This is a genomic window from Flintibacter sp. P01028 (assembly GCF_041925235.1).
GTDB classification, from domain to species: Bacteria; Bacillota; Clostridia; order Oscillospirales; family Oscillospiraceae; genus Lawsonibacter; species Lawsonibacter aceti.
This window is the reverse complement of sequence record NZ_JBHEVC010000003.1, coordinates 1-55,546: the sequence shown is the minus strand read 5'-3', so window position 1 is coordinate 55,546 and position 55,546 is coordinate 1. Positions and strand designations below refer to the sequence as shown.

Below are 55,546 nucleotides of genomic sequence, written 5' to 3'. Positions count from 1 at the left end.
TAATGCAAATAATGATACAGCTGTACTTATAATCGACGAAATAACAAATATTACCAAGGAGTAATTTGAAGGAGTTTTTTTGTTTTTCATTTTAGTTCCCTATATAGATGTAAGCGCATATACGAATAGTTTATTTCCTTTTCATAGCAGTTTTTATATCGTTAATAAAGAATGCCAATAAATCACCCTTTTTAACTTTCTTCAAGCCTAAATCTTTCCTCATTTCATTCATAATGTCTTCCATTAAAAAAAGGTTAGCTTTACCAGCATCTGGCTTAGTTCCGTTTTCTCTAAATTTCACCCATTTTTTTACAACCTTTGAAGATCCCCAAAGAGTTATTTGCTTGGAGAATTTAGATAGATCCTCAATCATTTGTTCTTGAGTATAACTTCCCTCTTTTTTCCCGTTTTGCTGAACTTTATAAAGCATTTCTACAAATTCGCCATACGGTTGTTCACGCTTTTTTGCTAAGTAGTCTTGCCGATTTTTCTTATACTCAATAAATTTTGACACGATAGAACTTATAATAACGCTAACAAGGGATACCGTCCCAGTGATTAATGCAACAATAACAACTGCATCAAAAGAGGTTGATATACTTTTAAGAAGAGAGAATGCTTTTTCCGCTGTATTGAATAACCAAGATAAAATACTACGAATCAAGATGCAACTACCCGCAACCATCACTAAGAATAAAACTAAACTAAATAATAAATTTAATTTTGGATGTCTTTCTAAAAAGCGTTGTGAATCTTTCATTTTATGCTCCTTTTTGTAAGTTACTATTAGATTAATGATTTATATACCCAATGACCATTTTTACGGTATTTTATAAGTTTACTATTTACAACTAATCCAGCCAAAATTCGATTTGCTGTAGCCGCCGACACCCCGCACAATTCTCGAACATCGGCGTTCATGATATAGTCGTGAGTTTTGAGATACTCCTGAATTTTGTTCCAACGGAGTGTGACCTTATCCATCTTACCATCGCTCATTCCTCTGCTTGTGTTAATCACCTCTACAAGCGATGCTTTGATGGCTGAGAGCATAAACTCGATAAATACCGTAGACTCTCCTGCGTCATTGGAGGCATTGATGGCCGCATAATATTCCTGCTGGCGGTCGTGAATGATAGACTCCACTGGGAGCCAGGCAAAGGCTGGATTCCATTTCGAAAGCAGCAGTGTATGCCACAGCCGCCCCACACGCCCATTTCCATCGGCAAAGGGGTGGATCAGTTCAAGCTCATAGTGGAACACACAACTGCGAATGAGCATGTGCACCCCGCTGGTCTTTGCCCAGTCCAGCAATTCCATGACCAGATCGGGGACATACTGTGGAAGCGTGCCAAAATGCAGGACATGCCCTTCGTTGTCCACCACGCCCACAGGGCGGCTGCGAAACACGCCGGATTCTTCCACCAATCTCCGGGTCATTATGCCATGGGCAGTCAGCAGGTCATCCACCGAATAGGGATCAAGTTCATCCAGCCGCTCATAAATCTCATAGGCGTTTTTGACTTCGGCAATATCCTTGGGCGCTGCCAGGACATGCTTGCCATTCAGCACAGCAGTCACCTGCTCCAAGGAAAGGGTGTTCTGCTCGATGGCCAAGGAACCATGGATGGTGCGGATGCGGTTGGCGCGTCGCAGAGTAGGGTTTGTGGAAAGAAGAGGGGAAGAGGTCAAACGGCCCACCAACTCGGCGATCTCCGCCACATAGTCAATGATTTGGTTCGTGATTTCAAAGGGAGGTTTTTGGTTTCTCATGCAGCACCTCACTGGGTCAATCGTTGTTTTCATTATATCACGCATCACTCATTTCATCAATCAAAATCGACCCGTATTTGAGCGATGCTTTCCTTTGTAAAACGAAACAAATACTCTAAGTGTGGTCTGCATATCCCACGAAGGCGCAGACGTATAACTGACCATAAAAAAGAAAAAAGCGTTTTGCGAAAGAATGCGGGGTGCATCCACTAAACATTCGTGATATAATCAAAAAAACAGCGATCCAGTCAGAAGGAGGGGTGTTATGGACAGAACAGATGGAAGTTATATCAGCACCGTAGGGGTGCTCTATTCGATGAGCGGGAAGGAAATTGCCGACCATCTACAAGAATCCCAGGGAAACCCTTCCGAATCAGAATACAGATCCTGGGAGAACTCAATTCCGATTTTGGTCAAGGTTCTGCATCAGGCAGGACTGGATGCGTTGACATTGGTTTTGGAATATCAGACCCCAATTGGCAGCCGCATCGACGCCGTGCTCCTGGGGGAAGGGAAAACAACGGGAAAGCCGCTGGTGCTGATCATCGAACTCAAGCAGTGGAGCGCTATAGAAGAAAATGCGGCAGGGCGGGAGAGCAGTGTCTCTATCTGTCTGTCCCGAGCGGAAAACCGTTTTGAGGAAAGGCTCCATCCTGTCCAGCAGACGCTGACCTACGCCAAGCATCTGCGGATGAACCACAGTAATGTGGCAGATGGGAAGATGGATGTGCGATGCCGTCAATTCCTCCATAATTTTAAGGATAAGGAGCAGCTCTTCCAGGGCAGTTATCAGGCATATGAGCCACTGCGGCATGAAACCTACACCAAAGGGGAAGAGGCGTTGCTGGCTGCGGACTTGAGAAGCTTGTTCTCTTCCGAGCCGAAGCCAGAGGTGGTGGAACAGTTTCTTACCGGCACCTATGTGCTGGGGCAGATCGGCTTTCAGGATTTAAGGAAAGTATTGGAGAAAAAAGAAAACGCAGCCATGCTGGATGACCAGATCGAGGTCAACCGCAAGATCTGCGGTATGATCGATCAGCTCCGTAGTCCGCAGTTCGGCAAGCATCTGATGATCATCTCGGGCCCGCCTGGTACTGGGAAAACCGTGGTGGGATTGCACGCCATTTATGCCTACTGTCAGAAATTCGGCCCTTCCTGGCAGAACCGGGGCGGCTGCATCTTTGCGCTGCCCAGAAGCCGTACACTCTCTCTGGTCATTGCGGGCGCCTCAGGTGTGCCGCCCGCCTATCTGGATGCGGTCCCGCCGGGACGGGATCTGGTTGTTGTAGATGAGGCTCATCGGATTGAACATCTGGAATCCACGATGACCAGCCTGTTTCAAAAGGCCAATATGGTGGTGGTGCTGCAGGACGACCGGCAGCGGATCCGTCTGACAGAGGAGGGGACGGTGGAGCATTTCCGGCAGTTTGCCCAGGCGCACGGCATTTCCTGCGCCACCTACTCTTTGGCATCTCAAAAGCGGGCGGGGTACCTGGGCAGCTATGTCTCCGACCTGGATAAGCTCTTTTATGACCGCCAGAAGCAGCCGTTGAAGCGGCAGTCTGCGCTGGAGCTGCGTTGCTGGGAGGATCTGAACGATCTGGACAGATACCTCCATGACCTGTGGTCAGCGGGCCGCCATGTGAAATGGTATGCGCCCTTCTGCTGGAAGTGGAGCTTTGATACAAGAATAAAGGATATTCATATCAGACAAGCTGCAGGAGATTTCAAGAAACCATGGAATCCACAGCCAAAAGAAGAACAGTACCGATGGTATGTAGGGGAAAAAGAGGAATATCTGGACCAGGTAGGCTGTATCTACACGGCACAGGGCCTGGAATTTGACGATGTCGGTGTGATCTGGTGGGACGACCTCCGCTGGGATGAAGATATCCACGATTGGCGCATCGATCTGAGCAGAAACTGTGATACAGCATTTGTGACTGCGATCCGAAGCAGTCAGGCCAGTGAGCAGGAGATCGTGGAACTGGTGCTGAATACCTACCGGGTGCTGCTTACCCGAGCTAAGAGCAGCGTCCATATTTGGTTCCGGGACCAGAACACGAAAGAACATGTGAGAAAGGTAATGGGTTTTTAAATGGCGGGCAAGAAATATGGGGTTATCCACCTTTCTATGCGGGCGGGGGAGCTGGACACCGATCACTGCAGTGAAGAACAGAGGGAGATTTTGACATTCGGGTGTGTGATCTACATCTATTATGGGCGGCGGTCGTTTTATGTGGGACAAACAGACCAGTTTTTAACGCGGCACAGTAAGCACATGGCGGAAGCCAAGACAGACTACCGGCAGTTTGAAAAAGTGGTGATCCTCTTTGGCCAGTATGTGAATGGGAATTCCCAAAATGACCTGGAGGCGTTGCTGATTACTTATCTCACAGCGGATCAGGAAAGTTTGCCGCGAAAGGAAAAACGAGTCCGCCGGAATAGAACGAAGGGCAATCAATTTGTGGATTATCCAAATCGGGAGGAAGTGCTGGCACGGGTACTGACGCCGTTCTGGGAACAGGAACTGTACCAAGCCGGACTGGTGCGTCAAAGGTCACTGGATGGTCTGCGCAACAGCATTCTGTTCAAGTATTCTCCCTTTACGGAACTGTCCGAGGAACAGTCCGAGCTGATCCGTGAGATAGAAGAGGGGACCCGGAGCTTTCTCATCGAAGGGACGGCGGGGACGGGGAAGACCGTAGTGCTGACCAACCTGGCGGCCCGACTCTGTGAACATCATGATTGGAATGTAGGGGTGGTAGTAAAGTCAAACTGGGTCAAGACCGCCCGCAGCATTTTTCGGGCCTATGGGCTTGGGAAAAACATTACGGTCGGGACTGCTTATCAGTTGATCCGGCAGAAGAAGCGATTCCATATTCTTTTGGTGGATGAGGCTCACCGGCTGCGATGGAACAGCCCGAAACAAAATCATGTGACCACAGGGATCTTTGATCCCAACGATCCCCGGAAGAATGAGCTGTTCCTGCTGGGAGAACTGACGGACCGGCTGGTGCTGCTCTATGACGCCATTCAGGCGATTCGTCCATCGGATATTCCATACCGGGATTTCCAGGATTACATTCAGGAAAAGCATATGGAAAGGCGTATGCTCACCAAGCAGTTCCGTGTGCGGGTTCAGGACAAGGGTGCAACCTACACGGCGGATGACTACATCAATGGGATCTGTTCCTTCCTGCAGATCAAAGAGCGTACATTTGATCCGTGTGTATTTCAGAATCCATCCGAGAATGCCTATTTTGGCGTCGTGGATTCCATCCATGAATTGTTTGACTATGTGGATGAGCGGCGGCAGTATCATCCGAAAGCCCAGTGCAGGGTACTGGCCGGATATGCACGTCCCTGGGGAAGCCATTATCAACCGGGGCATAAGCATTATGCGGAATTTGACTGGGCGGAGGATGAGGAACATCGTTGGAAATGGAATCACACGCATGAAAACTGGATCGCGTTGCCAGGGAGCGAGGATGAGGTCGGATCGATCCATGCGATACAGGGCGTGGACCTGGACTATGTGGGTGTCGTGATCGCGAAGGACCTGACCTGTCAGGGAGGGAAGGTGACGGCAGTCAAGGAGAACTATTTTGACACCAATGGGACGCCACCGAAAGAGAGCTTTTCTCTGTCAGAACTCAGCGCATATGTGAGGCAGATCTATTATGTGCTCCTGACAAGGGGCATGAGCGGGATTAGGGTCTATTTTGAGGATCCCGCATTGAAAGAGCATTTTATGGAGGTTGTGGGACGGACATGAAACAGGAGACGATACAGGAAATCAATCGCTTTCGGGACGCACGTCACTGGCGGCAGTTTCACAACCCCAAAGACCTGGCAATCTCCATTTCCCTGGAGGCGTCGGAACTGCTGGAACTATTTCAATGGAAGGGCAATGAGGAGGTCGTGGGCGTCAAGACCGAACAGCTGCAGGAGGAACTGGCGGATGTTCTTATCTATGCCGCTATGCTGGCAGATGATCTGGGATTTGACCTGGACGAAATTGTGAGGAAAAAGCTCGAAAAAAACAGCCGGAAATACCCTGTCGAGAAGAGCATCGGCCGCAAAGACAAATATACTGAGCTGGAATAAAATCGAATCCCCCGTTTGTACGCCAAAATCTGGGTATAAACGGGGGATTTCCATCAGAATTATGGGCTTGTCATCTCATAGTTTCAGATCCCCTGCAGCGGGACCATCGATGCGCTTGCCGTCCTCTGCAAACCGGGAGCCGTGGCAGGGGCAGTCCCAAGTGTGTTCCTGGGGGTTCCACTTCAGTGCGCAGCCCAGATGGGGGCAGCGTCTTGTGGTGGGGGTGAGCAGGCTGACCATGGCCTCCCAGCCGTTGACGGCCAGCTGGGGGCGGGGTATGGAGCGGGAAGGGGAGAACACATCCGCATAAGGATTTGTTTTGCACTGGACTAGGTCGCTCAAAATCATAGCAGAGACTATGGCTGTGGTCATGCCCCACTTGTTGAAGCCTGTTGCCACATACAGACCTGATGTGGAAGCAGAGTAAGGCCCGATATAAGGAATGCTATCCAGACTTATACAATCCTGCGTAGCCCAATGGTATTTCTCCGTGGCCTTTGGGTAACGCTTTGCGGCAAAGTCCTGTAGCACATGCCATCCGCCGCTCACCAGCAGAAGGTCTCCGTGTTTGTGGAAGGAGAGGCCATTCTCTGACTCATCAATATACATGCCATCTACATTTGCGGCATGTTCCAAAGCCATGACATAGGAGTGGTGCTGATATAGCCTCAGAAAATAGCTGCCGTGCTTGTTAAGAAACAGGGAAAGTGGGGGGACACGATGATTTTCTCTGCGTGCATTCTGCCCCGGTCAGTGACCGCTGTGGTACCAATCAGCTCCCGCACCAGGGTGTGCTTATAGATGTGCAGACTCTTGGAGAGTGCAGAGAAAAATTGCAATGGATGGAACTGGGCCTGATTTGTAAGCATGACCGCACCTGTCGTGAGGAAGAGGAGAGGCAGATGGTCAGCAAATTCTGCGCCGGCCCCCAACTGCTCCAGGACGCTCAGTTCTGTCTCTAACGCTTCCCGGTTAGACATAAGCGGGTTTTTCTTCGAAGTCACAGTCCATGCCCTGGCACAGCATCCGGTAGTTCTGGAGGGCCGCCTCATTGGCAGAAAGGTATTGCTGTGCCCAGTCAAATCCAAAGGTTGGATAGGCTTATGGTAGATGAGTCTGTGAATGGTCAGCTTGGCGGTGGTATTTTTGTAATGCCGCTGCAAATCATTTTTTCTTCTGCCAACAGGGTATTCCGGCCTGGTGCAGAAAGTAGGCACACAGGACTCCCGCCACGCCCCCGCCAATAAGTACATTAGTGGTTACATCCCGTTCGAATGAGGGAAAGTCTGTATACTCCCAAGTTTGCTCCCATACTGATTTCATGTCCGCGTCCTCCCATAATACAGTCATGGAATTAGTGTTTTCCAAATGAAGGGAAGTATACATGTGAGGGTGTATGTGGATAGGGAAGCAACATGTGTGAATGCGAGCCAAGGGTTTTATAAGAAAGCTAGATAAAACAAAAGGGCGGAGCAGATGGAGTACATGTATCCTTTTCGCCCTCAGTTAGATTACCGATAAGGAGGAAAGAATAAAAGATTCATAAAGTACACCTCTCGCTTAGGAGTTTGGCGTGACCAATGCCGTACGGAACGGACATAATTTACGGTGATTCCTCATTCGTAATATATTTTGAGGTACAAGGTTTTTGTGGTGCAATTTGCACAAAATGCCGTGTGCTGCCGCGCTTTTTAAGGCGGCCAATTAGCAAACTCTTAGCAGGAATCACCTAGCCCACAACGTCTTTTCATCACACTCTATCACCTTGTCACTGAGCAAATCATGGAGATCACACAATGGGAAATCATGAAAAGCGTCCGTTGCCGGAGGCACGCACCTATACCGTGGAAGATATTGCAGCCATGCTCAACATTGGGCGCACATCGGCCTATACTCTGGTCAAGGAAGGCCACTTTAAGACCGTTCGGATCGGCACGGCGATCCGCATTTCCAAGAAGTCGTTCGATGAATGGCTGGAGGAAATGGAACTGTAAGATCGATCAGCAAATATCCAAAGGGTCGCCGTAGGTTTAAAACCACGGCGGTTCTTTAGCTTGTCAGATAAACTGCTATGGCTCCCTGCGAATGGCATCGCAGGGAGCCTAGGTATGATAAATGGGGATATTCTCGGTATTGGCCGCGCTTCGGCCTATAAACTCGCAACCTCCGGGTTGTTCAAGACGATCCGCATCGGCAGCATGATCCGCGTCTCCAGGAAGTTCTTTGAAGATTGGCTGAAGATGGAGGAGATGGAGGATAAAAACTGCCCGCCGTAAAATTGCGGCGGGCAGAACAGTGGGAATTATCAGCAGTCAATATTTGAGAAATTAATCATTTTTTGATTGCATCCAAAAATTTATGAGTATCCAAATCATCATATGCTTCACATATAGTATCATTAGAGAAATGAGGTTTGATACCCTTTACAGTTTTGCATATCTCGTCTTTTTCTTTGCCCCAACTATTTTGATAAAAAGATGATGTCACAAAAACGATAGTTGAATAAAGCTCAAGTTCCTTGGCACTTTTTTCGCTAAATGAAGCGATTACTTCATCGATTTGCCTGCTATATTCATGAATAATGTCAGTAGTATTTTCCAAAACTTTATTATCTGTTTGTTTTGCATTAATGGAATATCCACTTAAACCACTTGGATAGGTAATTGGTTTTACTTGAATACAGTCTGCAAATTCAGCGTATTCAATATCACTCATAACTGTTTGGCAATAAGGACCATAAGTATAAATTTCAAATTCGTAACCTAAAGGAACCTTGTAAATAGTTTGCAATAAGTATAAGAATTTCATCATCCCTGTTTTTCCAAGGTTATGTGTATCGCGTTTTGCAATTTCTGTAATGAAGGCTAGCCTTTCTTGTGTTTTCATCATAATCTCCTTCGCTGTTTTTCAACATAAAGACGTTTCATTCTGGGCGCATCAACCATGTGACGAACAATGGGAGAAATTCTACTCAGTTCTCTTACATAACCATGCTCTTCATCGCAAATCAAAATATCTTTATCTAATTTGTACCATTTTGTTTTTGCCTCATCAACAAAAAAGTGTGCGTGCTTATCTTCTAATTCCGCCTTTAATTCCTCAAATTTTGTTTCCTCTTCTGAAGTTGGCAAAAGGCTAGTCTCATAAATTTTTCTATAATGCTTCCGCTCAAGAATAATATTACCGTGTGGACCACCGTAGCCATCTTTCAGTTTTCCGTACATTGACCAATCATCGAGATCAACATAGGCGTCTAGATTTTCTGGGGTTGGATAACATCCGTCAAATTGGGGGTAAGCGCTATTCAATATCTCTTTTACGGCATAGGTAACATGATGATCATATGCCCGACGAGTTTTATGAAAATACACTTGAGAAAACATTTGGTATCTAGCTAGTACGAGACTCTCGGCAATATGCCAGCCACCATCTTGAATAGCAATGACTAACGCGTCAGAGTCCGGTATAATACCAATATCAATACAATTTATTAGACGGTTTCTATCGTACAAGCCATAATTAACGCCTGTATGGATAGAATCACGTAAAAGATAATCTGCACGATCTGCATCTAGTTGGCCGGAAATAACATCTTTGAATAAAAGCAAAATACCTACAAATGCACATTTTGTTGAATCTCCAAGAAGAGCTGTAACTTCCTCCACCTTTATCTGATAATTGGCGTTAATCGGATGCTCCTCAATAAGATCTTTAAAGTATTTTTTAATAATTGCAATGCTATATTCTTCATGAGTGTATCGTTTCTCGGTTTGCTGATCTTTAACGGGCATCAAATCTTCTCCAGTATGCGAAAAGGGAGTATGACCAATGTCGTGTAATAATGCTGCCAACCGAATTATTTTGCGATATCGATCAATACCACCATTATTTAAGTGATATTGACTTGACAAAAGGGCGCGTGCACGCTCTTTACTTATAATACTGTTATAAATATCGGTAGCCATTTGCAGTACACCGATAGAATGTTCAAAACGAGTATGTACTGCACCAGGATAGGCCATGTCTGTTAAGGAAAGTTGTTTAATTCTTCTGAGCCGCTGATAAACCGGATGATTGATTATTTCCCACTCTTGATTATCGAGTTGAACAAAACCATAAACAACATCTCTGATTTCGTAAATAGGCTCATTCATACCATCCAAAATACTCCTTTTTAACTTTCTGTTTTGCTTTCAGGATATCATACTTTCCCAGACATGTCAACAATAAAATAGAACATATGTTCTATTTTGCTGCACCATAGGTTCTTAGCGTATGGTGTTCTTTTAATGTTTAGTTGCACTTTTATCTACATCATTTCTTTTTTTGTTTTCTGCAAATTGTTGTTTTCGTTTCCACGATAGAACTGACCCGAAAGGAGTCAAAAATCCCATGTTTTTTCATTCGCAGTCAGCCGAAAGGCCCCCGCCCATAGGTTTTCCCCTTCGGGGTGTCCGGGCGGCATAAAGGCCACCTTTTCCCCAAAAACAACACTTTTTCAGAGCGCCGAAAGGAGGTGATACCATAGCGGTATTTCGCATTGAGAAAACCCGCGACTACACGATGATGTCCAACCACCACCTGCGGAATGCAGGGCTGTCCCTGAAATCCAAAGGGCTGCTCTCCATGATGCTGTCTTTGCCGGAGGACTGGAATTACACCACCAGGGGCCTGGCGGAAATCTGCAAGGAGAGCACGGACAACATCAGATCCGCTCTGAAGGACCGGTCGTGTGCCAAGCACATCACACACAGCTGTCTCCAGGATAGCAGTGTAGGACTGATGAAGGGAATCATTTTAATCTGTAATAGCAAATATTCTTTCCAGCACCCTCCCGTTTCAGCTCTCCAGCGGTCACCAATTTCCGTAGTGCACCCTCAATGGAACTGATACTGAGCGAAGGGCAGAGTTCCCGGATGTCCTGCTTCGTAAACCGGCCGATCTTCTCCATGGTGGCCCGGCGCACGGTCTCCAATGCAGGGAGTTTAGTCTCCACCAGAGCAAAGCGATCTTCAAAGTCTTTGTAAGCAGAAAGAATGGTTCCCAGCAGATACTTGATAAACGGAACCACATCTTCGGTACCTTCGTGCCACCCGATCTGCGCCTGACCCAGGACATCATAATAGAGATCCTTGTTTTTTGCGATTTTGGCCTCCAGCGAGATATATTTTCCCACATAAAATCCGTTGCGGTAGAGCAGCAGTGTGGTCAGCAGGCGGCTCATTCTGCCGTTTCCGTCGTTGAAGGGGTGAATACAGAGGAAGTCGTGAATAAACACAGGAATGATGATCAGCGGCTCCACTTCCATGTTTCCGATGACCCGGTTGTACTCCTCGCAGATCCGGTCCAGGGCCTCCGGCGTTTCGTATGGGGCCAAGGGCGTGAACAAGGTCTCCACATGGCCGTCGGGATAGGTGGCGCTGATGTAGTTCTGCACGCTTTTGGTCCTGCCGGCCATGGGGTTGTTCATGTGGCTGTAGAGGATCTTGTGGAGCTGCAGGATGTAGTTCTGGGTGATGGGGATGGCGTCGAAGTTCTCATGGATAAGGTTCAGCGCATCTCGGTAACCAGCGATTTCCTGTTCGTCCCGGTTTCTCGGCGTCGTTTTCTCCTCTACAAGCTGCCGGATACGGGTGTTTGTGGTCACAATGCCCTCAATGGCATTGGATGCCTCAGTGCTCTGCACCTTTGCAATCTCCACCAGTTTCTCCAATTCTTCTGGCCGTTGTTTCAGATATAGTTCCTGCTTTCCGGCTTCTTTATAAATTGCCGCGACCAGGCCCAGAATCTCCGAGTCCCACTTCTGCTCCCGAATTGTGGAGTAATTGAATGTACGCATTCCCTTATGCCCTCCCTTGTTCCCTTAAATCTTAGCATTAAACAAGGGAAAATTCAACTCTTCAAAAGAAGTTTCCCTTAATATTATGCCGAATTCAAGGGATTATATACGTCTGTAAGGGCAAACCAAGCGTATTACCGCCATAGGTTTGCGCCTGTGGCTTTTTTCATGTCCATTTCTATCTCTCCTCCCCAAAGCTGTACTGAAAGGAGTCAATCTTATGTTTTTTCTTCCGCAATCGGTGGCGAGGTTGCCGCCCATAGGAATCTCCTATCTAGAACTATGCTATTTGGTCAGGGACTTTTTCTGCAAAATTTTACTTTTCCAAACCGCAAAAAGAGATGATCGCTTTTTCACTGCGTACGGGCATGTAGTTGACTATATTTGCCTTTTGTGCATAACGCCTGTAATTTCACTGGAAAGGGCGGCATAGCACTAGACAATGCAACACGCTATGGATTATACAGAAAAGTGGTGAAATACCGCTGGCGTTTAGGAGGCGGACCCTCTATCCTGGTGAGGTACGGGGGCATATACAGAATTTATTCAATTTTACAAGGCTCCGGGATTCGAACGGTTCGATTGTTAGGAGTATGGCTTACCACCTCATACACGGTAGCCTAACATAACTTCTGATACCGTATAACCCTTGTAAAATCAAGGTTTTTCAACGATTAGCTTGTTATATCGTGATACTCCATAACACCTTAAATTTGCTAAGATTAAACCGTCCAATTAGCAAACTCTTAGCAAGGCAAGGTCTATCGCTTTGGTTCCCCACCAACGATTATCAACTACTTATAGGTCTATATTACTGCATAGTATGCCTTATGTCAAACCTTGAAATATAACAGAATACAGTCCCTCAACGCCATAGGCTCTCAACTTCCTATGGCGTTTTTTTATACCCATTTTTCAGAAAGGAGCCTATCCCATGAATTTAACTGAAAATGAAAAGAGAATGGTTTACCAAGTAGAAAGCACCTGCCAGGCAGCCATTCTGAACGAGATCGCCATGAATAAGCGATATGCCCCAAACCCGGAAATCCGGCAGACCGCAGAAAGCCTTTTGTCAAAACTGCGTCTGCTCTCTGACAAGGAGTGTATGGCTCTGGTAAATGATGTTCAGAAGAATTACCGCCTGCCGGGGAAAGCCCGAACCATCGGGGAAATGCTTGCAGAGGCAAGGCAGAAGTCCGGGGCGGAGAAACTGGCCGGCCATGACATTATGGCTCTGGAGCGTTTTGACCCTGACACCCGCCACATGATCGTCTTCGATGTTCTCTCCCATGAGTCCCCTATGGGATACAAAGGTGAGCGTATGCGGCTGTTCCTCACCGAGCAGGGATACCAGAAAGCCAGGGAGAACCAGGACAGGGGATTTATCAAGATCAGAAACCACGCCAAAGTGACTGCGGGAAACCTCCGCTATGACACAAAAGACCGTGACCTCTGAAAAGTACCCTCTTTTGGGGCGAAAATCATCCCTTTTCCTCTCTGTATGCCTCCCGACCATAACGGACAGAGGAATTTATCCCCTTGCCCTAACGGAAACGGCACAGAGGAAAAATCATAAGAAAAACGACCTTTTTAGAAAACGGAAAGGAGGTGTCCGATTATGGCAGTTTTCCGCATAGAGAAAACCCGTGACTATACCGTGATGGCAAACCACCATCTGCGGAACACGAAACTCTCCCTCAAAGCAAAGGGGCTTCTCTCCCTCATGCTCTCCCTCCCGGAGGACTGGGACTACACCACCAAAGGGCTTGCGAAGATATGCAAGGACGGTGTGGACAGCATTTGCTCAACCGTCAATGAGCTGGAGGAACACGGCTATGTGATACGAGAGCGTATCCGAAACGCCAAAGGGCAGCTTACGGATATTCAGTACACCATTTTAGAGCAGCCTAAGCCGCCCCAGCCGGGACAGGGAAAACCTAAACAGGAAAATCCAGTTTTGGATAGTCCAGTCCTGGGAACTCCAAAGCAGGAAGAACCTGAACAGGGAAACCCCGCACAATTAAATACTAAGAAATCAAGTAACCAGGGATTAAATACTGATTTATCAAATACGGAGGTATCAAATCCTATCCAATCAAATCCGTATGAGGATGAGCTGCAGGCGGCGGATGGGATGGGAACGGATACGAGGTCTTCCAGAGAGATTTATCGGGAGATCATCCTGGAAAATATCGAGTACCGCCATCTGGTCCAAAATAACCAGATCGACAGAGAGCGGCTTGACGAACTGGTGGAGCTGATCGTGGACACGGTCTGTTCCGCAAGAAAGACCATCCGTATTGCCGGAGACGATTATCCGGCGGAGGTGGTAAAATCCCGCTTTATGAAACTGGACAGTTCCCATATCGAATATGTGCTTTCCAGTATGCAGGAGAATACCACCTATGTCCGCAACATCAAGAAATATCTGCTGGCAGCCCTGTATAATGCACCATCCACCATCAGCAGCTACTACACTTCCCTGGTGAACCATGACCTGTACGGCGGAGGGGAAAGGAGGTAACCCATGCAGGAAGAAGTAACCCAGAAAACAATGGCACTTGCCATCACCACTTCCAGAATGACCGCCTCCGTCCTTGCTAAGGCCATGCGGAAGTTTTTGGAGGCGCAGAAAAACAAAAGCCACCAGCTCCCCAAAGGGAAACAGACCCTAAAGGAGCTGATGAAACACAACACAGGAGTTTCTAACCTGGAGATCACCAACGACAACATCCGGGCATTTTCTGCCACCGCTAAGAAGTACGGCATTGATTTTGCCCTGAAAAAAGACAGCAGCACGCAGCCGCCCCGGTACCTGGTATTCTTCAAAGGCCGGGACGCCGATGTTATGACGGCGGCTTTTAAGGAGTTTTCCGCAAAGCAGCTCTCCCAGGAGAAAAAGCCCTCCATCCGAAAACTCTTATCCAGCATGAAAGAGCTGGCACAGAAAAAGGATAAGGTTTTGGACCGCACCAAACACAAGGACAGGGGGATGGAGCTATGAAACAGGTAAATGTGAAAAAGCTGCTGATCTTAAATCTCCCCTATCTGCTCTTTGTGTGGCTGTTCGATAAGGCAGCCCAGACGGTACGGCTCTCTCCCGGAGCTGACCTCTCCGGCAAACTGCTGAACCTGGGCAGCGGATTTTCTCAGGCTATGGAGAGCATTGCTCCCAGTTTCCATCCGGCAGACCTGCTTGTGGGGCTGATCGGTGCGGTGGTAATCCGGCTGATTATCTACACCAAAGGGAAAAACGCAAAGAAATACCGCAAAGGTATGGAGTACGGTTCTGCAAGATGGGGAACTGCCGAAGATATAAAGCCCTACATAGACCCCGTATTTGAGAATAACGTACTACTGACCCAGACGGAGCGGCTGATGATGTCGAACCGCCCAAAGAACCCAAAGTATGCCAGGAATAAAAATATCCTGGTAATCGGCGGCTCCGGCAGCGGCAAGACCAGGTTCTTTGTAAAGCCCAACCTCATGCAGCTCCATTCCTCGTATGTTGTTACGGACCCGAATGGTAATTTACAATAAGGATAAAGGGAGCGCGCACCCTCAAGAAAGGAGGTTACACCCCATGAAGAAACAGCCGGACAAGGGAAAAATCACAGCCCTGTACGAGCGTCTTTCCCATGACGATGAGCGAGCCGGGGAAAGCGTGTCGATAGAAAACCAAAAGCGCATTTTGGAGGACTACGCCCAAAAGAACGGCTTTACGAATATCCGGCACTTCACCGATGACGGAGTGCGGGGAACGACTTTCAAGCGTCCGGGGCTGGACGCTATGCTGGAAGAAATCCGGGCGGGAAATGTGGCTACGGTCATTATCAAAGACCAAAGCAGGATTGGCCGTGATGTTGTCGAAGTGGGGCTTTTGAAGCGCACCTTTGACGAGTACCATGTACGCTTTATTGCGGCAAATGACAACCTTGATACCGCCAACGGCTTTGATATAATGTCCATTTTCCGAGATGTGATAAACGAGTGGTATGTTGCCGACACCAGCCGGAAAATCAAGACCGTTTTCAAGTCGAGAATGGAAAAGGGCTTGCGCTGCTCCGGCAGCGTCAGCTATGGCTACCTTGCGTCCAAGGAGAACAAGGGCGAATGGGTAATCGACGAGGAAGCCGCCGCCGTTGTGCGCCGTATCTTCCACAGCGTTGTTGCCGGGGAGAGTATCGCCAGCATAGCAAGGGCACTCCGCGCCGAGAAAATCCCTATCCCGTCCGAGCATTGGAAGCGGATAGGCGCACCCGTCCGGTCGGCGAAGTACACAGACCCCTACGCATGGTCAACAACAACTATCAGCTATATCCTCAAACGCCCGGAGTACACAGGGCGCAAGGTTTTAGGGAAAACCGTCTGCGAGAACTACAAGACCAAAAGCACCCGCAAGACCGCGCCGGAGGAACAGTATATTTTTGACGGGGAAATCCCCGCCATTGTGGACGAGGAAACATGGAACACCGTCCAGCGGCTTATGGGAACAAAACGCCGCGCCCCCAAGCGGCAGAACACCCCAAACCGCTTGACCGGGCTTCTCTACTGCGCCGACTGCGGCGCGAAGCTGACCCACCGCAGCAGCCTTGTGCAAGGCAAGTATCTGGACGACGCTTTTGTGTGTTCCAGCTACCGCCAGCTTACCCGCGACTGCACCATGCACTATATCCCCACCGCGAAAATGGAAGCCGCCATTCTTGCCGCAATCCAGCGCGTGAGCTGGTATGTACGGCACAATGAAGCGGAGTTTATCGAGCGTGTGCGGAAAGCCACCGACCAGCACCAAGAAAATGCCGTCAAGGAGTACCGGCAGAAAGTGAGCAAGGCGCAGCGGCGGTATAAGGAGCTGGACGGGCTTGTAAAAAAGCTGTACGAGGGAAACGCCACAGGCAAGATACCCGATAAGCACTTTACCCGTCTGCTTGCCGAATATGACGAGGAACAGACCGGGCTGGAAGCCGCTATCGCACAATGGCAGGAAGCAATCGAGAGCTGGAACGCCGACAGGCTGAAAACAGATAAGTTTATCGAGCTTGTGAGCCGCTACACCGACTTTTCCGAATTGACAACGCCCATGCTCAACGAGTTTATCGAGAAAGTGGTTGTCCATGAGGGCGAGGGGCGCGGGAACAGCCGCCGCCAGCGGATAGATATTTACCTCAACTTCATCGGCGCGTTTGAAGTCCCCGCCCATATCGTTACCCCAATGGAAGCCGAGGAACAACGCCGCCAGCAGGAGGAACAGGCGGCAAAGGAAGCCCGTTCACAGGAGCTTGCCAAAGCGCGGGAGGAAAAGCGCAAGGCAGAGAAGCGGGAGTTTACCGCGAGGAAGAAAGCGGGCTTGCTGACCCCGGAGGAACAGGCGGCAGACGAAGCGCGGTTAGCCCATAACCGGGCATGGCAAAAGGAATGGCGGAAGAAACGGAAAGCCGCCGAGCCGCCCAAGCCCCCGAAGCCGAAATCCTTAAAGGAGCTTGCCGCGCTGCAAAAGGCCGGAGCCGACCTCACGCCGGAGGAAGCAGAACGCCTTGCCGCTTACCGCGAGAGGAAAAACCGCCAGCACAAGGCATGGTATGAACGGCAGAAAGCAGCGCAGCCGCCCAAGCCCCGGACGCTCAAAGAGCTTGCCGCCGCGCAAGTCGCGGGACAGCCCCTCACGCCAGAGGAAACAGAACGCCTTGAAGCCAGCCGGAGCCGGAAGAAGAACGCCTACCAAGAACTGAAAGCCCAAGCGGAAACCGACCCCGCCGCAGCCGCCGAGCTTGCAAGGCGGCGGGCTTACCACTCGGAAGCCACCAAGAAATCCCGCCAGAAGATGTACGAGGAAGCCGCAGCCGGAAACCCCGCAGCCCAAGCCCGGTATGAGAACTTCCTTGCTGCAAGGCGGGAGAACTACCACAGGAAGAAGCACGACGAGAAAGGAGAACAAATCGCATGAGAAGATTGATTGATAACGGGAACCGCCCCATTACCCCAAAGCCCCATATCGGCCACTACGGGCGGCTGCGGAAAGCCTATCTGGAACAATACCGCCACCGCCTTTATACCGCCCTTGTAGCCAGCGAGAAGCTATACCCCCACCTTGCGGAAACAGACCGGGCGGCGCGGGATATGCTGGACTACCTCATGCCCCGCCTTGCCAGAGAAGCGGGAGCCACCGAAGCCCTCAAAGCCGCCGACCCGATGAAATGGGTAGGTTTGATGAACAACTGCAAGGCGATAGCCGAGGAAATCGTAATGCATGAGTTAATCTATGTTTAACGGTCAAGAGCCGGAAAAATCGGAAATCTTGCGATAACAGCCGCCCTGACGAACCATTCCCCGTCCGGGCGGTTTTTATCGTCAAAAACGCCGTTTTCTCCAAGTCAAGAGCCGGAGAAAACACCCGAAAAATGCCCCTATTGCATAACAGGGGCGCAGAAAGGAGAGCTTATGAGAACAGGGCTTACCAAGCGGGAAAAGACCACCGACATTTGGTTTGACGAGAAAGACCCCCTTATCCATATCCGCACCCACAACACCGCCTTGAAGAAGCGTCTGCTTGCATACAGCCGCCGTTATCCGGCGATCTGCCAGCAGACCGACGCAGACCCGGAAACGGGCTGCATGGAGTTTGATATTGAGAAAGGCCGCTTCTCTTTCCGTCTGACCGCCCCATACAGTGAGGAACGGCGGGAAGCAGCGCGGCAGTTTGCCAAGGAAAACAATGCCGCCAGCAGACTGAAATGAGGTGGATTTGTTCATAATCCTGTGCTATACTTCTCTTGAAAAAAGAACAACAAATCGAAATTTTGAGGAGGTTTACTATGATATATAAGTTTACGGAAGTATTAAACGATCTTGTTAATTATTTTATTCTTGGTGACATTTTACTACTGGAAAGTTGGAAAAGAGCCAATAATCTTTCAGACGATTTGGCAACGGAATTTACCACAAATGAAAGTGGGGATAGGGCTTTTAGTGAAGGTATTGTTATCCCCATGAGTGGCATTGAAAACTATCCTTATACCGTATTGTTTAATCTCTCTGGTGATAAACCGGAGTTGTGCAAAGGGGAAAGCCGATTGCAGTTTAGAAGGAGTGGTTATTCCCTCAAAGTGGATAATAATATGCTTATGCTTTTTACATGGCACATATTAAAACAGTTTACTCCCGAAAAAGTGAAAACTCTAATTTCTTATTACAGACAGAATAAAAAGCCAATTGTCGAACTTGCAAATGGCTGGTATCATATCGAGATTTTGGGTGGAGAAACCTTGCAGGACGGGGACTATGAGCCTACATTTGAATTTGTGATACAACCAATAGAAAATGAAGAAAAAGCCGCAAATGCTGATATGAATTTAAGCTTTGAAATTATAAGTTCTGCTTATTAAAACTAAATATATTATCCACAAGGGCAGCCGAGAAAATCGACTGCCCTTTTTCCATGCCTACGGGCAGAAAGGAGCGACCAGCTATGACGAAACCGAGGGAGAAAACCCGTGAGGAATTGACCGCCGAGATTGAGGAAGGCAAGAAGAAAATCCGGCAGTTTGAAAACCGGGAGAAAATCATCAAGCAGAAGCTATCCGTCGAGGAACGCAAGGCGAGAAACCACAGGCTTTGTAAGCGCGGCGGCTTCATGGAGAGCCTTGTGCCGGAGCTGATTGCCATGCCGGACGAGGACGCGAAAGCCTTTTTACGGCTTGCCTTGATGAGCGAGCCAGCACAGGAGTTTTTGAAAAAACGAGCCGGGGACGGGAATGCGGAGTAATCCCTTTGGAACAAAGGGCGCACTTATACACCCTTGCGGGCGTGTGCGCTCTGCCGAGGGCTCATCTCCGCACAGGGAACTTTCCCCGCGCTCCGATATGGCGACTTTGCCGCAACAAGGGGCTGCACCCCTTGCGCCGCTTACGCGGCTATCCCTGCACACCCACAAAAACAGTACACCCGCCGTTGGTGTCTGTACCATTTTTGCGGGTCTTGTTATCCTATCCGGGAGGTGATACCCATAGCCATCTATCATTGTAATATCAGCATTGTCAGCCGGGGCAAGGGCAAATCAGCCGTTGCCGCAGCCGCCTACCGAAGCGGCGAGAAAATCACAAACGAGTGGGACGGAATGACCCATGACTACACCCGCAAGCGCGGCGTTGTCCATACGGAAATCCTATTGCCGCCCCATGCCCCGCCCTCTTTCTCTGACCGCGCTACCCTATGGAACAGTGTGGAGCTTTACGAGAAAGCCGGGAACGCCCAGCTTGCCAGAGAGATTGACGCAGCACTCCCCATAGAATTATCCAGAGAGGAACAGATCCGGCTTGTCCGGGAATACTGTTCCTCTCAATTTGTTTCCAGAGGAATGTGCGTTGACTTTGCCATTCACGACACTGACAGCGGCAACCCCCATTGTCATATCATGCTTACCATGCGCCCCCTTGACGAGCGCGGCGCATGGGCGGCGAAGTCCAAAAAGGAATATGACCTTGACGAAAACGGCGAGCGCATACGCTTGCCAAGCGGCAGATATAAGACACACAAAGTTGACCTCACAGGCTGGAACGACAAGGGCAACGCGCTTTTGTGGCGCAAGGCATGGGCGGATATTTCAAACGCCTACCTTGAACGCGCCGGACACCCGGAGCGTATCGACCACCGCAGCAACGCCGAGCGCGGCATTGACGAGCTGCCTACCGTCCACATGGGCGTAGCGGCTTGTCAAATGGAGAAGAAAGGCATAGCCACCGAGAAAGGCGAGCTGAACCGGAATATCCAAAAGGCAAACCGCCTTATCCGGGAAATCCGGGCGCAGATTGGAAAGCTCAAAGAATGGATTGGCGAACTGTTCAAGGCGCGGGAAACTGCCCCGGAGCAGCCCCCGCAATCCCCCGGCCTTGCAAATCTGCTGATGAAATATTTAAGCGTTCAGAGAGAAAAGAGCCGGAAGTATTCGCAGAGTTGGCAAAGGCAGCACGCCGCCGATGAACTGAAAACCGTTGCAAAGGCGGTCAACTATCTTTCCGAGCATGGCATTTCCACCCTTGACGAGCTGGACGCTGCTCTTTCCTCTGTCAGCGATAAAGCCTATTCAATCCGGGAGGGAATGAAAACCGCCGAGCAGCGCATGAAAGAGCTGCAAAAACTCATGGAGTACGGCAGAAATTATCAAACCTACAAGCCCATACAGGACGAGTATCGGCAAATCCGCTGGAAAGGAAAACAGGAGAAGTTTGCGGAAGCCCGCCGCGCCGAGCTTACCCTATGGGACGCGGCAAACCGCTATCTCCATGCCCATTTGCCGGAGGGCGTGAAAACCCTGCCGATCTCCGCGTGGGAGAAAGAATATACCGCCCTCAAAGCACAGCGGGAAGCGGAATATGAAACGCTGAAAGATACCCGCGCCGAAGTTGCCGAGCTTCAAAAAATCCGCAAATGCGTGGATATTGCACTCCGCGCCGACCAACCGGCACAGACGCAGAGCCGCACCAAGCGGCAGGAACAGGAGCGATAAAGGAAAGGACGGGCAAGCTGTTCGGCTTGTCCGCCCTCTGTACTATTGGATGGATAAAAGGCGACTCATTTCTTTTTGAATTTTGTTACAATCTTATTTACCCATATATCTACAATTATATCACCTATGGTTGCAAGGAAATCAACTATTAAATCAATCATAAGATCACCTCTTAAATCCAACTTGCTAACCCCATTATATTTGAAATCTGTGAACAATTCAACCACAGAAAGAGAGGTATCAACCATGTATTACACCCAAGAACAGATAGACCGGGCGAACCAAGCCGACCTTGTTTCTTTCCTACAATCACAGGGCGAGCAGCTTACCCGCGCCGGAAATGAATACCGCTGGAAACGGCACGACAGCTTGACCGTCCGGGGAAACAAATGGTACAGGCACAGCCAGAGCAAGGGCGGCGGCCCCGTCGATTTTGTCATGGAGTTTTTCGGCAAGAGCTTCACCGAAGCCGTGGAACTTCTCACAGGAGAAAAGGGAGCCGTACCGCCGCCGGACAGACCTTGCCCCGCGTCCCTATCCGACTTCCGGCTACCGCCCCCAAACAGCGACAATCGAACAGCGAGGAACTACCTCACAGCAGCCCGCCGCATTGATGAAGATGTGACGGGCTTTTTCTTTGCCCGCGGCGATATTTACGAGGACGCAGCCCACCACAACGCCGTATTTGTGGGGCGGGACGAGGACGGAATACCGCGTTACGCCCACAGCAAGGGGACGGCGGGAAACTTCCGGCTTGATGTGAAAGGCAGCGACAAAGCCTTTAATTTCTGCTACCGGGGCGAGAGCGACAGGCTTTTTGTCTTTGAAGCCCCCGTTGACCTGCTCTCTTTCCTCTGCCTGTTCAAAAAGGCATGGCAGAAACAGAGCTATTTGTCATTGGGCGGCGTGGGAGAAAAAGCCCTGTTGCGTTTCCTCTCTGACCGCCCAAACATCAAGACCGTTTACCTCTGCCTTGACAGCGACCAAGCGGGAAACGACGCTTGCAGCCGCCTTGCGGAGCTTGTGCCGGAGGGATATACCGTCCACCGCCTTGTGCCGCTGTTTAAGGACTGGAACGAGGTATTGCAGCACCGGGCAGAAATCACAGACGGGAAGTATATCCGGGAAGCGGTTTACGGCTTGAAAGAGCCGCCGCAGGAAGAAACCGTCGAGATTATTCGCATGAGCGAGGTTGACACACAGACCGTTGAATGGCTATGGGAGCCGTATATCCCGTTTGGAAAAGTAACCATTGTGCAAGGCAATCCCGGCGAGGGCAAGACCACCTTTGCCCTACGCCTTGCCGCCGCCTGCACCACCGGGGGAACGCTGCCGGGAATGAAGCCCTTGCCGCCATTCCAAGTGATTTACCAGACCGCCGAGGACGGGCTGGGCGATACCGTCAAGCCCCGCTTGATAGAAGCCGAAGCCGACCTTGACCGCGTGCTTGTGATTGATGAAGCCAAGCGGGAGCTTACTCTCTCCGACGAGCGCATAGAAAAGGCAATCACGCAGAACGAGGCGCGGTTGATTATCCTTGACCCCATACAGGCGTACATGGGCGAGAAAACCGACATGAACAGGGCAAACGAAGTGCGCCCCATGTTCCGCCGCCTTGCCGATGTTGCCGAGCGTACCGGGTGCGCCGTTATCCTTATCGGACACTTGAACAAAGCTGCCGGAGGGCAGAGCGCATACCGGGGCTTAGGTTCTATCGACTTCCGCGCCGCAGCAAGGAGCGTCCTGCTGATCGGGCGCGTGAAGCGGGAGCCGAATGTGCGTGTTATCGTCCATGACAAATCTTCCCTTGCGCCGGAGGGCAAGCCCGTTGCCTTTTGCCTTGACCCGGAAACAGGCTTTTCATGGATAGGCGAATACGACATAACCGCCGACGAACTGCTATCCGGCGCGGGCGGGAACACCACCACCAAGACCGAACAGGCCGAGAAGCTGATACTTGACTTACTCGCAGACGGGAAAGAGCTTGCCAGCGAGGACATTGTAAAGGCCGCAGCCGAAGCTGGAATATCCGAGAGGACGGTTAAAAATGCCCGCCGCAATCTTGATACCCGGATAGAAGTCATACGCCGGGGAAATCAATGGTACTATCGCAGGAACGAAGCCAAGAGTGCAAAGTAAGAATGCAATCCGTAGATACCTTTGCATTGTTGCACCCTTGCACCCTTACCCGATATGACCGCCTCATGTGCCGACCACATGGGGCTTTATCTTTGAAAGGAGAGCCTATGAACAATGAAACCAGCAAGACCAGCACCCCCGCAGCCGTTTCCCCTCTGACCGCCAAACCCGACCTTGTGAAGAACATCGGCGGCACGACCTTTGACATTCATATCCATTTCAGCGAAACCAGCCGGGAAACCTTTACGGACAAGGTTGTGCGCCTTATCCAGAACGACAGCGGCGATGAAACCGCTTAAAAGCAAGATACTATTTTCTTGTTCCTTATTGACAAAACCCGAAAGGAACCCTCATTCTGGAAACAGGCTCTCTCCTGGTGCGGGCAGGCTACAAGGTCAAGGTGCTGAACACGATCAACTTTAAGAAGTCCATGCACTATAACCCATTCGCCTATCTGCGGAGTGAAAAGGATATTTTGAAACTTACCAACACCATCATAGCCAACACCAAAGGCGACGGTGAAAAATCTTCCGAGGATTTCTGGGTCAAGGCGGAACGCCTCCTGTACTGCGCCCTGATCGGCTACATCTGGTATGAGGCCCCGGAGGAAGAAAAGAACTTCATCACCCTATTGGAGATGATAAACGCAAGCGAGGCCAGGGAGGACGACGAGGAATTTCAAAGTCCTGTTGATCTGATGTTCTCCCGGCTGGAGGAAAAGGAGCCGGACCATTTCGCTGTCAAACAGTATAAGAAATACAAGCTGGCTGCAGGCAAAACGGCAAAGTCCATCCTGATTAGCTGCGGAGCCCGGCTTGCCCCATTCGATATTAAGGAACTGCGGGATTTGATGGAGTATGATGATTTGGAACTTGATACCCTGGGCGACCGAAAAACTGCTCTGTTCCTCATTATGAGCGACACGGACACCACCTTTAATTTCGTGATCGCCATGCTCCAGAGCCAGCTTTTCAATCTGCTCTGCGACAAGGCAGATGATGAATACGGCGGCAGGCTGCCGGTTCATGTACGGTGTATCCTGGATGAGTTCGCCAACATTGGACAGATACCAAACTTTGATAAACTGATCGCCACCATCCGAAGCCGGGAAATCTCGGCTTCTATTATTTTACAGTCACAGTCACAGCTAAAGACCATCTACAAGGACGCCGCAGATACCATTGTCGGCAACTGCGACACTACCTTGTTTTTGGGAGGCAAGGAGAAATCCACGCTCAAAGAGCTCTCGGAAATCCTGGGGAAAGAGACCATTGACAGTTTCAACACCTCAGAGAACCGGGGGACGCAGGTTTCCCACGGCCTCAATTATCAGAAATTAGGAAAGGAGTTGATGAGCCAGGACGAGATCGCGGTCATGGACGGAGGCAAGTGTATCCTGCAGGTGCGGGGTACTCGGCCGTTTTTATCGGACAAGTTCGATATTACAGCCCATAAGAATTACAAATACCTTGCCGACGCCGACAAGAAAAATGAGTTTGATGTGGAACGGTACATGAAACGGCGCCCTGCGGTGGTAAAGCCGGAGGAACCTTTTGAAATGTACGAACTGGAAATAGAACCTGACAGCGATAACGAAAAAAATTAGGAGGATTGAATTTATGGAATTTTTCAACAGCGCAGTAGACGTATTGCAGACCCTTGTTGTGGCTCTGGGAGCCGGTCTTGGTATCTGGGGAGGTATCAACCTCATGGAGGGATACGGAAATGATAACCCTGGGGCAAATGCTCATGTACGATAAAGAAGTAAGATACTAAAAACAAAACATAGACCGCCAGTACCCCGCTATTCCGTTATTACCCTATGCAGAAAGTACAACATTTTGTAACTTTTCCGTGAAGCCTATTGACTTTGATACCCCAAAAGAGATATAATATAGTCGCTACTTAGTAAAACTAAATAGCAAAGCTGAAGAGAGGCGACAGTATGAATAACAGATATGTCCAACAATTCAAAAAAGGCTCTCTGGAAATGATACTCTTATGCCTAATCGGACGCAAAGAAACTTATGGATACGAAATTATATCCGAATTGAATAACAGTGCGTCTGTTTTGGGATATGCAAAAGAGGGAACCATTTATCCTATTCTGTATCGTTTGCAGGAAGCAGAACTAATTAAATGTCGATTGGCTCCGGCTGTGGCAAATGGCGGTTCAAAAAAGTATTACTCTCTAACTGATAAAGGCAGGAATATACTTGATGAACTAATCTTATTTTGGTCAAGCTATGAGAACTGCGTAAACGGCTTCATAGAAAGTTATCAACAAGCGAGGGTATCGAAATGAAAGAACAATATATTAAACAAGTTGAAAAGGAACTATCCTTACCACATAAAGCGAAAAAAGAGGTTGTGCGTGATTTGAATGAAGTTTTCGCGTCTGCTTTGGAGCATGGAGAAACGGAACAGCAGGTTATCCAGCGTTTAGGAACACCAAAAGAATTTGCAGACAGCACCGCAGAGCAGTTTGGTATTGATAACGCCTCATCAAAAAAAAGGAAAGGTATCATTTCTGCGCTTGTTGCGCTTATTGTTGCGGTTGTTGCCTTTTCGATATATGCTGTCACACGATTAGGAAAAGCACCAGAGGGCGCAATCGGACAGGCAGACGCAACAACAAATATCCAGATTGAGAGTGCATTGGGCTTTGATGTTTTACAAATCATTTTGGCAGTTGGGTTTGCCGCAGCGGTAATTGCTGTTTTATTGATTATCCGAACTATACACAAAAATAGGAGATAACTTATGAAGAAGTATATTTCTGTATTGGCAATCATATTCATAATTTCTTTGGCCGCGTGTTCTAATCAAACTATTTCGTCTACACCCACAGGTAATGAGAGCAATATACAATCTAACAGTATTACCACTCTTGACAAGGGTATCTGGCCTGTTAATGAATACACAGAGGGGCTTCCTATTCCGCCCGGTACGGTTGCATGGGCAACACTTGATACAGAACATGAAAATTGCAGTGTCAACCTTACCGGCATTAGCGACGACGACTATAGCGAGTACATGGAGGTTTTGAACCAAGAAGGTTTTTCCGTAATTGAGAATGTATCGGAGGAAATCGAAGAGGGAAACTATGTTTCGATTGGGACACTTTTATCAAACGAAGATAAGTGGTTGAGTATCAGTTACATACCAGATAGTTTAACTATCTATATTTCCTTTGACAATAATTGAAAGAGATAATGAAATAGCAAAGCCAGCCGAGCCAGTCAACGGTCAAGATGAACGGCGCATACGCGCCGCCGTTGACAGTCCCGCCCGTCTTTGCTGGTAGGCAATCAAGGGGCGACAGCAAGGAGTGCTGCCGCCCCGCACTATTATTCAGAGAGGGGGAATTTCCATGACCGAAGATGAAGCCTACAAAGTGCATATCCAGTACACATTCAATGCCTTTTGCAAGATTGTCATTCGTCACGCAGCCATAGATATAATTTTGAAGCTGCGCCGGAGGTGGGAACGGGAAGTTTCCCTTGACTACCTGATGAATGAGAAGTTTGTCCAGCTTGCCGAGCCGGAGCAGCTTGAAGAATATCTTTTTACGGCCTGCGGCCAGACCGCCGTTCTGTACCATGCGGAACTTGCCGCCGCCCTTGCCCGTTTGCCGGAGCAGACACAGGAAAAAATTTTCCGTTACTACTTCCTGCGCCAGCCGCAGCGAGTGATCGGCGTACATATCGGACGGACACGCAGCACAGCGGGGCGGCATATCCAGCTTGCTTTGAAACGGTTGCGGCGGCTCATGGAGGGGAAAGACTATGAGTAAACTTCTCCCCTATGAAACAATCGTCAAAGCGCATGAGGGCGACCCGGACGCGGTAAACGCCGTTCTTTCCCACTACGCCGGATATATCCGCTACTTTTCCAAAGTACGCGGGCAGGTCAACGCCGAGGTTGAGGAATATGTGAAACAACAGCTAATTGCCGCGCTATTCAAGTTCAGATTTGACCGATAAGCATAGACCTTGCACTGTAGATATGGTAAAATCAGAGTAACCGCAAATTTGTCAGTTGCTATCTTGAAAGGAGCCGCACTATGGAAGAATTAAAAACTATTATGCAAAAATTTGTTGCATCCGGTTGGGATTTAATAGCTATTCCCGCGCAACAATGGTTAGACGGAAAATCTGATAAAGAATCTTTAATATCAGCAATTAAGCAGGCTGATGAGGAATGTGGAAGTTGCGGGTGTGAATTAGACCCACTGTATAAAAGAGCGTTGGAACTGCTTTAAGACACCGCAAAATCACTTTCAACATCATTTGCCTGATAGCCTTTTACTAAACTGAATACCAGCCGTCACCGGCGGCCAGCGAAAGCAGTAAGTCTGAAAAAGATTTGCTGCTTTTTTTGTTGTCCGTTTGGCAAAATCGCAAAGCCACCCGTAGTAGGTAGGTGAAGCCAGAAAAAGCTGCCTGCCCCGTTTGGCAAATTTCAAAACGCGGTGTTGTAGGGAGTGAAAGGAAAATTTCTCTGCCCCGCCGGTTGCCAAAATCCTGTTTCCCGGATTACTAAGGCAAAAGAAAATTTGAAAAATCCCCGTTCAGCGGGTAGCTGGCGGCCTTTCAAATGTATCTTTGGCGAAAGGGAAAAAGACCGCGCACAGCGGGCTGAAAGCCCCGCCCCGTTCGCTCTATGTACGGAAAAGCCCGGACAGAGGCAGTCTGCGGCTTACTAAGAGCAAGTTTCTACCACGGTGCCAAAATCCGCAATTCTGCGGTTTTGCCCCTCGCGGGAAACTTGTTGGGGAGTGCCTTCCCCAAACCCTGCTTTGCGGCTTGCGCCGCTTATCCCCGCCGCGCTCATGCGGCAAGAAAGGAGGTTACGACCATGCGAAAGAAATACAACACACCCCACCGCAGCCGCGTTGTGAAAACCCGGCTGTCCGAAGATGAATACGCCGACTTCACAGCGCGGCTTGCGCCCTATGGTATCAGCCAGTCGGAATTTCTCCGGCAGGCGATACGGCGCACCACCATACGCCCCGTTATCCATGTGTCGGCGGTCAATGACGAACTGCTCTCCGCTGTCGGGAAGCTGACCGCCGAGTACGGCAGGATCGGCGGCAACCTCAATCAGATTGCCCGGTATCTGAATGAGTACGGCGCACCCTATAACGCCCTCTCCGGCGAGGTACGCGCCGCCATAGCCGACCTTGCCGCCCTCAAGTATGAAGTCTTACAGAAAGTAGGTGACGCAGTTGGCAACACTCAAGCATATCAACTCTAAAAATGCCGACTACGGAGCCGCCGAACAATACCTGCTTTTCGAGCATGACGAGTTTACCATGAAGCCCGTCCTTGATGAAACCGGCAGGCTTATCCCCCGCGAGGACTACCGGCTGTCCACGCTGAACTGCGGCGGGGAGGATTTTGCCGTTGCCTGTATGCGGGCAAATCTCCGCTATGGGAAGAACCAGCGGCGGGAAGATGTGAAAAGCCACCACTATATCATCAGCTTTGACCCACGGGACGGCCCGGACAACGGCTTGACCGTAGACCGGGCGCAGGCATTGGGCGAGAAGTTTTGCGCCGAGCATTTCCCCGGCCACCAAGCCCTTGTATGTACCCACCCGGACGGGCATAACCACAGCGGCAATATCCATGTGCATATCGTCATTAACAGCCTGCGGATAGAGGAAGTCCCGTTCCTGCCCTACATGGACAGGCCAGCCGACACGAAAGCCGGTTGCAAGCACCGCTGTACCGACGCTGCCTTGCGCTACTTCAAGTCCGAAGTCATGGAAATGTGCCACCGGGAGGGGCTTTACCAAATCGACCTCTTGAACGGCAGCAAGAACCGCGTCACAGACCGGGAGTATTGGGCGCAGAAAAAGGGACAGGCCGCGCTGGACAAGCAGAACGCCCCCATGATTGCAGACGGTATCACGCCCCGGCAGACCAAGTTTGAAACGAACAAGGAGAAGCTGCGGCAGACCATACGCGCCGCGCTGTCTGCGGCGACCTCATTCGAGGACTTTTCCTCTCTGCTGCTGCGGGAGGGCGTGGCCGTCAAGGAGAGCCGGGGGCGGCTATCCTATCTCACGCCGGACAGGACAAAGCCCATTACCGCCCGAAAGCTGGGTGACGACTTTGACCGCGCCGCTGTCTTTGCCGTTTTGGAGCAGAACGCCGCCAGAGCCGCAGAAAAGCCCGCAGCCATACCCGAATACCCCCGGCATGGGAAAACCGGCATACAGCCCACAAAAGTCCCACAAACCGCCCCGAAACAGGACGGTGTGCAGCGGCTTGTGGACATTGAGCAGAAAATGGCCGAGGGCAAAGGCCGGGGCTATGAACGCTGGGCGACCATGCACAACCTCAAACAAATGGCCGCGACGCTGAATGTGTATCAGGAATACGGCTTCACTTCCCCGGAGCAGTTAGAAGCCGCCGTTGATACCGCCTATCAGGAAATGCGCCAGACCAGCGGCAAGTTGAAAACGCTGGAAACAAAGCTACAAGGGAAAAAGGAGTTGCAGCAACAGGTACTTGCCTATGCCAAGACCAAGCCCGCCCGCGACGGGCTGCGGGCGCAGAAATCGCAGAAAGCCCGTGACGCATACCGGCAGGCAAACGAGAGTGATTTTATCATAGCCGACGCAGCCGCCCGGTATTTCAAGGCGCATGGCATTACCAAACTGCCCGCCCGGAAAGCGTTGCAGGCCGAGATCGAGCAGCTTATCTCCGAGAAAGACGGCCTGTATAACACCTATCACGAACAGAAACAGCGGTTCAAGGAGTTGCAGACCGTCAAGCGGAACATCGACCAGATTTTGCGCCGGGAGGAACCCCGCCGCAGAAAGGAGCAGAGCCATGAGCGATAAGTTACCGAGAATGGACTACCGCCAGCACCGGCGGGCGCGGCGGCTGGTACATGAGTGCTGTAACTATGACGAGGGGAATTGCCTGCTGTTAGACGACGGAGAGCCTTGCGTGTGCGTCCAGAGCATTTCCCTTTCCCTCATGTGCCGCTGGTTCCGTGTGGCTGTCCTGCCCCTTGACGGGGAACTGGCCGCAGCCCTCTTGTACCGGGGGAGCCGGAAACGGTGTGCCGTCTGCGGCGCGGCATTTGTCCCCAAATCCAATCGGGGAAAATACTGCCCCGACTGCGCCGGACGCATGAAGAAAATCAAAGCCGCCGAGAGAAAGCGGAAACAAAGGCAGAGATGTCACGCTTTAGAGCCTTTCAAACCCGCATAAATCCAGGCTTTTTTCGTGGGTGTCAAAGGGTACGCGATACATTTATCCTTTTCCCCCGGAAACGGCGTTCTAAATGCGTACAAACGCCCCAAATCCACCCAAAGGAGGAACCATGTCAGACAACCGAAAATACTACTACCTCAAGCTGAAAGAGAATTACTTTGACGAGGACGCTATCGTGCTGCTGGAAAGTATGCAGGACGGTATCCTCTATTCCAACATTCTCTTGAAACTGTACCTGAAATCGCTGAAAAACGGCGGAAAGTTGCAGCTTGATGAAAATATCCCCTACACCGCGCAGATGATTGCCACCATTACCCGCCAGCAAGTCGGCACCGTAGAACGAGCCTTGCAGATTTTTATGAAGCTGGGGCTTGTAGAGCCGCTGCCAAGCGGCGCGCTGTATATGAGCAATATTGAACTGCTGATCGGCCAATCCTCTACCGAGGGGGAGCGAAAACGGCGGGCAAGGCTGGCTTTGCAGGAACAAAAAGCCTTGCCAAAGGCCGGGGCGGACAAATGTCCACCATATCAAGCGGACATTTGTCCACCAGAGATAGAGATAGAGAAAGAGATAGAGATAGAAAAAGAGAGAGAGCGAGAGTTAGATACGGGACAACCCGCCCGCGCTGCCTATGGCCGGTATGAAAATGTCTTTCTTTCGCAAGCAGAACTGGACGGGCTGAAAGCAGACCTGCCCGACAAATGGAACTACTACATTGACCGGCTATCCTGCCATATCGCGTCCAGCGGCAAGCGATACCACAGCCATGCCGCCACAATCTACAAATGGGCGCAGGAGGACGCAGCCAAGAAAGCCCCGAAAAAGGGCATACCAGACTACTCATGCAAGGAGGGCGAGAGTTTATGAAGAACGAAATCAACGCTGTTTTGGAGAATATGACGACTGTCACCCCGGAGCCGGAGGACTACACCGGCGAGGACGGTTTACTGTACTGCGGCAAGTGCCGTAAGCCGAAAGAAGCCTATTTTGCGCCGGATAAGGCCGCTATCTTTGGCCGTGACCGCCACCCGGCAGAGTGCGACTGCCAGAGAGCCGCCCGCGAGGAACGGGAGGCCGCCGAGAAGCGGCGCAGGCACCTTGACACCGTGGAGGAACTGAAACGCCGGGGCTTTACCGACCCCACCATGCGGGACTGGACTTTTGAGAACGACAACGGCAGGAACCCGCAGGCCGGGATTGCCCGCCGGTATGTGGAACACTGGGAGGATATGCGAGCCGACAATATCGGCTGCTTGTTCTGGGGCGGCGTGGGAACCGGGAAAAGCTACCTTGCGGGCTGTATCGCAAACGCCCTCATGGAGAAAGAAATCCCCGTTCACATGACGAACTTTGCCCTTATCCTCAACGACCTTGCCGCCAGCTTTGAGAACCGCAACGAGTACATTTCCCGCCTTTGCCGCTATCCGCTGCTTATCCTTGACGACTTCGGCATGGAGCGCGGCACCGAATACGGGCTGGAACAGGTTTTCAATGTGATTGACAGCCGTTACCGCAGCGGCAAGCCGCTGATCGTCACGACCAACCTCACGCTGGACGACCTGCGGAACCCAGAGGACACCGCACATTCCCGGATTTATGACCGCCTGATTTCCATGTGCGTCCCGGTACGCTTTACCGGCGACAACTTCCGGCAGGAAGCCGCGCAGCGGAAAATGGAGAGCATGAAGAAACTGATTACCGACTGAAAGGAGTATTGCCTATGGCAGATAACAAGCAGCACGACACCCGCACAGCCCGCCGCCCCGACTGCGTGACGGAAATCCGCATGGGCAATTCCGTCCTTGTCGTGTTCGGCTATTTCAAGAAAGATACCACGACCACCGCCGCCGACAAAATGGCGCGGGTACTGGAAGCGGAAGCCGCTGCTACACAAAAACCGGAAATTTGACAAATCATAAAGAAGCAGATTTTACACTTTTGCCGCTATACAGCCCCCGCTATTCCGTGGTACAATAAAGCTATGGAATAGTGGGGCTGGCTGTCGGAAACGGAGGATTTTATGTTAAGACAAGCCACCCAAAACCTCATTACCGCCCTTTATCCGAGATTGTCCCATGAGGACGAGTTGCAAGGCGAAAGCAATTCCATTTCCAACCAAAAGCGTATTTTGGAAACCTACGCCAAGCAGAATGGCTTTACCAATCTGCGCTGGTACACCGACGACGGCTTTTCCGGCGCAAACTTCCAGCGCCCCGGTTTTCAAGCCATGCTTGCAGACATTGAAGCCGGGAAAGTGGGTACGGTCATCGTCAAGGACATGAGCCGGTTAGGGCGAAACTACTTGCAGGTGGGATTTTACACGGAAATGCTGTTCCCCCAAAAGGGCGTGCGGTTTATCGCTGTCAACGACAATGTGGACAGCGCAAACGGCGGCATGGACAACGATTTTACCCCTCTGCGAAATCTGTTCAACGAATGGCTGGTGAGAGATACGAGCAAGAAAATCAAGGCAGTTAAGAGAGCAAAAGGCATGAGCGGCAAGCCCGTTACCAGCAAGCCGGTCTATGGCTACCTCATGGACGAGGACGAGAACTATCTCGTTGACGTGGAAACCGCGCCGGTTGTCCAGCAGATATACCAGCTTTGCCTTGCCGGGAACGGCCCGACCAAGATTGCCCGTATGCTTACGGAGCAGCAAATCCCCACGCCGGGGACGCTGGAATACCGTAGGACGGGCAGCACCCGCCGATACCACCCCGGCTATGAGTGCAAATGGGCGACGAACACCGTCGTTCATATCCTCGAAAACCGGGAGTACACCGGCTGTCTGGTAAACTTCAAGACGGAGAAGCCCTCTTACAAGGTCAAGCACAGTGTAGAGAACCCCGTGGAGAAGCAGGCTGTTTTTGAGAACCACCATGAGCCTATCATAGACCGGGAAACATGGGAGCGCGTGCAGGAGTTACGCAAGCAGCGCAAACGCCCGAACCGCTATGATGAAGTGGGGCTGTTCTCCGGTATGCTGTTCTGCGCCGACTGCGGCCATGTGATGTATCAGCAGCGGTATCAGAACAAAAACCGCAAGCAGGACTGTTACATTTGCGGCAGCTACAAGAAGCGCACCCGCGACTGTACGGCGCACTTTATCCGCACCGACCTGTTGACCGCCGGTGTCCTCTCCAATCTCCGGCAAGTGACGGAATACGCCGCCAAGCATGAGAGCCGCTTTGTGAAGCTGCTTATCCAGCAGAACGAGATCGGCGGCAAGAGAAAGACCGCCGCAGCCACCAAACAGCTTGAACAGGCGCAGGAACGCATTGCCGAAGTGAGCCGCATTATCAAGCGGCTGTACGAGGATAATGTGAACGGCAAAATCAGCGACGAGCGTTTCATGGAACTGTCGGCAGACTATGAGCAGGAGCAGCGGGAACTGAAAGACCGCGCCGCCGCTTTGCAGGAAGAACTGGATAAGTCGCAGGCCGCCACCGTCAACGCGGAAAAGTTTATGGGTATCGTCCGAAAGCACCTTGCCTTTGAGGAACTTACCCCCACCCTCTTGCGGGAGATGATTGAGAAAATCGTCGTGCATGAGTGCAGCTATGACGAGAACGGCACCCGCAGGCAGGACATTGAGATTTATTACAGCTTTGTCGGCAAGATTGACTTGCCCGAAGCCTAACGCCCGACCTATCCGACACAGCCCTAAGTGCCGGATAGGAACGGCAAAATTTTTTACATTTCTATTACTTCTTTATCGCACATCAGTAAAAAGCCAGGGCATGAAACAGCTTATGGCTAATTAGATGTAACAAAAGCTAAGAAAGGAAAAGCACAATCCAGACGGAACCGGCGGTGTGGTCAAGAAATATTGTGGAAACGCAAGATTTCTGCTATAATGGGTGCAGAACACTTAACGATGGAAAGAGGGACGGGAAGCCTATGAACATCAGCTATCAGCCATTATGGAACACTTTGAAAGAGCGTGGCATGAGAAAAGAGGACTTGCGGCTTGCCGCCGGTCTGACAACCAACATGATTGCCAACATGGGCAAGGGAAAACACATCAGCATGGAAACCCTACTGAGAATTTGTAATGCTCTGAATTGTGATATTTCAGATGTGATTGAATTGGAGCAGGATGAAAGTACCGCTGAAAAAGGGTGACAAATACAAAGTTGAAGGAGCGTGTGATTACATGAAAAAGATTTTTCTGAAAATAATGCTTGGGGTTGTTCTCGTTTGCGCTTTGTTTGTTGGATTTCTTTATGCCAACAATGATATTGGTGTGACTTCAACCAATTTAGAAGCGGATATTCGCTCGTCGCAAAAGATTAAGGATGATTGGACAGTTGATGGAAGTGTTTCCGACACGATGGCTGCATATATTTCTTATCCCCAGGATATGAGTGACCACACTTTTTCCGTCTATGTTAATCGTCCAGGGCTCTCCTTTGGATATTTCTTTCGTGGTGGCGGGAGCCTTTCAGGAGTTGAAAGGGGAATTGTAGAGTTCACAGTAGAGGAATATAAAGAACGAGCATTTATTTCTATGAATCAACAGCAGGTAACACAACTACAAATAGATGATGGCAACTCCATTCAGGGGATTTCTATTGATAGCAATAAACCTTTTGCGATTGTCTTGCCTATAAATGCTGGTACCATTACTTTTTATGATGTGAACGGAAATACTGTGGAATACTGGAACAATCCTCTTTAATAAATTTCCGTTTATCGGAGATTAAAACGAAGTCATAAATTACGAGTTATTCTTTCTGTTCATCCCATGTGGTATGGCAAGTATGAGATAAAATTTGAATATGTCAACGAATTATTCAAGAGCTTATTTGAGGCATCTTTTCAAAATCAATGATCCATTAGCTTATAGGTTAGCAACAATACATAATTTGAGATTTTATACAAACTTAATGGAGAAATTAAGAAAATCGTGAAAGAAGGAACGCCTATGTCTATAGAAAATATTGTACAAACAGTGATGACATCAAAAAAATATTCAAATATAATCCCTGAAACGATCAATAGAATTTGTAATGAAGAAAGTATAAAGTACAAAAAAGACAAAGATATATTAAGGTCGTCAAAAAAAAGATTGCATATCATTTCTGAATCATTTTTATCGATAGCTAATGCAAATAAAATTGCCAGTATTAAAAAATGCATTGATAATGATGGACATATTTCAACAGAAATGATAGAGCAGTTGTTATTATTACATATATCTACAAAAGAAAGGAGTAGTTTTTATAAAGAATTCTATAATGATATTTTCCGAGTGGTGGGAAATGTTAATTCTATATTGGATATAGCTTGTGGGCTAAATCCAGTAGCGTATGTTCTGTCCGACAACTTTGATAGCAGAGTAAGATATGAAGCGACAGATATAAATTTAGATAATATTGAATTGGTGAATAAAATATTATCGTTGTATGATTTGCAAGCCAAAATCTATGGAGGCGATATTTTATGTGATATTCCCAATGGAGAATGGGATGTTGTTTTTTTATTTAAAATCGTTCCATTATTAGAGCAACAAAAAAAAGGATATTTCCGTTCTATAATAGAACAAATAAATTCTAAATTTTTTATTATTACATTTCCTACAAAATCGATATCCGGAAAGAATGTTGGAATGAAGGACTATTATGAAAACATGATGACAAAATATATTGAAAATAGTCAGATGGAGATTATATTTAGAAAGGCATATTTTAATGAAATTATGTTTGTTATAAAAAAATAATTGTGGAGATTATAATGGGAAAAATATATGTAGTGGCAACACCGATAGGAAATTTGAGTGATATTACTTTACGAGCTATTGAAACACTTAAGGCAGTAGACATCATAGCATCAGAAGATACAAGAAGAACATTAATTTTGTTGAATAAATACAATATTAGCACTAAATTGGTTGCATATCATAAATTTAATGAAAAAGAACAAGCAACTAAATTGATTGAATTAATTTTGCAAAAAGATATTAGTATAGCGTTGGTATCTGATGCTGGAACTCCATGTATATCTGATCCGGGAAGTATTTTAATTAGTGAAGCACTAAAAAATTCAATTGAAGTGATTCCTGTTCCGGGTGTTTCGTCTGTTATAGCAGCTTTAAGTGTTTCTGGTTTTATCTTTAACAAAAAATAGCCGTTGTAGGAGCCAATCCCACAACGGCTGTTTTTATTTCCACGGCCTGCGCCGGAAGTTGATCCCGGAATTTTTAATCAGCGGCGATCTTTTGAACAGCCTTTTCAGGGTTGTTCTTTCCTCGTCTGTGAGCCGCTTGTATTTTAGCTGGAACGCCTTGCAGAAGATTTCCAGAAATTCCTGCACCCTGTCGCCGGTGGATTGCATGGCCTTTCGGACTTCCTTTATCAGTTCATCGGCGGGCGTGGTATCCGGCGCACTCTCCATGTCGTTCTCATGGACTTTGCGTATATCGTGAAGGATAGCGTCCCATGTTTTGTGTGTCACATGACAGAAAAAATCTTCTTCCTCTATCTGACCGGCTTCCAGAATTTTCAGGGAACGGTCTGCGGCAGCTTCGGGATGCTCTTCCAGTATCATTGCCCGGACAGCGGCCAGCGCACTGTTGATGTCATGGAACCGCATGGTAGCCATTCCATCCACATAGATTTCTGCGTCAGCCATCAGCTCCGCAAATTTTTCGTGGGACATCATCTCGCACAGCAGCCGGGTATTGATCCGTCCACTTTTCAGAAGCGCCACGGCTTCATCGGTCAAGTGCAGTTCAGACAGCGGGGTGTTGATCTGCTCCCGGTTTTCTGTCCGGCAGAACAGATAGTCAATGGACACCTCATAAAAGTCTGCCAATGCGATAAGGTTGCCGTGATTGATTTCCTTATTTCGGTTTTCTTCATTTTCATAGCTGGCTAAAGCAGATTTTGAAATGCCGGTCTTTTCCGCCAGTTCTTCCAGCTTCAAGCCCTTTTCCACCCGTAAATCTTTCAAGCGTTCCTGCAAGGAAACATGGTCTTTCATTGGTTTGCCACTCCCTTCCCATGTGGTTTTCGAGCATATATAACCATTATACCATACCGTTCCGAAATCGTGGAAATTTTCGATTTTAGGGCGGTATTCCTACTTTCTGGACATACGGGAAAGGGTTCAAAAATGAGCTATGATTAAGTCAGTTCATCGATGGATTATTCCAATCGAATGACCGGCCTGATGGGATATGCTCCCCGGCGATGTAGCGCAACGACCTGCGGCAAGGAGTTGGAGGAACCTTGACCGCAGCGAGCGTACCAACGGGAACGAAACGCTGCTGTGAGATTCAGGGGCAGGAACGACATCAGGGAAACCCGGCAGAACTGACACCAAAACGCTACCCAAACATGACAAATCGGCGGGGCGTAGTCTGCCCTGTCCGTGATACTATGGGGCTTTTCCAAGCGGCTCTATGGCCGTATTTTCCTTGAAAATCGCCCCGAAACATGACACCAAAAACCGCTATCCGCCCATCTCTACCGTTACGGCTGAAATGGACGGATTTTCTATGATAGGAGGCACCATGCCGAGAATGAGCAAGAAACGGAAGTTGGAGCTGTCCTTCTTCCTCAATGACCGGGGGCGTGTGGCCTACAACGACCTGTGCCGGAAGTGTCAGCATGAGTGCAAACAGAGCTTCCGGGCTGTCGTGATCGACTGCCCCCATTACCTGTCCAAACGAGCCAAGCGAAAGGAGAAAACCGACTAAATGGAATTTGAATTTATGACCGCAGACACCGTTCTGCCGCCCTGTATGCCACTTCCTACCGCCATGCTACGGCTGCCGGTCAGCAGCACCGCAAAAGTCATGTATGCCCGCCTGCTGGACGCTACCCTTACGGGAGGTGCGGAGGATACCAACGGGATACTGTTTGTCCGTTTCCCCATTGTGGAGCTGGCAGCGGCCTTGTCCCGCAGCTCCGTGACCGTCAAGCGTTCCTTGAAAGAATTGGAGGACGCCGGACTGATCCTTCGGGTGCGCCGGGGCGTGGGAGAACCGAACCGCATTTACACGCTGCTCCCCAAGAAGGAGGGCTGCCGTGATGAATGAAAAGCTGGAAAAACTCAATCAGCAAATTGCCCAAGGCGAAGCCAAACTGCGGCGGGCGCAGCACGAAGAAAAGATACTGGCACATCAGATAAAACAGCTTACCCGGAAGGAACGGACGCACCGGCTCTGCACCAGAGGGGCTATGCTGGAAAGTTTCCTGATAAGGCCGGAAGTGCTGACGGACGATGATGTGATGGACATTCTCAAACAGGCATTTTCCCAAACTGGCATGAAGGAAGTTGTTGCGGAAAGCGTGAAATGTCGGGTAACCGGGGAACCCCTTACGGAGTAAGGGCGCAACTATACACCGGTCGAGCCGGTGCGTTGCGCCCTGCCGGGGGCTTCCTGCGGAAAGCGGATGATTTCCAGCACACTTGCGACTGCTTCCAATCATCACAGGGGACGCTGCGCTTCCCCTGCGCTGGCTGCGCCAGCTACCCCTTTGTGGACTTGCCGCCCGGAAACACCTTGCGCTGCAAGCTGTTCCCGTCCAGCAAGTTCTATAATTTTATGACGAGCAAGATGGAAAGTTTGCTTGACATTTCGGATGGATGTGATATACTAAAAACACGGAAAGCAAACTTTCCATTAGAAAGGAGGTTCGCATGAAAAATCGACTGGAAGAACTCCGCAAACAGCGAGGAATCAAGCAAGAAGAATTGGCAAGCGCCTTGGAAGTATCACGCCAAACAATCGGCTCTTTAGAAAACGGGCGCTACAATCCGTCTATTCAGTTGGCGTTCAAAATTGCCCGATACTTTCATATGACGATTGAGGAAATTTTTATTTATGAGGAGGATGGACAATGAAATCTAAAATTACAAATCATGCAACTATCATTATAGGATTGCTTCTGCTGGCAGTGAGCTTGTACCTAATTAAAACAAGCAATGATCCGCAGGGAATAATGAGAACATTACCCTATGTCTGTATTGGCATTGGGTGTGGCTTGTTTGGACATGGTATGGGAAATGTGATTTCTGAACGGGCCATTAATAGTTACCCCGAATTAAAAAGGCAACTGGATATTGAAAAAAATGACGAGCGTAATGTGGCGATTGCAAACCGGGCTAAGGGAAAAGCGTTTGATATGATGACCTTTGTTTTTGGGGCTTTAATGTTATCATTTGCCCTTATGGGGATAGATATGGTTGCTGTACTTCTGCTTGTTTTTGCATATCTTCTCGTTCATGGCTTTGCTCTCTACTATCGCTTCAAGTTTGATAAAGAAATGTAACTAAATAGTAGCCGCCCACCGGTGGCCCCACCAAGCAGGAAATCCGAAACGGTTTCCTGCTTTTCTTTTGCCCAAAATGAGGTGGCAAACCACCACCCCATCCAATCAACCACAGGAAGGAGGAAACCGTTATGCCCTGTCCCCACCATGATATAAAAATCGTTCAGCGCAGCAACCGCCAGTCAGCCGTAGCCGCCGCAGCTTACCAGAGCGGCGAACGGCTGTTTTCCGAGTACGACCAGAAGCAGAAATACTATGCCGAGAAACGAGGGATCGTCCACACAGAAATCATGCTGCCGCCCCACGCCCCGCCGGAGTACGCAGACCGCAACACCTTGTGGAACGCTGCCGAAGCCGTAGAAAAACAATGGAACTCCCAGCTTGCCCGGAGAATCGTGCTTGCCATACCGAGGGAAATCCCCCCGGAGCAGCACGCCGACCTGATCCGGGACTATTGCCGGGAGTTTTTCGTTTCCAAAGGCATGATTGCCGATTTTGCCATTCACGACAAGGGGGACGGGAATCCCCACGCTCACATCCTGCTGACCATGCGGGCAATGGACGAAAACGGGAAATGGCTTCCCAAGAGCCGGAAAGTGTATGACCTTGACGAGAACGGCGAGCGTATCCGGCTCCCGTCCGGCAACTGGAAAAGCCATAAGGAGGACACCGTGGACTGGAACGACCAGAAGTACGGCGAGATCTGGCGGCAGGGCTGGGCGGCTGTCGCTAACCGCTATCTGGAAGCCAATGATCGCCCGGAGCGCCTTGACCTTCGTTCCTATGAGCGGCAGGGGCTTGATAAAATCCCCACTGTCCACATGGGGCCAGCGGTCAGCCAGATGGAGAAACGAGGGATACAGACCAACATTGGCAATCTGAACCGGGACATTACCGCCGCCAACCGGCTCATGCAGTCCATCCGTCAGATGGTGCGCCACCTGAAAGGCTGGATTGCAGACCTGAAGGAGAAAAAGGCCGCCCTGCTGGAAGCCTTGCAGGAAGCGAAGGAACCCACCCTGCCGGAGCTGCTGGGCAAATATCTGGATTTGCGCCGGGAGGAGCGCACCGGCTGGACGAGCAAAGGCCAGCTCAAAGGCACTGTAAATGACTTCAACAAGGTTATGGACGCCATCCGCTATCTGCGGGACAAGGAACTGTCCACCGTGGAGAGTTTGGACGCCTATCTGGATACCGTCAGCGGGCAGGTCGTTTCCATCCGGGCAGAGATGAAGCCGAAGGAAAAACGCATGAAGGAGATCGACACCCTGCTTTCCCATATCGCCAACTTTGAAGCCCACAAGCCGGTTCATGCGGAATATGCCGCCATCCGGTTTAAGAAACCAAAGGAACAGTTTGCCGCCGCCCATCGGGACGAACTGGACGCCTACAATGCCGCTGTCCGCTATTTCAAGGTGCATTTGGAGGGAACCAAGTACAGCACCAAAAAGCTGAATGAGGAACGAACGCAGCTTGCCGGAGAAGTGGCCGAGTATAAGGAGCGCCTATCAGCGGTGCAGGAGGATGTGAAGATTCTCCGGGATGTACGCCACTGGCTCAATCAGGTGCTTCCGTCCGAGCAGTACCGCCAGACTGCCGAGCCGGGCAAGAAACCGTCCATCCAGCAGGCAGTCAAAGGCCGGGCACAGCGTATCCAGGAGGAACAGGCCGAGAAACGCCAGCAGCCCCGCACAGAGAAAAAACAGGATATGGAACTTTAACAGGCGCTTACCATTTTCTTTTCGAGAATGACAGGCGCTTTTCTTATTTTCAGGAGGATTTAGTTGAATGTATTTGAAGCTGTCAAGCAGTCTGTTACCACCCGGCAGGCTGCCGAGCATTTCGGAATCCGGGTGGGACGAAACGGGATGTGCGTCTGTCCCTTCCATGCCGACAAAAACCCAAGCATGAAGGTTGACCGGCGCTTTCACTGTTTCGGCTGTCAGGCAGACGGGGATGTGATCGACTTTGTTTCCCGTCTGGAAGCTGTCAGCCCCAAGGAAGCCGCCCTTATGCTGGCACAGGAGTTTTCCATCCCCTATGAGGACAAGGAGCCGCCCAGCCACAGGAAACCACCGCAGGAAACCCCGGAACAGCGGTTTCGCCGCATGGAGCGTTACTGCTTCCGGGTGCTGTGTGATTACCGAAACCTGCTGCGCCGCTGGAAACGGGACTATGCCCCCAACACACCAGACGAGGATTTCCACCCTTTGTTTGTGGAATCCCTGCAAAAGCAGGACTATGTGGACTATCTGCTGGATGTGCTGCTCTCCCCGGATATGGAGGAACGGGCAGCCTTTATCATCGACTGTGGAAAGGAAGTGAGCAATCTTGAAAGACGAATGGCAGAGCTTACCGCCGGAGATACGGCAAGCCGCAGAACAGACCATGCAAGAAGCACCGCCGTTCCGGAGCGTTGAGGAAGTCAAAGCCATGCTGGAAAGCACCGAGAAAGGCGGCGTCCGCAACAGTATCCGCAACTGCCTGACCGTCTTTCAGAATGACCCGCTGCTTTCCGGGGCAATCGCAAAAAATCTGCTGACCGAGCGAACCGACATCATCAAGCCCATCGGCTACCACCGTACCGGCACCGCCATCACAGACACGGATATGAACTATCTGCTCCTGTATCTGGAAGAAACATACGGGTTGACCAGCGAAAAGAAGATTGCCGCCGCCATCGGGATCGTTGCCAATGAAAATGGCTATCACCCCATCCGGGACTACCTGAACGGCCTGACCTGGGATGGAACCGAGCGTATCCGTACCTGCCTGCACCACTTTTTAGGAGCCGACAGCGACCAGTACACCTATGAAGCCCTGCGGCTGTTTCTGCTGGGAGCCATCCACCGGGCGTTTCATCCCGGCTGCAAGTTTGAGGTCATGCTCTGTCTGGTGGGCGGTCAGGGAGCCGGAAAATCCACCTTTTTCCGGCTGCTGGCCGTGAAAGACGAGTGGTTTTCCGATGACCTTCGCAAGCTGGACGATGACAATGTGTACCGCAAGCTGCAAGGCCACTGGATTATCGAGATGTCGGAGATGATTGCCACCGCAAATGCCAAGAGCATTGAGGAAATCAAGTCTTTTTTGAGCCGACAGAAGGAGGTCTATAAAATCCCATACGAAACCCACCCGGAGGACAGGCTGCGGCAATGCGTGTTCGGAGGAACTTCCAACGCCCTGGACTTCCTGCCCCTTGACCGTTCCGGCAACCGGCGCTTTCTGCCGGTCATGGTGTACCCGGAACAGGCGGAAGTTCATATTTTGGACGATGAAGCCGCTTCCAGAGCCTACATGGAGCAGCTATGGGCGGAAGCCATGACCATTTACCGCAGCGGGGATTTTAAGCTGTCTTTCAGCCCCGAAATGGTGTGCTATCTCAAAGAACACCAGCGGGATTTCATGCCGGAGGACACCAAGGCCGGGATGATCCAAGCCTACCTTGACCGCTACACCGGCAGCATGGTGTGTTCCAAGCAGCTTTTCCGGGAAGCCCTGAACCACCCCTTTGACGAGCCGAAACAATGGGAAATCCGGGAGGTCAACGATATTATGAACCATTGTGTCACAGGCTGGCACTACTTTTCCAATCCCCGGATGTTCCCGGAATACGGCAGGCAGAAGGGCTGGGAGCGTGAAGCCCCGGCAACGGATACCAGCAACGGAGCCGAAAAAATCCCGGAGGGATTTGTGGAGGTCACAGAGCAGATGGAGCTTCCTTTCTGAAAATCCCACCCCGTTGCCGACTTTGTTGCACTCCCGTTGCCAGGCTGGTTGCCGGGGAAAGCCCCGTAACTGCGGGCTTTTTCCCCTATCAGCAACCAAAGCAACAGAAAAATAAAAGAAAATATAAATTGTAACCAAACCGCCAGACAGAGATGGTTTTGAGGTTTTTTGAAGCCCGTTGCCGGACTTCGTTGCCGACCTTCTCCTTGTCTGGCTATTCTATTATGGAGGATAACTGCCTATGGCAAAAACGAAAACAGAGATTCATGTTACCACAGTTTTTGACGGCGAGCTGGACGCAGCGGATGTCTTTGTGAGCCTGATTGCCCAAAAATATGGGCAGAATACCGGCAAGGATAATCTTGCGAAAACACAAGATTTAGGATATAATAAAGACGAGGTTCAGAAGAACCGTGTTCCGTCTGGATTGTGCGGGTAAACGGTTATGATGAACGGATATGAATACACAGGCATGGACGCAATTCTGGCGGGCAGCTTCCGGGCGGCCATCTATTGCAGGCTTTCCAAAGACGATGACCTTGACGGGGAGAGCGCCAGTATTGCCAACCAGCGGGATATGCTGGAAAGCTACTGCGAAAAGCAGGGATGGGAGGTTGTGGCAGTCTATCAGGACGATGGCTACACGGGGCTGAACATGGAGCGCCCCGACCTGAAACGGATGTTAAAGGCCATCGAGCGAAGGCAAATAAATCTTGTGATAACGAAAGATTTATCGAGATTGGGCCGAAACTACTTGCAGACCGGCACACTGATCGAGGACTTCTTCCCCCGTCACGGCGTCCGCTATATCGCCATGAATGACGGTATCGACACCATGCGGGACAACAACGACATTGCGCCGTTTAAGAACATCCTGAACGAGATGTACAGCAAGGATATTTCCAAGAAGGTACATTCCTCGTATCTTCTGAAAGCCCAGCAAGGCCAGTTTACCGGCTGTGTGGCTCCCTTTGGGTATCGGAAAGACCCGGAGGACAAAAACCACCTGCTGGTGGACGAGGAAACCGCCCCCATTGTCCGGCAAATCTTCCTTTGGGCGCTGGAAGGACACGGCCCCAACTTTATCCGGCGCAGGCTGGAAGAACAGAAGGTGCCTTGCCCTACATGGTGGAACCGGGAACGGGGCTTCCGCAATGTCCGCACCAAATGGGAAAAGAAAGACCCGGAAAACGGGCGGTATATGTGGGACTTCTCCGTGATAAAAGACATCTTGATGAATCCCGTTTATACCGGGGCGATAGCTTCCCAAAAGAAGGACTACCGCTTCAAAATCGGCACCATTGGCGAGAAGAAGCCGCAGGACTGGATCGTGGTGGAGGAACGGCACGAACCGTTGATTGACAGCAAAAGTTTTGCCATCGTGCAGGACAAGCTGAAATCCCGCCAGCGCCCCCGGCAGGACGGGGAAACCAGCCTGTTTGCCGGGCTTATCAAGTGCGGCGAGTGCGGCAAGTCGCTGACCATCCGCACCACCCACGCCAAGCACCCGCAGCAGATTTATGCCTGTAAGACCTATGGGGCGTTCGGCAAGAACCACTGTTCCCAGCACCGGGTAGAGTACGACACCCTTTACCACCTTGTCCTGAACAAAATCCGGGAGTGCGCCAAGGCTGCCCTGACCGATGGGGAAGCCATTGCCGGGAAGCTGACCAACACCTGCGAAGCCGAACAGAAAGGCCAGCGGGAAGCGTTGGAGCGTTCCCTGACAAAAGACGAGGAACGGATTGAGGTTCTGGAAAAGATGGTGCTGCGGCTCTATGAGGACATGGTTGCCGGGCGGATCAGCGAAGCCAACTTCAATCTCATGCTGGACAAGACGCAGAAGGAACAGGCTGAACTGAAAGAACGGGTTGCACAGGGGCGCAAGAAGCTGGCTGATGAAATGCGGCTGGCGATGGACGCCAAACAATGGGTGGACGCCATTCAGGAATATGCCGACATCACGGAGCTGGACGCAGCCACCCTAAACCGCCTGATTAAAGAAATCGTTGTCCATGAACACATCGACAGCGATAAGACACGACACATTTCTATCGAAATTCACTTCAATCTCAAACCCATCCCGGAGGTGGAACAGGTCAAGGGCTGACCTGTCTACGCTGGGGCGGTTCTAAAACAATTCCATATATTTTTTGACACGCCGCCGCCCGCCATCGAGCAAGGTTTTACTCCTAATTAGGGATAAAACAGCTTATGGCGGGCGGCGGCGTTGCCCTGATCGGCATGACCCTTGTACCACTGCTTTCCGGCCTGTTCGGATAATGACGGAGGGATAACCTATGCAAAGCATACTCGACAAGCTGGCGGAGTGGCTCAAAGAGCTGCTCATCAGCGGGATACTCGGTAACCTGTCGGGGATGTTTGACACGGTAAATACCAAAGTGGGCGAGATCGCCGGGGAGGTTGGCATGACGCCGTCGGCATGGAACGGCGGCGTTTTCAACCTCATCCGGTCTCTGTCTGAAACAGTCATTATCCCCATAGCCGGTATCATTTTAACCTTTGTGATGTGCTACGAGCTCATTCAGCTTGTGATCGAGAAGAACAACCTGCATGATGTAGACACATGGATTTTCTTCAAGTGGATATTCAAAACCTTTGTGGCCGTGTTCTTAGTCACCAACACCTGGAATATCGTTATGGCGATCTTTGATGTGGCCCAGAACGTGGTAAGCCAGAGCGGCGGTATCATTAGCGGCTCTACCAGCATTGACCTCTCCACCGCCATCCCTGATATGGAGGCTCAGCTTGAGGCTATGGACTTAGGGCCTCTTTTAGGGCTGTGGTTCCAGAGCATGGTGGTGGGGCTCACCATGAATATCCTCTCCATCTGTATCTTCCTGGTGGTCTATGGCCGTATGATCGAGATTTATCTTGTAACCTCCGTGGGGCCTATCCCCTTTGCTACCATGAGCAACCGGGAATGGTCCAGCGTGGGGCAGAACTACTTAAAGTCTCTGATTGCTTTAGGTTTCCAGGCGTTTCTCATTATGATATGCGTTGGCATTTATGCGGTCCTCATCCAGGAGATTTCCACCGCCGACAACATATCCGCTGCCATCTGGGGCTGCATGGGATACACGGTCCTCTTATGCTTTACCCTCTTTAAGACCGGCAGCATGGCAAAGGGCATTTTCAGCGCCCATTAAAGGAGGTGTATGCTGATTGGCTTATGTGACCGTACCGAAAGACCTTTCCAAAATCAAAACAAAGGTATTTTTCGGCCTGACAAAAAGGCAGCTTATCTGCTTTACCCCGGCGGTGCTTTTAGGAGTGCCGCTTTTCTTTTTACTCAAAGAGTCTGCCGGGAACTCCACGGCGACCCTTTGCATGATGATGGTTATGCTGCCGTTCTTTCTGCTTGCCATGTATGAGAAAAACGGACAGCCTTTAGAGGTGATCTTAAAGCAGATGATCGAAACAAAATTCATCCGCCCAAAGAACCGCCCCTATCAGACCAACAACTTCTACGAGGCCCTGGCAAGGCAGCGTGATCTGGAAATGGAGGTGAAACGGATTGTCCAGAACAGAAAAAACGGCGGGAAAGGTAAAACTCACCGCCAGAGAGAAAAAGGCCGTGGATAAGGCCATCCGGCAGGCTAAGGGGGACGGAAAGCCCCATACTGCCCAGGACAGTATCCCTTTTGAGGTGATATACCCGGACGGTATCTGCAAGCTGCCGGGCAAATCCTATTCCAAAAGCCTTGCTTTTGACGATATAAATTACCAGCTCGCCCAGGCGGATGATAAGACAGCCACCTTTGAAAACCTGTGCGATCTGTATAACTACTTTGACGCTTCCGTGGGAGTGCAGCTCTCCCTTATCAGCCAGTATGTAGGCCGGGAGGAATTTGAACGCTCCATCGAGATCAGCGACCAGGGGGACAGCTTTGACAGTATCCGAAAGGAATATGCCCTCATGTTAAAGAACCAGCTCTCCCGTGGGAACAACGGTCTGGTGAAACGCAAATATCTGACACTCACCATCGAGGCGGAGGACTTAAAGGTAGCCAGGGCAAGGCTCTCCCGGATTGAGACGGATGTACTCAATCTCTTTAAGGTGATCGGTGCAGCCGCAAAACCTTTGAACGGCAAAGAACGCCTGCAGGTCCTCCACGGCCTCATGCACCCGGACGGGGAGCCGTTCTCTTTTGAATGGGACTGGCTTCCTAAGACCGGTCTCTCTGTCAAGGATTATATCGCCCCGTCCTCATTCCAGTTTGGAAACACAAGGATGTTCCGCATGGGGAAGAAACTGGGTGCGGTCTCTTTCCTGCAAATCCTGGCACCGGAACTCAATGACCGTATGCTGGCAGATTTCATGGAGGCACAGGACGGCCTCATGGTGACGCTGCATATTCGCAGTATCGACCACAACGAGGCCATCAAGACCATCAAGAGGAAGATCACCGATCTGGACGCCATGAAGATCGCAGAACAGAAAAAAGCGGTCCGGGCAGGTTATGACATGGATATAATCCCCTCCGACCTTGCCACTTATGGAGGTGAGGCAAAAAATCTCCTCCGTGATTTGCAGAGCAGAAATGAAAGGATGTTCCTGCTCACATTCCTGGTGGTGAACCTTGCGGATACCAGACAGAAACTTGAAAACAATGTGTTCCAGTCGGCAGGCGTGGCTCAGAAATATAACTGTGCCCTGACCCGCCTTGATTTCTGCCAGGAGCAGGGGCTTATGTCCTCTCTCCCTTTGGGACTGAACCAGGTAAATATCAAGCGGAGCCTCACCACTTCCAGCACCGCCATCTTCGTACCGTTCACCACCCAGGAACTTTTCCAGGGCGGCGAGGCGTTGTACTATGGGCTCAACGCTCTTTCCGGCAACATGATTATGGCGGACCGAAAGCAGCTTAAAAATCCCAACGGCCTTATCTTAGGTACACCGGGCAGCGGCAAGTCCTTCTCCGCTAAGAGGGAGATTACCAATGTATTCCTGGTGGCAAGTAAGAAAGATACTATCATCATCTGTGACCCGGAGGCAGAATACGCTCCCCTGGTGAACCGCCTGGGCGGGCAGGTGGTGAAGATTTCCCCTACCAGCAAAGACTATGTGAACCCTATGGATTTGAACCTGAACTACTCCGAGGATGAAAGCCCCCTGGCCTTAAAGAGTGACTTCATCCTTTCCCTCTGCGAACTGATCGTGGGAGGCAAGGATGGATTGCAGCCCATTGAAAAGACCATCATTGACCGGGCTGTTACCACCGTGTACCGTGGGTATCTGGCTGACCCCAGACCGGAAAATATGCCTGTCCTCGGCAATCTCTATGAGGAAATCCAGAGACAGCCGGAGCTGGAGGCTGCCCGTATCGCCGCCGCCCTGGAGCTCTATGTGACAGGCAGCCTTAACATTTTCAACCACCGCACCAATGTGGATATTCAGAACCGCCTTGTGTGCTTTGACATTAAGGAACTGGGGAAACAGCTTAAAAAGCTGGGTATGCTCATCATCCAGGACCAGGTCTGGGGCAGAGTCACCGAAAACCGGGAACTGCACGCCAACACCTGGTTCTACTGCGACGAGTTCCATCTGCTCTTAAAGGAGGAACAGACCGCCGCCTACTCCGTGGAGATCTGGAAACGCTTTCGTAAATGGGGCGGTATCCCCACGGGTATCACCCAGAACATTAAGGATTTGCTAGCAAGCCGTGAGATCGAGAACATTTTTGAGAACTCGGACTTTGTGTATATGTTAAACCAGGCAGCCGGCGACCGGGAAATCCTTGCAAAGAAACTGGGTATCTCCCCGCAGCAGCTCTCCTATGTGACCCATTCGGGACCCGGCGAGGGGCTGATCTTCTATGGAAACGTGATCTTACCTTTCGTGGACCGGTTCCCGCAGGATACGGAGCTGTACCGCATTATGACGACAAAGCCGGAGGAAGTAATTGACCCATAACTCATGCTATGATTTATAAATGAAAGGTGGTATAATATTTTATAAATTGGAGGTGGCAGAATGACTGTTGAAAATTGGATTGAATTATTAGTCCCTATAATAGGAATAGTGGTTGCGGCGGTATCCGCAGGATTGACATACTATTTTGCTAAGAAACAACAAATTGCAGCAGACGAAAGCCGCCTCAAAGAGAAATACTATTTGAATTACATTGAAGCTGTCAGCAATATTGTAGTTTCCGATAACTCGGAAAGTGCACGAGATCAGTTGGCAGACGCCCAAAACCAACTTCTTTTGATTGGAAGTGCCGAAGTAGTAAGTGATCTGATGATTTTTCATGACTATGTTAAGCCATCAAATTCTAAAAATTTTGTATCCGAAAAGCATGATAAGCTTTTGACAAATTTGTTAAAGAGCATGAGAAAAGATTTGTATAAGAGCAAAAAAGTCAATGAAGATTATCCCTTAATCCATTTAACAGGGAAATCACCTAAAAGATAATAATCTTTTGAGTAAGCGTTGCTGAAAATTCAGTAGCGCTTTTCTTATGCCCAAAATTAGGAGGTGAAACTATATCTACAAACAAATTAACCCATTTAAGCCTGTTCTCCGGTATCGGCGGCCTGGACCTAGCGGCGGAGGCTGCCGGCTTTGAAACCGTCTGCCAGTGTGAATGGGCGGATTATCCCTACGCCGTTTTAGAAAAGCACTGGCCGGACGTTCCAAAATTCAGGGATATAACGACTTTGACAAAGGAGGCATTTTTTGAAAAAACAGGACTTGAAACCGTCACGGTCATCTCCGGGGGCTTTCCCTGCCAGCCTTTCTCCACCGCAGGAAAACAGAAAGGCTTTGAGGATGAACGCTACTTATGGCCGGAGATGTGCCGGGTTATTACAGAACTTAAGCCCCGTTTCGTGCTTGGGGAAAATGTTGCTGGCTTCATCAATATGGGGCTCGACAAAACGATCTTTGACCTGGCAAAAGCGGGATACGCTGTTCTCCCATTCGTATTTCCGGCTTGCGGTGTCGGCGCATGGCATGAGCGCCAGCGAACTTTTATCATCGCGGCTGATGTTTCCTACGCCCCTTGCCTCCGACAAGGGAACCGTAAAGGACGCCCAAAGCCTGGATGTGTACCTGTCGGACAATGGGATTTTCCGCAAGAAGAACAAAAGCGGGGCAATCTGGAGCCTGCCCCTGTCGGCTGCGGTGTTCTACCTGACGCCGGTAGCCTCGGACGGGTTCCGCTCTACCCTGAAACCATCTGCCTACGACCCGAAAAAGAAGAACGGGAACCTGGCAGCCCAGGTGATCTTCCAGGAAAATCCCCTCTCGGACAAGGCGGCCTTAAACCCGGACTGGGTGGAATGGCTTATGGGCTTCCCGAAAGGATGGACGGAGCTGTCCTCTGGGACAGGGAGCCGGAGGGAGTGCCCCGCATAACGGAGCAGACCAAAGACCGGGCACTCCGCTTAAAGACCCTGGGGAATGCGGTCTGCCCTCCCCAGGCGTATCCGATCTTTCACTTTATGGCGGAGATACTGACCGGCAGGTGTAAAGAACATTGTATCTGGGAGGTGATGGAACATGAAACAGTATAAGCCCCGTGACAAGGTGACCCAGAAGATCACCCGTGAGGGTGCAGTCGAAGAAAACCAGACCACGGGCAAAAGCGAAAATATCAGCGGCAAAGAAAAGGAGGCGGATTTTTCCGGGAGGCTTCATTTTACCGAGGAAGATCGTGCCATGCCGGAACTGGACCGCTATATCCGCAAAGCGGAACAGGCGGCAGATAAAGCAGAGGCAGCCAGGGAGCGTATCCCAAAGAAGAAAAAGCTGACTCGTGAACGACTCTATGATGAGGCAAAAAGCAAAGGCAAAACGAAACTCCGGTTTAAGGAAGTGGAAAAGCCCATGTCGGAAGTCGAAAAGACAAACCCTGTTTCCCGTCCGGCTTCCCTGGCAGGCCGCATGATAACCGGCAAAGCCCACGGCAAAATCCATGAAGTGGAAAAAGAAAATTCCGGTGTGGAGGCTGGGCATAGTATCGAGCGGACCGGTGAGCGTGCTCTTTCCAAAAGTTCCGGCATGGCAAAGACCGCTCTCCGCAACCACCGTCTGAAACCCTACCGGGAGGCTGCCAAAGCGGAACGGGCACTCCATAAAGCCAATGTGAATTTCCAGTATCACAAGGCCCTGTCGGAGAACCCAAGCCTTTCCTCCAACCCGCTCTCCCGGTTCCTGCAGAAACAGAAGATCAAACATAATTACACTAAGGATGTGAAAAACGCTGGCAAAGCAGCCGGAAAAACCGGGCAGGCGGCAGACGCCGCTACAAAGAAAACCGCCCAGGCCGGAGAAAAAGGAGCCCGTTTTATTGCAAGGCATTGGAAAGGGGCGCTCCTGGTTCTGGCGATCGGGCTTCTTATCCTGGTCCTGGCCGGCGGCATTTCCTCCTGCACCAATATGGTGATCGGCGGCCTGGGTGCTGTCACCGCCACCTCTTACCCATCAGAAGAACAGGATATGAAAGAGGTGGAGGCGGCTTACACCGCTATGGAACAGGATTTACAGTATGAGCTTGATAACTATGAAAGCCTGAACCCAGGATATGACGAGTACCGTTTTGATCTGGACGGTATCCACCATGACCCTCACGAACTGGCGGCTTATCTTTCCGCTTACTTTGGCGGGGCCTACACCCCGGCGTCTGCACAAGGGCAACTCCAAACAGTTTTTGAACTGCAGTATGAGCTTACCGAAACGGAAACGGAGGAAATCCGCTACCGCACCGAAACAAGGATGGACACCTGGACGGATGAGGATGGAAATACCCATACCGATACTTACGAGGTGGAAGTCCCCTATACCTACTACATTATGACCGTGACCTTAAAAAACCACGGCCTTTTTCATGTAGCAGAGGAAACCCTCACCGCAGAGCAGCTTGAACTCTACCAGGCTTACCGGGACACCAGCGGAAATATGCCCCTGCTTTTTGGCGGCGGTTCTTTCGACACCAGCCCCTCCACCGATCTAAGCGGCGTGGAGTTTGTAAACGGCACCCGTCCGGGCAATCAGGAAATCATTGATCTGGCAAAAGCCCAGGTGGGAAATGTAGGCGGACAGCCTTACTGGTCCTGGTATGGATTTGACAGCCGTGTGGAATGGTGTGCCTGTTTTGTTTCCTGGTGTATCAACCAGGCAGGATACAGCGAGCCGAGGTTCGCTGCCTGTGCCTCCCAGGGCGTTCCCTGGTTCAAGGAACACGGGCAATGGGCGGCTGGAAACTACACGGATGTAGCCCCCGGTGATGTGATCTTCTTCGACTGGGATGGCGGCGGTTCCGACCATGTAGGTCTTGTGATCGGAACAGACGGGACCAATGTTTATACCGTGGAGGGCAACAGCGGCGACGCCTGCAAGATCAAGAGTTACCCTCTTAACAGCCAGTATATCCACGGCTACGGTCTGATGAACTGGTAACAAATTTCAGAAAGGATGATATTTTATGGCGACGATTGAGAAATACAGAAGTGAGATTGAAAAGGCGAAAGCCAAGATCGGCGAACTGCAGAAAAAGGTTCGTGACCTGGAGCAGAAGATCGCCGAGGAAGAAAACCTGGAGATTGTCCGCATGGTTAAGGCAGTCAAGATGGACCGTGGAGAGCTGTCTGCTTTCCTGAAAGCCTATGCAAGCGGTGAGATCACCCTGCCGGAGGGGGATTACTCCGGGGATACGGAGGAAACCGAAGATGAAGAATAAGAGATTTTTCAGGAAGTTCCTGGTACTGGCAGCCGTTATGTTCTCCATGACGGCTTTTTCTGTGACCGCCTACGCCGGAGGTGGAGAGGCGGTAGAACCCCCGCCTGCAGAAACACCCCCGCCGCAAACGGAAACCACACCGGAGCCCGTCCCTCTCACCCCGGAGGGCAATCTGTCCCTGGTAGATGATATAGAGTCGGCTGGCAGTGAGGATAAACAGTTTATCACCGTTACCAGCAAAAGCGGCAATACCTTTTACATTATCATTGACCGGGCGGCGGATGGAAAAAATACGGTCCACTTTTTGAACCAGGTGGATGAGGCGGACCTGCTGGCTCTCACCGAGGGCAAAGAACCGCAGACACAACCGGCAGTCTGCACCTGTGCAGAAAAATGCGAGGCCAGCAGCGTGAAGATGGACTGTGAAGTCTGCAAGAATGACCGTTCCGGCTGTGTAGGCAAGGAACCGGCAGCCGAAGAACCTAAGGAGGAACCCAAAGAAAAAGGAGGGCTTAATCCTGCCCTCATCCTCCTGCCCCTGCTTCTGATCGGCGGAGGCGGTGCGTTCTATTACTTCAAGTTCATAAAGGATAAGTCCTCCACCAAAGGGAACGATGATCTGGGGGAATATGACTTTGAGGATGAATATGAGGATACCGAGGTTGAGTATCTGGACGACACACCAAAGGAGGATGAAAGCGTATGAAACTGATTATCGCTGAAAAACCCAGTGTAGCGGCGGCTTATGCCGCTGCCCTGGGTGCAAAGAATAAGAAAGACGGATACCTGGAGGGGAACGGTTGTCTGGTGACCTGGTGTATCGGGCACCTGGTATCCCTTGCAGAGGCCGGAGCCTATGAGGAACGCTATAAGAAATGGAACTATGAGGACCTGCCTATCCTGCCGGAAGTCTGGCAGCATGTGGTATCCCCCGGAAAGGAAAAGCAGTTTTCCATCGTAAAGTCCCTGATGGAGCGCCCGGACGTGAAGGAGCTGGTGAACGGCTGTGACGCCGGGCGTGAGGGAGAACTGATCTTCCGTCTGGCGGTGGAAATGGCCGGCTGCACAAAACCTGTCTGGCGGCTCTGGATTTCCTCTATGGAGGATACGGCTATCCGGGAGGGCTTTTCCCACCTGGAGCCGGGCAGCCGCTATGAACCGCTGTACCATTCGGCCCTGTGCCGTTCTAAGGCGGACTGGCTGATCGGTATTAACGCCACCCGTCTTTTTTCGGTCCTCTACCATAAAACCCTGAATGTGGGACGGGTACAGACACCTACCCTGGCAATGCTGGCAGAGCGTGACGGAAAGATTATGCTCTTTCAGAAAAAGAAATACTACCATGTACGCCTTTCCCTTAATGGCCTGGAGGCAGTAAGCGACAGGGTGGACGAAAAAGAAAAAGCGGTATCCATGCAGACGGCTTGCCAGAACGGGCAGGCCGTTTGTGTTTCCCTGGAACGGGAGAAAAAGACGGTAAAACCGCCAAAACTTTATGACCTCACCACCTTACAGAGAGAGGCCAACCGCCTCTTTGGGTTTACCGCCAAAGAGACCCTGGACTACGCCCAGGCGCTCTATGAGAAAAAGCTGCTGACCTATCCGAGGACGGACAGCCGGTATCTCACCGGGGATATGGCGGAGACTGTTTCTGCGGTTGCCAGACTGGCTGCAGGGCTGCCCCTGTTTTCCGCCGTTGGTGGATTTACTCCTGATGTGGCGGCGGTGATCTCCGATAAGGATGTATCCGACCACCACGCCATCATCCCTACTTTGGAGCTGGCAAAGCAGGAGGTATCCTTACTCCCTGCCGGGGAGCGGAACCTGTTTATCCTGGTCTGCTGCAAACTTCTTTGTGCATTGGCAGCACCCCATGTATATGAGACCGTTTCGGCGGTGTTCACCTGTGGGGAGCATACCTTTACTGCCAAAGGCAAAGAAGTTGTTTCTCAGGGATGGAAAGAGATCGAACGGCTATTCCGTTCCTCTCTGAAAGAGAAACCAGAGGATGATCTGGAAGATGTGGCAACTCTCCCGGCACTCTCCCAGGGGCAGATATTCGACCATGTGGCCGCCACGATAACGGAGCATTTCACCACGCCGCCCAAACCTTATACGGAAGATATATGCTGTGAAAGGGGGATAAGAAATCACCTATAGAAAGGAGCGTTCCCATGAAACCCAAGAAATTAGGCAACGGTAAAATCACCGCCCTTTATGAGAGATTGAGCCG

Annotated in this window: 60 protein-coding genes and 7 pseudogenes; 58 read left to right on the top strand and 9 right to left on the bottom strand. The window is 50.4% G+C overall.

What is annotated here, in order from left to right:
* Positions 1-130: 130 nt before the first annotated feature.
* Both ACEVJK_RS07085 and ACEVJK_RS07080 read right to left on the bottom strand, forming a co-directional pair.
* Entirely contained in the window at positions 131-760 is a 630-nt protein-coding gene (locus ACEVJK_RS07085) for a hypothetical protein (RefSeq protein WP_240288213.1), read from the bottom strand.
* Between the two features lie 26 nt (positions 761-786).
* On the bottom strand, positions 787-1,773 hold the full coding sequence (locus ACEVJK_RS07080; protein WP_374740276.1) for a Fic family protein: 987 nt from the start codon (positions 1,771-1,773) through the stop codon (positions 787-789).
* 265 nt (positions 1,774-2,038) lie between these two features.
* Between ACEVJK_RS07080 and ACEVJK_RS07075 the strand changes: the two genes are divergently transcribed.
* The 3 genes from ACEVJK_RS07075 to ACEVJK_RS07065 are packed head-to-tail and all read left to right on the top strand — an operon-like array spanning position 2,039 to position 5,883.
* On the top strand, positions 2,039-3,871 hold the full coding sequence (locus ACEVJK_RS07075) for a DNA/RNA helicase domain-containing protein (protein ID WP_374740275.1): 1,833 nt from the start codon (positions 2,039-2,041) through the stop codon (positions 3,869-3,871).
* On the top strand, positions 3,872-5,551 hold the full coding sequence (locus ACEVJK_RS07070) for a DNA/RNA helicase domain-containing protein (protein WP_374740274.1): 1,680 nt from the start codon (positions 3,872-3,874) through the stop codon (positions 5,549-5,551).
* Positions 5,548-5,883 carry a nucleotide pyrophosphohydrolase gene (locus ACEVJK_RS07065; protein WP_240288205.1) on the top strand — a complete coding sequence of 112 codons (336 nt, stop codon included), beginning with the start codon at positions 5,548-5,550 and terminating at the stop codon, positions 5,881-5,883. Before ACEVJK_RS07070 ends, ACEVJK_RS07065 begins: the two co-directional genes overlap by 4 nt.
* 75 nt (positions 5,884-5,958) lie before the next feature.
* Here ACEVJK_RS07065 and ACEVJK_RS07060 read toward each other — a convergent pair whose 3' ends face one another.
* Both ACEVJK_RS07060 and ACEVJK_RS07055 read right to left on the bottom strand, forming a co-directional pair.
* Complete coding sequence (locus ACEVJK_RS07060; RefSeq protein ID WP_374740273.1) at positions 5,959-6,492, bottom strand: FAD-dependent oxidoreductase; 534 nt, start codon at positions 6,490-6,492, stop codon at positions 5,959-5,961.
* 59 nt (positions 6,493-6,551) lie between these two features.
* A complete protein-coding gene (locus tag ACEVJK_RS07055; protein WP_374740272.1) occupies positions 6,552-6,863 on the bottom strand; it encodes a hypothetical protein in 312 nt (103 codons plus the stop codon).
* Between the two features lie 816 nt (positions 6,864-7,679).
* Here ACEVJK_RS07055 and ACEVJK_RS07050 point away from each other — a divergent pair.
* Together ACEVJK_RS07050 and ACEVJK_RS07045 are read left to right on the top strand one after the other, a co-directional pair.
* Positions 7,680-7,877 (top strand): helix-turn-helix domain-containing protein, encoded by a 198-nt coding sequence (locus ACEVJK_RS07050; RefSeq protein ID WP_374740271.1) that lies wholly within the window; start codon positions 7,680-7,682, stop codon positions 7,875-7,877.
* Between the two features lie 114 nt (positions 7,878-7,991).
* Positions 7,992-8,159 (top strand): helix-turn-helix domain-containing protein, encoded by a 168-nt coding sequence (locus ACEVJK_RS07045; RefSeq protein WP_374740270.1) that lies wholly within the window; start codon positions 7,992-7,994, stop codon positions 8,157-8,159.
* A gap of 55 nt (positions 8,160-8,214) precedes the next feature.
* Here ACEVJK_RS07045 and ACEVJK_RS07040 read toward each other — a convergent pair whose 3' ends face one another.
* Complete coding sequence (locus ACEVJK_RS07040; RefSeq protein ID WP_374740269.1) at positions 8,215-8,769, bottom strand: hypothetical protein; 555 nt, start codon at positions 8,767-8,769, stop codon at positions 8,215-8,217.
* Positions 8,769-10,037, bottom strand: coding sequence for an HD domain-containing protein (locus ACEVJK_RS07035; protein ID WP_374740268.1), 1,269 nt, complete (start codon positions 10,035-10,037; stop codon positions 8,769-8,771). Before ACEVJK_RS07035 ends, ACEVJK_RS07040 begins: the two co-directional genes overlap by 1 nt.
* A gap of 370 nt (positions 10,038-10,407) precedes the next feature.
* On the opposite strand from ACEVJK_RS07035, the pseudogene ACEVJK_RS07030 reads away from it, so the two are divergent.
* Positions 10,408-10,650 (top strand): annotated as a pseudogene (locus ACEVJK_RS07030) (helix-turn-helix domain-containing protein); the annotation flags it as partial.
* Between the two features lie 25 nt (positions 10,651-10,675).
* Here the strand turns inward: ACEVJK_RS07030 and ACEVJK_RS07025 are convergent.
* Complete coding sequence (locus ACEVJK_RS07025) at positions 10,676-11,722, bottom strand: Fic family protein (RefSeq protein ID WP_374740267.1); 1,047 nt, start codon at positions 11,720-11,722, stop codon at positions 10,676-10,678.
* A gap of 934 nt (positions 11,723-12,656) precedes the next feature.
* Between ACEVJK_RS07025 and ACEVJK_RS07020 the strand changes: the two genes are divergently transcribed.
* From ACEVJK_RS07020 to mobQ (ACEVJK_RS06975), 10 genes and pseudogenes are all read left to right on the top strand, one after another.
* Positions 12,657-13,178 (top strand): DUF5720 family protein, encoded by a 522-nt coding sequence (locus ACEVJK_RS07020; protein WP_105310335.1) that lies wholly within the window; start codon positions 12,657-12,659, stop codon positions 13,176-13,178.
* Positions 13,179-13,340: 162 nt separating this feature from the next.
* The gene (locus ACEVJK_RS07015; protein ID WP_105310334.1) at positions 13,341-14,246 is read left to right on the top strand and encodes a DUF6017 domain-containing protein; all 906 of its coding nucleotides are present in this window, start codon (positions 13,341-13,343) and stop codon (positions 14,244-14,246) included.
* 3 nt (positions 14,247-14,249) lie between these two features.
* Complete coding sequence (locus ACEVJK_RS07010) at positions 14,250-14,726, top strand: PcfB family protein (protein ID WP_105310333.1); 477 nt, start codon at positions 14,250-14,252, stop codon at positions 14,724-14,726.
* Positions 14,723-15,256: pseudogene (locus ACEVJK_RS07005) on the top strand (type IV secretory system conjugative DNA transfer family protein); the annotation flags it as partial. The gene ACEVJK_RS07010 and the pseudogene ACEVJK_RS07005, both read left to right, overlap by 4 nt.
* Before the next feature lie 49 nt (positions 15,257-15,305).
* Positions 15,306-17,666: a recombinase family protein gene (locus ACEVJK_RS07000; RefSeq protein ID WP_118043023.1), complete on the top strand. Its 2,361-nt coding sequence runs from the start codon at positions 15,306-15,308 to the stop codon at positions 17,664-17,666.
* Positions 17,663-17,989 (top strand): TnpV protein, encoded by a 327-nt coding sequence (locus ACEVJK_RS06995; protein ID WP_117534721.1) that lies wholly within the window; start codon positions 17,663-17,665, stop codon positions 17,987-17,989. The genes ACEVJK_RS07000 and ACEVJK_RS06995 overlap by 4 nt, the downstream gene beginning before the upstream one ends.
* A gap of 171 nt (positions 17,990-18,160) precedes the next feature.
* Positions 18,161-18,457, top strand: coding sequence for a hypothetical protein (locus ACEVJK_RS06990; protein WP_117534722.1), 297 nt, complete (start codon positions 18,161-18,163; stop codon positions 18,455-18,457).
* A gap of 77 nt (positions 18,458-18,534) precedes the next feature.
* Positions 18,535-19,104 (top strand): hypothetical protein, encoded by a 570-nt coding sequence (locus ACEVJK_RS06985; RefSeq protein ID WP_117534723.1) that lies wholly within the window; start codon positions 18,535-18,537, stop codon positions 19,102-19,104.
* An 83-nt stretch (positions 19,105-19,187) separates the two neighbouring features.
* Positions 19,188-19,484, top strand: a complete 297-nt coding sequence (locus ACEVJK_RS06980; RefSeq protein ID WP_117534724.1) for a DUF3847 domain-containing protein — start codon at positions 19,188-19,190, stop codon at positions 19,482-19,484.
* Between the two features lie 231 nt (positions 19,485-19,715).
* Positions 19,716-21,224 carry a MobQ family relaxase gene (mobQ, locus tag ACEVJK_RS06975; protein WP_117534725.1) on the top strand — a complete coding sequence of 503 codons (1,509 nt, stop codon included), beginning with the start codon at positions 19,716-19,718 and terminating at the stop codon, positions 21,222-21,224.
* A gap of 65 nt (positions 21,225-21,289) precedes the next feature.
* Here the strand turns inward: mobQ (ACEVJK_RS06975) and ACEVJK_RS06970 are convergent, their stop codons facing one another.
* Positions 21,290-21,472, bottom strand: coding sequence for a hypothetical protein (locus ACEVJK_RS06970; RefSeq protein ID WP_118043022.1), 183 nt, complete (start codon positions 21,470-21,472; stop codon positions 21,290-21,292).
* On the opposite strand from ACEVJK_RS06970, the gene ACEVJK_RS06965 reads away from it, so the two are divergent.
* The 22 genes and pseudogenes from ACEVJK_RS06965 (at position 21,471) to ACEVJK_RS06860 (ending at position 36,728) form a co-directional block, all read left to right on the top strand.
* The gene (locus tag ACEVJK_RS06965) at positions 21,471-23,363 is read left to right on the top strand and encodes an AAA family ATPase (RefSeq protein WP_242985068.1); all 1,893 of its coding nucleotides are present in this window, start codon (positions 21,471-21,473) and stop codon (positions 23,361-23,363) included. The genes ACEVJK_RS06970 and ACEVJK_RS06965 overlap by 2 nt on opposite strands.
* Positions 23,364-23,470: 107 nt before the next feature.
* Positions 23,471-23,662 carry a transposon-encoded TnpW family protein gene (locus ACEVJK_RS06960; protein ID WP_087286542.1) on the top strand — a complete coding sequence of 64 codons (192 nt, stop codon included), beginning with the start codon at positions 23,471-23,473 and terminating at the stop codon, positions 23,660-23,662.
* A gap of 35 nt (positions 23,663-23,697) precedes the next feature.
* A pseudogene (locus ACEVJK_RS06955) lies at positions 23,698-24,969 on the top strand (VirD4-like conjugal transfer protein, CD1115 family); the annotation flags it as partial.
* A 13-nt stretch (positions 24,970-24,982) separates the two neighbouring features.
* Positions 24,983-25,111, top strand: a pseudogene (locus tag ACEVJK_RS06950) (Maff2 family mobile element protein); the annotation flags it as partial.
* A gap of 197 nt (positions 25,112-25,308) precedes the next feature.
* On the top strand, positions 25,309-25,668 hold the full coding sequence (locus ACEVJK_RS06945) for a PadR family transcriptional regulator (RefSeq protein WP_055194866.1): 360 nt from the start codon (positions 25,309-25,311) through the stop codon (positions 25,666-25,668).
* A complete protein-coding gene (locus tag ACEVJK_RS06940) occupies positions 25,665-26,123 on the top strand; it encodes a DUF1700 domain-containing protein (RefSeq protein WP_055194864.1) in 459 nt (152 codons plus the stop codon). Before ACEVJK_RS06945 ends, ACEVJK_RS06940 begins: the two co-directional genes overlap by 4 nt.
* A gap of 3 nt (positions 26,124-26,126) precedes the next feature.
* On the top strand, positions 26,127-26,570 hold the full coding sequence (locus ACEVJK_RS06935) for a hypothetical protein (RefSeq protein ID WP_055194861.1): 444 nt from the start codon (positions 26,127-26,129) through the stop codon (positions 26,568-26,570).
* A gap of 166 nt (positions 26,571-26,736) precedes the next feature.
* Positions 26,737-27,159 (top strand): sigma factor-like helix-turn-helix DNA-binding protein, encoded by a 423-nt coding sequence (locus ACEVJK_RS06930; protein ID WP_055194860.1) that lies wholly within the window; start codon positions 26,737-26,739, stop codon positions 27,157-27,159.
* Positions 27,152-27,349 (top strand): helix-turn-helix domain-containing protein, encoded by a 198-nt coding sequence (locus ACEVJK_RS06925; protein ID WP_024738889.1) that lies wholly within the window; start codon positions 27,152-27,154, stop codon positions 27,347-27,349. Before ACEVJK_RS06930 ends, ACEVJK_RS06925 begins: the two co-directional genes overlap by 8 nt.
* Positions 27,350-27,429: 80 nt before the next feature.
* Positions 27,430-27,627 (top strand): hypothetical protein, encoded by a 198-nt coding sequence (locus tag ACEVJK_RS06920; protein ID WP_024738890.1) that lies wholly within the window; start codon positions 27,430-27,432, stop codon positions 27,625-27,627.
* Between the two features lie 596 nt (positions 27,628-28,223).
* Positions 28,224-28,622, top strand: a complete 399-nt coding sequence (locus ACEVJK_RS06915; RefSeq protein ID WP_044960461.1) for a plasmid mobilization relaxosome protein MobC — start codon at positions 28,224-28,226, stop codon at positions 28,620-28,622.
* Entirely contained in the window at positions 28,594-30,219 is a 1,626-nt protein-coding gene (locus ACEVJK_RS06910; protein WP_147610109.1) for a relaxase/mobilization nuclease domain-containing protein, read from the top strand. Before ACEVJK_RS06915 ends, ACEVJK_RS06910 begins: the two co-directional genes overlap by 29 nt.
* Positions 30,209-30,595: a cysteine-rich VLP domain-containing protein gene (locus ACEVJK_RS06905; RefSeq protein WP_087369062.1), complete on the top strand. Its 387-nt coding sequence runs from the start codon at positions 30,209-30,211 to the stop codon at positions 30,593-30,595. The genes ACEVJK_RS06910 and ACEVJK_RS06905 overlap by 11 nt, the downstream gene beginning before the upstream one ends.
* Before the next feature lie 112 nt (positions 30,596-30,707).
* Positions 30,708-31,466, top strand: a complete 759-nt coding sequence (locus tag ACEVJK_RS06900; protein WP_147610108.1) for a phage replisome organizer N-terminal domain-containing protein — start codon at positions 30,708-30,710, stop codon at positions 31,464-31,466.
* Positions 31,463-32,305, top strand: coding sequence for an ATP-binding protein (locus ACEVJK_RS06895; RefSeq protein ID WP_147610107.1), 843 nt, complete (start codon positions 31,463-31,465; stop codon positions 32,303-32,305). Before ACEVJK_RS06900 ends, ACEVJK_RS06895 begins: the two co-directional genes overlap by 4 nt.
* A 14-nt stretch (positions 32,306-32,319) precedes the next feature.
* Positions 32,320-32,508 (top strand): transposon-encoded TnpW family protein, encoded by a 189-nt coding sequence (locus tag ACEVJK_RS06890; protein ID WP_147610106.1) that lies wholly within the window; start codon positions 32,320-32,322, stop codon positions 32,506-32,508.
* 111 nt (positions 32,509-32,619) lie between these two features.
* Entirely contained in the window at positions 32,620-34,239 is a 1,620-nt protein-coding gene (locus ACEVJK_RS06885; protein ID WP_147623069.1) for a recombinase family protein, read from the top strand.
* A 260-nt stretch (positions 34,240-34,499) separates the two neighbouring features.
* Complete coding sequence (locus ACEVJK_RS06880; RefSeq protein WP_103900329.1) at positions 34,500-34,724, top strand: helix-turn-helix transcriptional regulator; 225 nt, start codon at positions 34,500-34,502, stop codon at positions 34,722-34,724.
* Positions 34,725-34,755: 31 nt separating this feature from the next.
* Positions 34,756-35,280, top strand: a complete 525-nt coding sequence (locus ACEVJK_RS06875) for a hypothetical protein (protein WP_108817224.1) — start codon at positions 34,756-34,758, stop codon at positions 35,278-35,280.
* A 109-nt stretch (positions 35,281-35,389) separates the two neighbouring features.
* Positions 35,390-35,512: pseudogene (locus ACEVJK_RS06870) on the top strand (tRNA guanosine(34) transglycosylase Tgt); the annotation flags it as partial.
* A gap of 14 nt (positions 35,513-35,526) precedes the next feature.
* Positions 35,527-36,321, top strand: a complete 795-nt coding sequence (locus tag ACEVJK_RS06865; protein ID WP_103900327.1) for a hypothetical protein — start codon at positions 35,527-35,529, stop codon at positions 36,319-36,321.
* Positions 36,322-36,335: 14 nt separating this feature from the next.
* On the top strand, positions 36,336-36,728 hold the full coding sequence (locus tag ACEVJK_RS06860; protein ID WP_103900326.1) for a ribosomal RNA small subunit methyltransferase I: 393 nt from the start codon (positions 36,336-36,338) through the stop codon (positions 36,726-36,728).
* Positions 36,729-36,761: 33 nt separating this feature from the next.
* Here the strand turns inward: ACEVJK_RS06860 and ACEVJK_RS06855 are convergent, their stop codons facing one another.
* Entirely contained in the window at positions 36,762-37,583 is an 822-nt protein-coding gene (locus ACEVJK_RS06855) for a helix-turn-helix domain-containing protein (protein ID WP_108817225.1), read from the bottom strand.
* Positions 37,584-38,115: 532 nt separating this feature from the next.
* On the opposite strand from ACEVJK_RS06855, the gene ACEVJK_RS06850 reads away from it, so the two are divergent.
* The 20 genes and pseudogenes from ACEVJK_RS06850 to ACEVJK_RS06755 form a co-directional block, all read left to right on the top strand.
* Positions 38,116-38,301 (top strand): hypothetical protein, encoded by a 186-nt coding sequence (locus tag ACEVJK_RS06850; protein WP_044930770.1) that lies wholly within the window; start codon positions 38,116-38,118, stop codon positions 38,299-38,301.
* Complete coding sequence (locus ACEVJK_RS06845) at positions 38,302-38,643, top strand: DeoR family transcriptional regulator (protein WP_108817227.1); 342 nt, start codon at positions 38,302-38,304, stop codon at positions 38,641-38,643.
* Positions 38,636-38,935 carry a DUF3847 domain-containing protein gene (locus ACEVJK_RS06840; RefSeq protein WP_180334952.1) on the top strand — a complete coding sequence of 100 codons (300 nt, stop codon included), beginning with the start codon at positions 38,636-38,638 and terminating at the stop codon, positions 38,933-38,935. Before ACEVJK_RS06845 ends, ACEVJK_RS06840 begins: the two co-directional genes overlap by 8 nt.
* A 313-nt stretch (positions 38,936-39,248) precedes the next feature.
* The gene (locus ACEVJK_RS06835) at positions 39,249-39,452 is read left to right on the top strand and encodes a helix-turn-helix transcriptional regulator (protein WP_103900359.1); all 204 of its coding nucleotides are present in this window, start codon (positions 39,249-39,251) and stop codon (positions 39,450-39,452) included.
* Positions 39,449-39,880 (top strand): DUF6442 family protein, encoded by a 432-nt coding sequence (locus ACEVJK_RS06830; protein ID WP_103900358.1) that lies wholly within the window; start codon positions 39,449-39,451, stop codon positions 39,878-39,880. The genes ACEVJK_RS06835 and ACEVJK_RS06830 overlap by 4 nt, the downstream gene beginning before the upstream one ends.
* 131 nt (positions 39,881-40,011) lie before the next feature.
* Complete coding sequence (gene mobQ, locus ACEVJK_RS06825) at positions 40,012-41,601, top strand: MobQ family relaxase (RefSeq protein WP_108817229.1); 1,590 nt, start codon at positions 40,012-40,014, stop codon at positions 41,599-41,601.
* Between the two features lie 63 nt (positions 41,602-41,664).
* Positions 41,665-42,300, top strand: coding sequence for a CHC2 zinc finger domain-containing protein (locus tag ACEVJK_RS06820; protein ID WP_103900339.1), 636 nt, complete (start codon positions 41,665-41,667; stop codon positions 42,298-42,300).
* Positions 42,269-43,606 carry a virulence-associated E family protein gene (locus ACEVJK_RS06815; RefSeq protein WP_180334953.1) on the top strand — a complete coding sequence of 446 codons (1,338 nt, stop codon included), beginning with the start codon at positions 42,269-42,271 and terminating at the stop codon, positions 43,604-43,606. The genes ACEVJK_RS06820 and ACEVJK_RS06815 overlap by 32 nt, the downstream gene beginning before the upstream one ends.
* 241 nt (positions 43,607-43,847) lie before the next feature.
* Positions 43,848-44,045, top strand: a complete 198-nt coding sequence (locus ACEVJK_RS06810; RefSeq protein ID WP_015544974.1) for a hypothetical protein — start codon at positions 43,848-43,850, stop codon at positions 44,043-44,045.
* A 6-nt stretch (positions 44,046-44,051) separates the two neighbouring features.
* Positions 44,052-45,716 (top strand): recombinase family protein, encoded by a 1,665-nt coding sequence (locus ACEVJK_RS06805; RefSeq protein ID WP_108817230.1) that lies wholly within the window; start codon positions 44,052-44,054, stop codon positions 45,714-45,716.
* An 89-nt stretch (positions 45,717-45,805) separates the two neighbouring features.
* Positions 45,806-45,889 (top strand): annotated as a pseudogene (locus ACEVJK_RS06800) (Maff2 family mobile element protein); the annotation flags it as partial.
* 17 nt (positions 45,890-45,906) lie between these two features.
* On the top strand, positions 45,907-46,776 hold the full coding sequence (locus tag ACEVJK_RS06795; protein ID WP_105310323.1) for a VirB6/TrbL-like conjugal transfer protein, CD1112 family: 870 nt from the start codon (positions 45,907-45,909) through the stop codon (positions 46,774-46,776).
* A gap of 16 nt (positions 46,777-46,792) precedes the next feature.
* A complete protein-coding gene (locus ACEVJK_RS06790) occupies positions 46,793-47,212 on the top strand; it encodes a PrgI family protein (protein WP_105310322.1) in 420 nt (139 codons plus the stop codon).
* Positions 47,145-49,544 carry a VirB4-like conjugal transfer ATPase, CD1110 family gene (locus ACEVJK_RS06785; RefSeq protein WP_105310321.1) on the top strand — a complete coding sequence of 800 codons (2,400 nt, stop codon included), beginning with the start codon at positions 47,145-47,147 and terminating at the stop codon, positions 49,542-49,544. The genes ACEVJK_RS06790 and ACEVJK_RS06785 overlap by 68 nt, the downstream gene beginning before the upstream one ends.
* 60 nt (positions 49,545-49,604) lie before the next feature.
* Entirely contained in the window at positions 49,605-50,045 is a 441-nt protein-coding gene (locus ACEVJK_RS06780; RefSeq protein ID WP_105310320.1) for a hypothetical protein, read from the top strand.
* Positions 50,046-50,116: 71 nt separating this feature from the next.
* The gene (locus ACEVJK_RS06775; RefSeq protein ID WP_105310319.1) at positions 50,117-51,148 is read left to right on the top strand and encodes a DNA cytosine methyltransferase; all 1,032 of its coding nucleotides are present in this window, start codon (positions 50,117-50,119) and stop codon (positions 51,146-51,148) included.
* A complete protein-coding gene (locus ACEVJK_RS06770; protein ID WP_153917615.1) occupies positions 51,135-53,033 on the top strand; it encodes a CHAP domain-containing protein in 1,899 nt (632 codons plus the stop codon). The genes ACEVJK_RS06775 and ACEVJK_RS06770 overlap by 14 nt, the downstream gene beginning before the upstream one ends.
* Before the next feature lie 25 nt (positions 53,034-53,058).
* Positions 53,059-53,313, top strand: a complete 255-nt coding sequence (locus ACEVJK_RS06765; RefSeq protein ID WP_105310318.1) for a DUF4315 family protein — start codon at positions 53,059-53,061, stop codon at positions 53,311-53,313.
* Positions 53,303-54,019 carry a DUF4366 domain-containing protein gene (locus ACEVJK_RS06760; RefSeq protein WP_105310317.1) on the top strand — a complete coding sequence of 239 codons (717 nt, stop codon included), beginning with the start codon at positions 53,303-53,305 and terminating at the stop codon, positions 54,017-54,019. The genes ACEVJK_RS06765 and ACEVJK_RS06760 overlap by 11 nt, the downstream gene beginning before the upstream one ends.
* Positions 54,016-55,437, top strand: a pseudogene (locus ACEVJK_RS06755) (DNA topoisomerase); the annotation flags it as partial. The gene ACEVJK_RS06760 and the pseudogene ACEVJK_RS06755, both read left to right, overlap by 4 nt.
* Positions 55,438-55,546: the final 109 nt, after the last annotated feature.

What these genes read in the sequence shown, in the direction of transcription:
- ACEVJK_RS07085 (WP_240288213.1), bottom strand. Translation starts at nt 760, where the DNA reads ATGAAAGATTCACAACGCTTTTTAGAAAGACATCCAAAATTAAATTTA.
- ACEVJK_RS07080 (WP_374740276.1), bottom strand. Translation starts at nt 1,773, where the DNA reads ATGAGAAACCAAAAACCTCCCTTTGAAATCACGAACCAAATCATTGAC.
- ACEVJK_RS07075 (WP_374740275.1), top strand. Translation starts at nt 2,039, where the DNA reads ATGGACAGAACAGATGGAAGTTATATCAGCACCGTAGGGGTGCTCTAT.
- ACEVJK_RS07070 (WP_374740274.1), top strand. Translation starts at nt 3,872, where the DNA reads ATGGCGGGCAAGAAATATGGGGTTATCCACCTTTCTATGCGGGCGGGG.
- ACEVJK_RS07065 (WP_240288205.1), top strand. Translation starts at nt 5,548, where the DNA reads ATGAAACAGGAGACGATACAGGAAATCAATCGCTTTCGGGACGCACGT.
- ACEVJK_RS07060 (WP_374740273.1), bottom strand. Translation starts at nt 6,492, where the DNA reads ATGTATATTGATGAGTCAGAGAATGGCCTCTCCTTCCACAAACACGGA.
- ACEVJK_RS07055 (WP_374740272.1), bottom strand. Translation starts at nt 6,863, where the DNA reads ATGTCTAACCGGGAAGCGTTAGAGACAGAACTGAGCGTCCTGGAGCAG.
- ACEVJK_RS07050 (WP_374740271.1), top strand. Translation starts at nt 7,680, where the DNA reads ATGGGAAATCATGAAAAGCGTCCGTTGCCGGAGGCACGCACCTATACC.
- ACEVJK_RS07045 (WP_374740270.1), top strand. Translation starts at nt 7,992, where the DNA reads ATGATAAATGGGGATATTCTCGGTATTGGCCGCGCTTCGGCCTATAAA.
- ACEVJK_RS07040 (WP_374740269.1), bottom strand. Translation starts at nt 8,769, where the DNA reads ATGAAAACACAAGAAAGGCTAGCCTTCATTACAGAAATTGCAAAACGC.
- ACEVJK_RS07035 (WP_374740268.1), bottom strand. Translation starts at nt 10,037, where the DNA reads ATGAATGAGCCTATTTACGAAATCAGAGATGTTGTTTATGGTTTTGTT.
- ACEVJK_RS07025 (WP_374740267.1), bottom strand. Translation starts at nt 11,722, where the DNA reads ATGCGTACATTCAATTACTCCACAATTCGGGAGCAGAAGTGGGACTCG.
- ACEVJK_RS07020 (WP_105310335.1), top strand. Translation starts at nt 12,657, where the DNA reads ATGAATTTAACTGAAAATGAAAAGAGAATGGTTTACCAAGTAGAAAGC.
- ACEVJK_RS07015 (WP_105310334.1), top strand. Translation starts at nt 13,341, where the DNA reads ATGGCAGTTTTCCGCATAGAGAAAACCCGTGACTATACCGTGATGGCA.
- ACEVJK_RS07010 (WP_105310333.1), top strand. Translation starts at nt 14,250, where the DNA reads ATGCAGGAAGAAGTAACCCAGAAAACAATGGCACTTGCCATCACCACT.
- ACEVJK_RS07000 (WP_118043023.1), top strand. Translation starts at nt 15,306, where the DNA reads ATGAAGAAACAGCCGGACAAGGGAAAAATCACAGCCCTGTACGAGCGT.
- ACEVJK_RS06995 (WP_117534721.1), top strand. Translation starts at nt 17,663, where the DNA reads ATGAGAAGATTGATTGATAACGGGAACCGCCCCATTACCCCAAAGCCC.
- ACEVJK_RS06990 (WP_117534722.1), top strand. Translation starts at nt 18,161, where the DNA reads ATGAGAACAGGGCTTACCAAGCGGGAAAAGACCACCGACATTTGGTTT.
- ACEVJK_RS06985 (WP_117534723.1), top strand. Translation starts at nt 18,535, where the DNA reads ATGATATATAAGTTTACGGAAGTATTAAACGATCTTGTTAATTATTTT.
- ACEVJK_RS06980 (WP_117534724.1), top strand. Translation starts at nt 19,188, where the DNA reads ATGACGAAACCGAGGGAGAAAACCCGTGAGGAATTGACCGCCGAGATT.
- ACEVJK_RS06965 (WP_242985068.1), top strand. Translation starts at nt 21,471, where the DNA reads ATGTATTACACCCAAGAACAGATAGACCGGGCGAACCAAGCCGACCTT.
- ACEVJK_RS06970 (WP_118043022.1), bottom strand. Translation starts at nt 21,472, where the DNA reads ATGGTTGATACCTCTCTTTCTGTGGTTGAATTGTTCACAGATTTCAAA.
- ACEVJK_RS06960 (WP_087286542.1), top strand. Translation starts at nt 23,471, where the DNA reads ATGAACAATGAAACCAGCAAGACCAGCACCCCCGCAGCCGTTTCCCCT.
- ACEVJK_RS06945 (WP_055194866.1), top strand. Translation starts at nt 25,309, where the DNA reads ATGAATAACAGATATGTCCAACAATTCAAAAAAGGCTCTCTGGAAATG.
- ACEVJK_RS06940 (WP_055194864.1), top strand. Translation starts at nt 25,665, where the DNA reads ATGAAAGAACAATATATTAAACAAGTTGAAAAGGAACTATCCTTACCA.
- ACEVJK_RS06935 (WP_055194861.1), top strand. Translation starts at nt 26,127, where the DNA reads ATGAAGAAGTATATTTCTGTATTGGCAATCATATTCATAATTTCTTTG.
- ACEVJK_RS06930 (WP_055194860.1), top strand. Translation starts at nt 26,737, where the DNA reads ATGACCGAAGATGAAGCCTACAAAGTGCATATCCAGTACACATTCAAT.
- ACEVJK_RS06925 (WP_024738889.1), top strand. Translation starts at nt 27,152, where the DNA reads ATGAGTAAACTTCTCCCCTATGAAACAATCGTCAAAGCGCATGAGGGC.
- ACEVJK_RS06920 (WP_024738890.1), top strand. Translation starts at nt 27,430, where the DNA reads ATGGAAGAATTAAAAACTATTATGCAAAAATTTGTTGCATCCGGTTGG.
- ACEVJK_RS06915 (WP_044960461.1), top strand. Translation starts at nt 28,224, where the DNA reads ATGCGAAAGAAATACAACACACCCCACCGCAGCCGCGTTGTGAAAACC.
- ACEVJK_RS06905 (WP_087369062.1), top strand. Translation starts at nt 30,209, where the DNA reads ATGAGCGATAAGTTACCGAGAATGGACTACCGCCAGCACCGGCGGGCG.
- ACEVJK_RS06900 (WP_147610108.1), top strand. Translation starts at nt 30,708, where the DNA reads ATGTCAGACAACCGAAAATACTACTACCTCAAGCTGAAAGAGAATTAC.
- ACEVJK_RS06895 (WP_147610107.1), top strand. Translation starts at nt 31,463, where the DNA reads ATGAAGAACGAAATCAACGCTGTTTTGGAGAATATGACGACTGTCACC.
- ACEVJK_RS06890 (WP_147610106.1), top strand. Translation starts at nt 32,320, where the DNA reads ATGGCAGATAACAAGCAGCACGACACCCGCACAGCCCGCCGCCCCGAC.
- ACEVJK_RS06885 (WP_147623069.1), top strand. Translation starts at nt 32,620, where the DNA reads ATGTTAAGACAAGCCACCCAAAACCTCATTACCGCCCTTTATCCGAGA.
- ACEVJK_RS06880 (WP_103900329.1), top strand. Translation starts at nt 34,500, where the DNA reads ATGAACATCAGCTATCAGCCATTATGGAACACTTTGAAAGAGCGTGGC.
- ACEVJK_RS06875 (WP_108817224.1), top strand. Translation starts at nt 34,756, where the DNA reads ATGAAAAAGATTTTTCTGAAAATAATGCTTGGGGTTGTTCTCGTTTGC.
- ACEVJK_RS06865 (WP_103900327.1), top strand. Translation starts at nt 35,527, where the DNA reads ATGTCTATAGAAAATATTGTACAAACAGTGATGACATCAAAAAAATAT.
- ACEVJK_RS06860 (WP_103900326.1), top strand. Translation starts at nt 36,336, where the DNA reads ATGGGAAAAATATATGTAGTGGCAACACCGATAGGAAATTTGAGTGAT.
- ACEVJK_RS06855 (WP_108817225.1), bottom strand. Translation starts at nt 37,583, where the DNA reads ATGAAAGACCATGTTTCCTTGCAGGAACGCTTGAAAGATTTACGGGTG.
- ACEVJK_RS06850 (WP_044930770.1), top strand. Translation starts at nt 38,116, where the DNA reads ATGCCGAGAATGAGCAAGAAACGGAAGTTGGAGCTGTCCTTCTTCCTC.
- ACEVJK_RS06845 (WP_108817227.1), top strand. Translation starts at nt 38,302, where the DNA reads ATGGAATTTGAATTTATGACCGCAGACACCGTTCTGCCGCCCTGTATG.
- ACEVJK_RS06840 (WP_180334952.1), top strand. Translation starts at nt 38,636, where the DNA reads ATGAATGAAAAGCTGGAAAAACTCAATCAGCAAATTGCCCAAGGCGAA.
- ACEVJK_RS06835 (WP_103900359.1), top strand. Translation starts at nt 39,249, where the DNA reads ATGAAAAATCGACTGGAAGAACTCCGCAAACAGCGAGGAATCAAGCAA.
- ACEVJK_RS06830 (WP_103900358.1), top strand. Translation starts at nt 39,449, where the DNA reads ATGAAATCTAAAATTACAAATCATGCAACTATCATTATAGGATTGCTT.
- mobQ (WP_108817229.1), top strand. Translation starts at nt 40,012, where the DNA reads ATGCCCTGTCCCCACCATGATATAAAAATCGTTCAGCGCAGCAACCGC.
- ACEVJK_RS06815 (WP_180334953.1), top strand. Translation starts at nt 42,269, where the DNA reads ATGCAAGAAGCACCGCCGTTCCGGAGCGTTGAGGAAGTCAAAGCCATG.
- ACEVJK_RS06810 (WP_015544974.1), top strand. Translation starts at nt 43,848, where the DNA reads ATGGCAAAAACGAAAACAGAGATTCATGTTACCACAGTTTTTGACGGC.
- ACEVJK_RS06805 (WP_108817230.1), top strand. Translation starts at nt 44,052, where the DNA reads ATGATGAACGGATATGAATACACAGGCATGGACGCAATTCTGGCGGGC.
- ACEVJK_RS06795 (WP_105310323.1), top strand. Translation starts at nt 45,907, where the DNA reads ATGCAAAGCATACTCGACAAGCTGGCGGAGTGGCTCAAAGAGCTGCTC.
- ACEVJK_RS06780 (WP_105310320.1), top strand. Translation starts at nt 49,605, where the DNA reads ATGACTGTTGAAAATTGGATTGAATTATTAGTCCCTATAATAGGAATA.
- ACEVJK_RS06770 (WP_153917615.1), top strand. Translation starts at nt 51,135, where the DNA reads ATGAAACAGTATAAGCCCCGTGACAAGGTGACCCAGAAGATCACCCGT.
- ACEVJK_RS06765 (WP_105310318.1), top strand. Translation starts at nt 53,059, where the DNA reads ATGGCGACGATTGAGAAATACAGAAGTGAGATTGAAAAGGCGAAAGCC.
- ACEVJK_RS06760 (WP_105310317.1), top strand. Translation starts at nt 53,303, where the DNA reads ATGAAGAATAAGAGATTTTTCAGGAAGTTCCTGGTACTGGCAGCCGTT.